General features: G+C 63.0%; 51 protein-coding genes and 1 tRNA gene (2 of these 52 cut by a window edge). 25 read left to right on the plus strand and 27 right to left on the minus strand.

The window, feature by feature from the left end:
- The 5 genes from E5554_RS12400 to E5554_RS12420 form a co-directional block, all read left to right on the plus strand.
- Positions 1–1,470, plus strand: the 3' portion of a protein-coding gene (locus tag E5554_RS12400; protein ID WP_247594248.1) for a glycoside hydrolase family 32 protein. Its footprint begins 39 nt before the window's first position; 1,470 of the gene's 1,509 nt are visible here — the last part of the coding sequence; the start codon falls outside the window, past its left edge; its stop codon occupies positions 1,468–1,470.
- Between the two features lie 124 nt (positions 1,471–1,594).
- The gene (locus E5554_RS12405) at positions 1,595–4,414 is read left to right on the plus strand and encodes a TonB-dependent receptor (protein ID WP_136186962.1); all 2,820 of its coding nucleotides are present in this window, start codon (positions 1,595–1,597) and stop codon (positions 4,412–4,414) included.
- Between the two features lie 195 nt (positions 4,415–4,609).
- Entirely contained in the window at positions 4,610–5,350 is a 741-nt protein-coding gene (locus tag E5554_RS12410; protein ID WP_136186963.1) for a dienelactone hydrolase family protein, read from the plus strand.
- 77 nt (positions 5,351–5,427) lie between these two features.
- Complete coding sequence (gene ppc / locus E5554_RS12415; RefSeq protein ID WP_136186964.1) at positions 5,428–8,148, plus strand: phosphoenolpyruvate carboxylase; 2,721 nt, start codon at positions 5,428–5,430, stop codon at positions 8,146–8,148.
- A 395-nt stretch (positions 8,149–8,543) separates the two neighbouring features.
- The gene (locus E5554_RS12420; RefSeq protein WP_072895765.1) at positions 8,544–9,167 is read left to right on the plus strand and encodes a DUF6118 family protein; all 624 of its coding nucleotides are present in this window, start codon (positions 8,544–8,546) and stop codon (positions 9,165–9,167) included.
- A gap of 117 nt (positions 9,168–9,284) precedes the next feature.
- Here E5554_RS12420 and E5554_RS12425 read toward each other — a convergent pair whose 3' ends face one another.
- Complete coding sequence (locus E5554_RS12425; protein WP_136186965.1) at positions 9,285–9,698, minus strand: BLUF domain-containing protein; 414 nt, start codon at positions 9,696–9,698, stop codon at positions 9,285–9,287.
- A gap of 212 nt (positions 9,699–9,910) precedes the next feature.
- Here E5554_RS12425 and E5554_RS12430 point away from each other — a divergent pair, with 212 nt between their 5' ends.
- The 4 genes from E5554_RS12430 (at position 9,911) to E5554_RS12445 (ending at position 12,172) form a co-directional block, all read left to right on the plus strand.
- On the plus strand, positions 9,911–10,423 hold the full coding sequence (locus E5554_RS12430) for a hypothetical protein (protein WP_136186966.1): 513 nt from the start codon (positions 9,911–9,913) through the stop codon (positions 10,421–10,423).
- 142 nt (positions 10,424–10,565) lie between these two features.
- Positions 10,566–10,925 (plus strand): STAS/SEC14 domain-containing protein, encoded by a 360-nt coding sequence (locus tag E5554_RS12435; protein WP_136186967.1) that lies wholly within the window; start codon positions 10,566–10,568, stop codon positions 10,923–10,925.
- 177 nt (positions 10,926–11,102) lie between these two features.
- Positions 11,103–11,585 (plus strand): pyridoxamine 5'-phosphate oxidase family protein, encoded by a 483-nt coding sequence (locus E5554_RS12440; RefSeq protein WP_048939614.1) that lies wholly within the window; start codon positions 11,103–11,105, stop codon positions 11,583–11,585.
- Positions 11,586–11,725: 140 nt separating this feature from the next.
- Complete coding sequence (locus tag E5554_RS12445; RefSeq protein ID WP_136186968.1) at positions 11,726–12,172, plus strand: PA2169 family four-helix-bundle protein; 447 nt, start codon at positions 11,726–11,728, stop codon at positions 12,170–12,172.
- A gap of 222 nt (positions 12,173–12,394) precedes the next feature.
- Here E5554_RS12445 and E5554_RS23055 read toward each other — a convergent pair whose 3' ends face one another.
- A complete protein-coding gene (locus E5554_RS23055; RefSeq protein WP_168708712.1) occupies positions 12,395–12,613 on the minus strand; it encodes a hypothetical protein in 219 nt (72 codons plus the stop codon).
- A 103-nt stretch (positions 12,614–12,716) separates the two neighbouring features.
- Between E5554_RS23055 and E5554_RS23060 the strand changes: the two genes are divergently transcribed.
- Complete coding sequence (locus E5554_RS23060) at positions 12,717–12,887, plus strand: hypothetical protein (protein ID WP_168708713.1); 171 nt, start codon at positions 12,717–12,719, stop codon at positions 12,885–12,887.
- Here E5554_RS23060 and E5554_RS12455 read toward each other — a convergent pair.
- The 4 genes from E5554_RS12455 to E5554_RS12470 form a co-directional block, all read right to left on the minus strand.
- Complete coding sequence (locus tag E5554_RS12455; protein ID WP_210729741.1) at positions 12,864–14,003, minus strand: Ca2+-dependent phosphoinositide-specific phospholipase C; 1,140 nt, start codon at positions 14,001–14,003, stop codon at positions 12,864–12,866. The two genes, E5554_RS23060 and E5554_RS12455, sit on opposite strands and share 24 nt — an antisense overlap.
- A complete protein-coding gene (locus E5554_RS12460; RefSeq protein WP_247594249.1) occupies positions 14,003–16,669 on the minus strand; it encodes a TonB-dependent receptor in 2,667 nt (888 codons plus the stop codon). Before E5554_RS12460 ends, E5554_RS12455 begins: the two co-directional genes overlap by 1 nt.
- A gap of 308 nt (positions 16,670–16,977) precedes the next feature.
- Positions 16,978–19,776, minus strand: coding sequence for an EAL domain-containing protein (locus E5554_RS12465; protein WP_136186970.1), 2,799 nt, complete (start codon positions 19,774–19,776; stop codon positions 16,978–16,980).
- Between the two features lie 459 nt (positions 19,777–20,235).
- Complete coding sequence (locus E5554_RS12470; RefSeq protein ID WP_136188343.1) at positions 20,236–21,114, minus strand: oxidoreductase; 879 nt, start codon at positions 21,112–21,114, stop codon at positions 20,236–20,238.
- A gap of 94 nt (positions 21,115–21,208) precedes the next feature.
- Between E5554_RS12470 and E5554_RS12475 the strand changes: the two genes are divergently transcribed.
- A complete protein-coding gene (locus E5554_RS12475) occupies positions 21,209–22,111 on the plus strand; it encodes a LysR family transcriptional regulator (RefSeq protein ID WP_125987028.1) in 903 nt (300 codons plus the stop codon).
- Positions 22,112–22,447: 336 nt separating this feature from the next.
- On the opposite strand, the gene E5554_RS12480 is transcribed toward E5554_RS12475, so the two are convergent.
- From E5554_RS12480 to E5554_RS12515, 7 genes are all read right to left on the minus strand, one after another.
- Positions 22,448–23,143 carry a tRNA (guanine(46)-N(7))-methyltransferase TrmB gene (locus E5554_RS12480; RefSeq protein ID WP_017502318.1) on the minus strand — a complete coding sequence of 232 codons (696 nt, stop codon included), beginning with the start codon at positions 23,141–23,143 and terminating at the stop codon, positions 22,448–22,450.
- A 51-nt stretch (positions 23,144–23,194) separates the two neighbouring features.
- Positions 23,195–24,280 (minus strand): hypothetical protein, encoded by a 1,086-nt coding sequence (locus tag E5554_RS12485; RefSeq protein WP_247594250.1) that lies wholly within the window; start codon positions 24,278–24,280, stop codon positions 23,195–23,197.
- Between the two features lie 479 nt (positions 24,281–24,759).
- Complete coding sequence (locus E5554_RS12495) at positions 24,760–26,961, minus strand: DUF3141 domain-containing protein (protein WP_136186971.1); 2,202 nt, start codon at positions 26,959–26,961, stop codon at positions 24,760–24,762.
- A gap of 201 nt (positions 26,962–27,162) precedes the next feature.
- Complete coding sequence (gene metK / locus E5554_RS12500; protein WP_004212015.1) at positions 27,163–28,362, minus strand: methionine adenosyltransferase; 1,200 nt, start codon at positions 28,360–28,362, stop codon at positions 27,163–27,165.
- Between the two features lie 57 nt (positions 28,363–28,419).
- Complete coding sequence (gene lnt, locus E5554_RS12505; RefSeq protein ID WP_136186972.1) at positions 28,420–29,961, minus strand: apolipoprotein N-acyltransferase; 1,542 nt, start codon at positions 29,959–29,961, stop codon at positions 28,420–28,422.
- 10 nt (positions 29,962–29,971) lie between these two features.
- Positions 29,972–30,607, minus strand: coding sequence for a DedA family protein (locus E5554_RS12510; RefSeq protein ID WP_048937039.1), 636 nt, complete (start codon positions 30,605–30,607; stop codon positions 29,972–29,974).
- A gap of 11 nt (positions 30,608–30,618) precedes the next feature.
- A complete protein-coding gene (locus tag E5554_RS12515; RefSeq protein WP_136186973.1) occupies positions 30,619–31,140 on the minus strand; it encodes a GNAT family N-acetyltransferase in 522 nt (173 codons plus the stop codon).
- Positions 31,141–31,254: 114 nt separating this feature from the next.
- On the opposite strand from E5554_RS12515, the gene E5554_RS12520 reads away from it, so the two are divergent.
- The 7 genes from E5554_RS12520 (at position 31,255) to E5554_RS12550 (ending at position 37,338) form a co-directional block, all read left to right on the plus strand.
- Complete coding sequence (locus E5554_RS12520; RefSeq protein ID WP_004212020.1) at positions 31,255–31,497, plus strand: hypothetical protein; 243 nt, start codon at positions 31,255–31,257, stop codon at positions 31,495–31,497.
- 117 nt (positions 31,498–31,614) lie between these two features.
- The gene (locus tag E5554_RS12525) at positions 31,615–32,391 is read left to right on the plus strand and encodes a hypothetical protein (RefSeq protein WP_125987040.1); all 777 of its coding nucleotides are present in this window, start codon (positions 31,615–31,617) and stop codon (positions 32,389–32,391) included.
- Between the two features lie 269 nt (positions 32,392–32,660).
- Positions 32,661–33,656 carry a porphobilinogen synthase gene (hemB, locus tag E5554_RS12530; protein ID WP_136186974.1) on the plus strand — a complete coding sequence of 332 codons (996 nt, stop codon included), beginning with the start codon at positions 32,661–32,663 and terminating at the stop codon, positions 33,654–33,656.
- Between the two features lie 7 nt (positions 33,657–33,663).
- A complete protein-coding gene (locus E5554_RS12535) occupies positions 33,664–34,251 on the plus strand; it encodes a gamma carbonic anhydrase family protein (protein WP_069338155.1) in 588 nt (195 codons plus the stop codon).
- Between the two features lie 140 nt (positions 34,252–34,391).
- Positions 34,392–36,410: a pilus assembly protein TadG-related protein gene (locus E5554_RS12540; RefSeq protein WP_136186975.1), complete on the plus strand. Its 2,019-nt coding sequence runs from the start codon at positions 34,392–34,394 to the stop codon at positions 36,408–36,410.
- A complete protein-coding gene (locus tag E5554_RS12545; RefSeq protein ID WP_125987046.1) occupies positions 36,407–36,922 on the plus strand; it encodes a TadE/TadG family type IV pilus assembly protein in 516 nt (171 codons plus the stop codon). Before E5554_RS12540 ends, E5554_RS12545 begins: the two co-directional genes overlap by 4 nt.
- Entirely contained in the window at positions 36,919–37,338 is a 420-nt protein-coding gene (locus tag E5554_RS12550) for a TadE/TadG family type IV pilus assembly protein (RefSeq protein ID WP_010337972.1), read from the plus strand. The genes E5554_RS12545 and E5554_RS12550 overlap by 4 nt, the downstream gene beginning before the upstream one ends.
- Before the next feature lie 27 nt (positions 37,339–37,365).
- Here E5554_RS12550 and E5554_RS12555 read toward each other — a convergent pair whose 3' ends face one another.
- From E5554_RS12555 to E5554_RS12580, 6 genes are all read right to left on the minus strand, one after another.
- Positions 37,366–37,887 carry a hypothetical protein gene (locus E5554_RS12555; protein WP_136186976.1) on the minus strand — a complete coding sequence of 174 codons (522 nt, stop codon included), beginning with the start codon at positions 37,885–37,887 and terminating at the stop codon, positions 37,366–37,368.
- 56 nt (positions 37,888–37,943) lie between these two features.
- On the minus strand, positions 37,944–38,561 hold the full coding sequence (gene eda / locus E5554_RS12560) for a bifunctional 4-hydroxy-2-oxoglutarate aldolase/2-dehydro-3-deoxy-phosphogluconate aldolase (RefSeq protein ID WP_004212030.1): 618 nt from the start codon (positions 38,559–38,561) through the stop codon (positions 37,944–37,946).
- Entirely contained in the window at positions 38,558–39,538 is a 981-nt protein-coding gene (gene glk / locus E5554_RS12565) for a glucokinase (RefSeq protein ID WP_004212031.1), read from the minus strand. Before glk ends, eda begins: the two co-directional genes overlap by 4 nt.
- A gap of 62 nt (positions 39,539–39,600) precedes the next feature.
- A complete protein-coding gene (edd, locus tag E5554_RS12570) occupies positions 39,601–41,433 on the minus strand; it encodes a phosphogluconate dehydratase (protein ID WP_136186977.1) in 1,833 nt (610 codons plus the stop codon).
- Positions 41,426–42,901 (minus strand): glucose-6-phosphate dehydrogenase, encoded by a 1,476-nt coding sequence (gene zwf / locus E5554_RS12575; RefSeq protein WP_004212033.1) that lies wholly within the window; start codon positions 42,899–42,901, stop codon positions 41,426–41,428. Before zwf ends, edd begins: the two co-directional genes overlap by 8 nt.
- Before the next feature lie 148 nt (positions 42,902–43,049).
- Positions 43,050–43,460 carry a MerC domain-containing protein gene (locus E5554_RS12580; RefSeq protein WP_136186978.1) on the minus strand — a complete coding sequence of 137 codons (411 nt, stop codon included), beginning with the start codon at positions 43,458–43,460 and terminating at the stop codon, positions 43,050–43,052.
- Between the two features lie 195 nt (positions 43,461–43,655).
- Here E5554_RS12580 and E5554_RS12585 point away from each other — a divergent pair, with 195 nt between their 5' ends.
- Positions 43,656–45,110, plus strand: coding sequence for a S41 family peptidase (locus E5554_RS12585; RefSeq protein WP_210729742.1), 1,455 nt, complete (start codon positions 43,656–43,658; stop codon positions 45,108–45,110).
- A gap of 35 nt (positions 45,111–45,145) precedes the next feature.
- On the opposite strand, the gene E5554_RS12590 is transcribed toward E5554_RS12585, so the two are convergent.
- Positions 45,146–45,484, minus strand: coding sequence for a hypothetical protein (locus E5554_RS12590; protein ID WP_136186979.1), 339 nt, complete (start codon positions 45,482–45,484; stop codon positions 45,146–45,148).
- A 116-nt stretch (positions 45,485–45,600) separates the two neighbouring features.
- Between E5554_RS12590 and E5554_RS12595 the strand changes: the two genes are divergently transcribed.
- From E5554_RS12595 to E5554_RS12605, 3 genes are all read left to right on the plus strand, one after another.
- Positions 45,601–45,909, plus strand: coding sequence for an autorepressor SdpR family transcription factor (locus E5554_RS12595; RefSeq protein ID WP_017503720.1), 309 nt, complete (start codon positions 45,601–45,603; stop codon positions 45,907–45,909).
- Positions 45,894–46,271 (plus strand): ammonium transporter, encoded by a 378-nt coding sequence (locus E5554_RS12600; RefSeq protein ID WP_247594251.1) that lies wholly within the window; start codon positions 45,894–45,896, stop codon positions 46,269–46,271. The genes E5554_RS12595 and E5554_RS12600 overlap by 16 nt, the downstream gene beginning before the upstream one ends.
- A 98-nt stretch (positions 46,272–46,369) precedes the next feature.
- Positions 46,370–46,454: transfer RNA gene (locus tag E5554_RS12605), tRNA-Leu, on the plus strand.
- A 130-nt stretch (positions 46,455–46,584) separates the two neighbouring features.
- Here the strand turns inward: E5554_RS12605 and E5554_RS12610 are convergent.
- On the minus strand, positions 46,585–47,721 hold the full coding sequence (locus E5554_RS12610) for an aminotransferase class I/II-fold pyridoxal phosphate-dependent enzyme (protein WP_136186980.1): 1,137 nt from the start codon (positions 47,719–47,721) through the stop codon (positions 46,585–46,587).
- Positions 47,722–47,778: 57 nt separating this feature from the next.
- On the opposite strand from E5554_RS12610, the gene E5554_RS12615 reads away from it, so the two are divergent.
- Positions 47,779–48,045: a hypothetical protein gene (locus tag E5554_RS12615; RefSeq protein WP_136188347.1), complete on the plus strand. Its 267-nt coding sequence runs from the start codon at positions 47,779–47,781 to the stop codon at positions 48,043–48,045.
- 129 nt (positions 48,046–48,174) lie between these two features.
- Here the strand turns inward: E5554_RS12615 and pgl are convergent, their stop codons facing one another.
- The 5 genes from pgl to E5554_RS12640 all read right to left on the minus strand — a co-directional run bounded on the left by pgl (position 48,175) and on the right by E5554_RS12640 (position 53,840).
- Entirely contained in the window at positions 48,175–48,867 is a 693-nt protein-coding gene (gene pgl / locus E5554_RS12620; RefSeq protein ID WP_136186981.1) for a 6-phosphogluconolactonase, read from the minus strand.
- 5 nt (positions 48,868–48,872) lie between these two features.
- Positions 48,873–49,349 carry a YbaK/EbsC family protein gene (locus E5554_RS12625; RefSeq protein ID WP_136186982.1) on the minus strand — a complete coding sequence of 159 codons (477 nt, stop codon included), beginning with the start codon at positions 49,347–49,349 and terminating at the stop codon, positions 48,873–48,875.
- Positions 49,350–49,359: 10 nt separating this feature from the next.
- Positions 49,360–50,361 (minus strand): UDP-glucose 4-epimerase GalE, encoded by a 1,002-nt coding sequence (galE, locus tag E5554_RS12630; protein ID WP_004212048.1) that lies wholly within the window; start codon positions 50,359–50,361, stop codon positions 49,360–49,362.
- Between the two features lie 67 nt (positions 50,362–50,428).
- Entirely contained in the window at positions 50,429–52,606 is a 2,178-nt protein-coding gene (locus tag E5554_RS12635; RefSeq protein WP_136186983.1) for a 3-hydroxyacyl-CoA dehydrogenase NAD-binding domain-containing protein, read from the minus strand.
- 25 nt (positions 52,607–52,631) lie between these two features.
- Positions 52,632–53,840, minus strand: a complete 1,209-nt coding sequence (locus E5554_RS12640; RefSeq protein ID WP_136186984.1) for an acetyl-CoA C-acetyltransferase — start codon at positions 53,838–53,840, stop codon at positions 52,632–52,634.
- 151 nt (positions 53,841–53,991) lie between these two features.
- On the opposite strand from E5554_RS12640, the gene E5554_RS12645 reads away from it, so the two are divergent.
- Both E5554_RS12645 and E5554_RS12650 read left to right on the plus strand, forming a co-directional pair.
- A complete protein-coding gene (locus E5554_RS12645) occupies positions 53,992–54,747 on the plus strand; it encodes a metallophosphoesterase family protein (protein ID WP_136186985.1) in 756 nt (251 codons plus the stop codon).
- Between the two features lie 47 nt (positions 54,748–54,794).
- On the plus strand, positions 54,795–56,465 hold the full coding sequence (locus E5554_RS12650) for an MFS transporter (RefSeq protein WP_048937021.1): 1,671 nt from the start codon (positions 54,795–54,797) through the stop codon (positions 56,463–56,465).
- 42 nt (positions 56,466–56,507) lie between these two features.
- Here the strand turns inward: E5554_RS12650 and E5554_RS12655 are convergent, their stop codons facing one another.
- Positions 56,508–56,996: the 3' portion of a nucleotidyltransferase family protein gene (locus tag E5554_RS12655; RefSeq protein ID WP_010335385.1), read on the minus strand. It continues 108 nt past the right edge of the window; the window shows 489 of its 597 coding nt (coding positions 109–597); the start codon falls outside the window, past its right edge — the gene reads right to left on this strand; it ends in the stop codon at positions 56,508–56,510.

Genomic DNA, 56,996 nt, shown 5'->3' on the forward strand with positions numbered 1-56,996 from the left:
ATGGTTCCGGCCGCGGCCCAGGCGCAGCGAGCCGATCCTCGCCCGGCATATCATTTCGCACCCAAGCGCAACTGGATGAATGACCCTAACGGTCTGGTCTATTTCGAAGGCGAATATCATCTCTTCTATCAATATAATCCTCACGGTGACCGGTGGGGACATATGAGTTGGGGTCATGCCGTCAGCCGGGATCTTGTGACCTGGGAGGAGTTGCCGGTCGCAATCCCCGAAACCGCCGACGTCATGGCATTTTCCGGCAGCGCAGCGATCGACTGGAAGAATAGCAGCGGCCTGGGACGCAACGGCAAGCCGCCGATGATCGCGGTCTATACCGGTCATAATCCCAAAGCCAAGCTGCAGTCGCAATATCTTGCCTACAGCAATGACCGCGGACGAACATGGACCGTACATGGCGAGGTGCTGAGTGTCGGGTCGCCGGAATTTCGGGATCCCAAGATCTTCTGGCATGAACCGACAAAGTCATGGGTCATGGTCGCTGTCATGGCGACCGAGAATCGCGCCGTCATCTTCACGTCACCCAATCTCAGGCAATGGACCTTTGCCAGCAGTTTCGGTCCGGCGGGCGGCCGAGGACGAAATTGGGAATGCCCCGATCTCAATCTCCTTCCCGTCGAAGGCGGAAAACCCGGAGAGCAGCGCTGGGTGCTCAGCGTCAATCTGGGCGACCAGGCTGTGGGCGGAGGTTCGGGCGGCCAATATTTCGTGGGCGACTTTGATGGTCGTCGCTTCACGCCTGTCGAAGGGTGGGGCGGGGAACCGGTCTGGACGGATTATGGCGCCGATTTCTACGCGGCGGTCGCCTGGAATGATCTTCCCAAGGACGACCCTCGCCGCATCTGGATCGGATGGGCCAATGACTGGCGTTATGCCGAGGCGATACCCACCTATCCCGCCCGCGGCATCATGACTGTACCGCGCAGCATTTCCCTGAGGAAATCCGCCGAGGGCTATCGGCTGACGCAGCGGCCGGTGCAGGAACTGGAACAGTTGCGAGGCGGCAAACAGGCCGTGCGTCAATTGTCGCTGGGCGAAGAACCCGTTCCGCTCCCCGTCGAGGGTGGTGCCATTGATCTTCAGGCCAATCTTTCATTGGGACAAAGCGAGCAGGTGGCGATCACGCTGACCGATGGCGAGGGTTATCAGATGGTGATCGGCGTCAATCCGACGGTAAACGAGGTCTTCATCGATCGTTCGCGCTCTGGCCCACATTTCCACGACGGGTTTGCAAACCGTCATGTGGCGCCGGTTGACCTGAGTAAGGGCAGGGTGTCTCTTCGCCTGCTTGTGGATGAATCGATCGTCGAGCTGTTCATCAACGATGGTGAGCAGACGATCACTGATCGCTTCTTTCGCGGTTCAGGAACCCTGCGCTGGAGCGCTTCTGCGCGCGGCGCACCTGCAATCATGGATATCACTGCATGGCCGATCAGGCCGGAGGTGTCCCGCTGACGATCACGCCACACGAGAGCTGAACAGCTCGATCACCATCGGATGATTTTGAATTTCCGCTGCATGGACAGTCGGAACGCAGCTTCGCGCGGCCTGCATAGCAATAAACAAAGGGAGGATAATCATGAATTTCAAGGCAGTGGCACTACTTGGATCAACGTCGCTCGCATCGCTTCTGCTGGCTGCGCCGGCCATCGCGCAGGATGCAGGCGGTAACGCGGCTTCGGCAAAGAAGAAAGGCGAGGAGACGATCGATTCCGCGTCGGTTCCAGACATTGTCGTAACGGGCTATCGTGCCGCGCTGGGCTCTGCGCAGGACATGAAGCGCCAGTCCGATGCGATTGTCGATGCGATCGTGTCGGAGGATATCGGCAAGCTTCCTGACAATAATGCGGCTGAAGCGATCTCGCGCGTCGTGGGTGTGCAGGTGCTACGCTATAATGACGAGGCGGGTGTGGTGCTTGTCCGTGGACTTCCGGACGTGAACACGACCTTCAACGGACGGGAATTCTTCACGGCTGATGATCGTGTACTGCATCTGCAGGATTTCCCGGCTGGCGTGGCCGCAGGTTTGGAGGTCTACAAATCGGGCACGTCCGATCTCATCGAGCCAGGGCTTGCCGGCTTGATCAATTTGCGTGCGCGTCGGCCGTTCGACGTCAAGGACACGCAAATTGCCGGCGAAGTGCGCGGATCCTATAATGACCAGTCCAAGGCCTTCGACCCTTCCGCCAACCTCCTGTTGACCAAGCGCTGGGATACGCCGATCGGCGAGATCGGTGCGCTCGTCAATTTCAGCTATGTCCGGATGACCTACCGCAACGCCGATCGTTATGCCGATTCCGCTATCATCAGCCCGCTGGGCTTTGGTGCTGATGACCCCGCCGATGACATGACCGTTACGACGCCAGGCGTGGGCAATTTCCGCTTTCCTGCCAATGCCGGCAATTTCTACGAGAAGGGCGTTCGGCATCGGCCCGCGATCAATGGCGCGATCCAGTGGCGACCGACCCCCGATCTGGAAATCTATGCGGAAGGCCTTTGGCAGGCCTATCGGGGCAAGGTTCTTCGCGATGGTTTCAACGTCAATTTCGAGCGTCGCAGCATCGATGGCATCGCCCCGACACTGAGCAATGTGGTCCTAGTCGAAGGCGAGCCCCTCAAGGCGGCAAGCTTCACCAAGACCGGCGGCTATGTGCCCGAATTCTTCCGGTCCACCCAGGACGACCAGACCGACACCTATCAGGCGGCACTGGGATTCAAATGGAAGACCGACCGAGCCACCTTGTCGGGCGACTTCGCCTACACCTACAGCAAATATGAGGCGGACGAAGACAGCGTCGATGGCCAGCTCGCCAGCGCGCCGACGATCAATGTTGAATGGGACGTCAAGGGTTCGGCCATCTTCGATCTGGGTGACTTCGACAAGACGAACCCCGCCAACTATATCTGGCGCGGCTATTATCAGCGGCATTTCGTCACCAAGGGTGATGGCGTGCAGGGACGGCTCGACCTGGATCTCGATACCGATTTTGACTGGCTGCCCAAGATCCAGGTCGGCATTCGGGCGAGCGACCGCACTGCGCTCATGCAGAATAACAACCGCTACGCCTACACGGCTGGCCTGGGTCTCCCGCTCGCGAGCCTGCCGACAGGCGAGCTTGAACTCATCAATGATGGTTTCCGCGGCGATCCGCAGCGCTTCCAGAACTGGCTGGCACCGACCCGCGGTTCCATCCGGGACAATGTGGAAGCGCTGCGGCAGCTGGCCTATGCGTCTGTGCAGCAACTGACGATCATGTTCCCCAATGACGGTGGTATCCGCGACGCCGTGACCAAGTTCGCGACCGAGGAAATACCGTTCGATCCGCTCAATGGCTTCACTGCCAAGGAAAAAAGCTATGCCATGTACGGCCAGGGCAAATATGAGTTTGACCTTGGGGATGTCGCTGTCGACGGTACATTCGGCGTTCGCGTCGTCAACACCGATGGCCGCTATTCCGGCTTCTCACGGGTAAACGGCTCTGATGGCACATCCCAGATCGTCCCGCAGGTATCGCGCCAGAACTATCTTGATGTCCTGCCTTCGTTTCAGACCCGGATCCGATTGACGCCCGAATTCCAGGTGCGACTGGCCTATAACCAGACCCGGACGCGGCCGAGTTTCGGCCAACTCAACCCATCCCTCAACATTACCCGTAACAGCCCTGGTCCTGACGGCTCGCCGCCGCAATATGCCGCATTTGGCAACGGCGGTAATCCGAACCTCAAGCCGCTGACGTCGAAAAATTATGACGCGACGCTCGAATATTATTTCTCCAAAAATGGGTCGGCGACACTCGCAGTCTTCTACCGGGATCTCCAGGGCTTCATCAGCAACTACACCCGGGACGTGATGGACCCGGATTATGGCCGTATCCAGATCAACCGCCCGGAAAATGCCGGTAAGGGCGAAATCAAAGGGGCCGAAGCGTCCTTCCAGACCTTCTTCGATTTCCTGCCAGGGTTCCTGTCCGGCTTTGGCGTCCAGGCCAACGTCACCTATCTCGACGGCACCAATGCACTTCCAACGGTGCTGGGCGAAGGCGCTCGCCAGGTACGGATTACCGGCCTTTCGAAATGGGCTTATAATCTGACCGGATTCTACGAGAAGGGACCGGTATCTGCGCGTCTGTCCTACAATCACCGTTCGAGCTACATCAACAGCTACAACCGGAACTCGAACGAGGATCAATATGCCGGGGAAATTACCCGCGGCATTTCGCGCCTCGATTTCTCCGCCTCCTATGAAGCGATCAAGGGAATTACGATCGTCGGCAATGTGAGCAATATCCTGGGCAAGCCGTTCAACAATTATCGCTATTATAACGAAACTCAGTATTTTCCCCGCGATCTTAGGGTTGAGGGGCGTTATTTCAGCCTGGGTGTCAGGTCCAAAATGTAATCCAGGTGCATTGTTGTAGGGGGTGAGGTGCTTGTCTCACCCTCAAAACCACGAGAGCGGACTTCTGGAATCGATTCATCATCCGATCTATTAGGTTGACGTATTCAAAGACTATCCCACGCGGTTTTGAATGGGCCTATGCGCAGTCTTCAACAAAAGACTACGTGGCAGTCTGAAGCAAGTTCATGGGGAATTATGATTATTCTCGGCGACGAAGTTGAAGATGTTGTGACCGATATGGGTGGCTTGATGCGCATCCATCTTTTTCGCCCTGCTCGAGAGGGGCGGTTTCCTGCTCTACTATTTTTTTCGGAAATATATCAGGTCACGGCACCAATCAGAAGGATCGCTGCATTTTTAGCCGGACACGGGTTCCTGGTGGCCGTTCCGGAAGTCTATCATGAATATGAAAAGGCGGGCACGGTCCTGCCATATAATTCTGAAGGGACCGACAGAGGCAATACGCTCAAGTTTCTCAAGCCAGTCGGTGCCTTCGATGCAGATGCCCGTGCGGGTCTTGATTTCCTGACTGCTCATCCGTCGTCGACCGGACACGTCGGCACGATCGGTAAATGCCTTGGGGGCCATCTGGCCTTGCGTGCCGCATTGGATTCTCGAGTGAAGGCTGCAGCCTGTTTCTATCCAACGGACGTCCATAGCGGAACATTGGGGGAAGGACGAAGCGACGATACATTTGCCAGGTTGATCGAGCTACGCGCTGAGACGCTGTTCATATGGGGACGGCAGGATCCTCATATTCCATTTGAAGGGCGCGAAAGGATCCGCTCGCGGCTTGAGGCCGTCGGGGCGAACTATGAATGGCTGGAGTTCAATGCCGCCCATGCTTTCATGCGCGATGAAGGTCCTCGCTATGATCCTGCTCTGACTGTGCGCGCGCTCTTGGCATCGATCGCGCTATTCCAGCGAGCCTTGTGAATACGAATACGCGTTGAATGCCATGGGCCGGCTCTCATGTTAGCCATCAAATAGATTTTAGGAGCTGAGAAAAAGCTGTGGGTCGTCGCCGAACTGAAGATAATTCCGCGGGCCTTTCCAAGGCGCCTGCGATCACGCAGAATCCCGACATTCGTTATCTGGGACGCCTGCTGGGCGATGTCATTCGGGCCTATGGCGGGGAGAAACTCTACAAGCAGACCGAATATATCCGCTCCGCCTCGGTCGACCGTGCGCGCGGGCTGCAGGGTGCCGACCTGACCGACACGGGCCTGGATGCCCTCAATCTCGATGATACGCTCAACTTCACCCGCGGCTTCATGCTGTTCTCGATGCTCGCGAATCTGGCCGAGGATCGGCAGGGCGTGGCGGCAGAACCCGGCGCCGATGTCGCGTCGGCGGTAGCCAAGCTCGAATCGCATGGCATCGGCAAGGATGCGGTGCTGGAATTGCTGTCGCACAGCCTGATCGTGCCGGTGCTGACCGCCCACCCGACCGAGGTGCGGCGCAAGAGCATGATCGACCACAAGAATCGCATTGCCGACCTGATGCAGCTCAAGGATGCCGGACGGACCGAGACGGATGACGGCGAGAATCTGGACGAGGCGATCTTCCGCCAGATCGCGCTGTTGTGGCAGACGCGGCCGCTGCGCCGCGAAAAATTGTTCGTGCAGGACGAGATCGACAATGTCCTGACCTATTTCCGCGACATCTTTCTGCCGACGCTGCCGGCGCTTTATGGCCGGTGGGAGCGGGTGCTGGGTGCGCGACCGCACAGCTTCCTGCGGGTTGGCAACTGGATCGGCGGCGACCGTGACGGCAACCCGTTCGTCCAGGCGCCGCAGCTGCGATCGGCGCTGGGCCGGGGCTGCGAGGCGGCGCTGGCCTATTATATGGAATCGATCCATGCGCTGGGCGCGGAACTGTCGGTCTCGACCGAACTCGCCCATGTGCCCGAAGCGGTGCTGGCGCTGGCGGAGGCGAGCGGCGACGCATCGCCCAGCCGGCAGGACGAGCCCTATCGCCGGGCCATTTCGGGCATTTATGCGCGGCTGGCGACCAGCTATGTCCATCTGGTCGGCAAGGCGCCGCCGCGCCCGTCGGCGCTGAAGGGCGAGCCCTACGCCGCGCCGGGCGATTTCCGCCGCGATCTCGTCACCGTGGCGCAGGGGCTGGCGAGCGAGGGCGATGGCGCGCTGTCGACTGGCGGCGCGCTCGGCCGGCTGATCCGCGCGGTCGAAACCTTCGGCTTCCATCTCGCCACGCTTGACATGCGGCAGAATAGCGATGTGCATCAGCGCGTCGTCGCCGAACTGCTGAAGGTCGCCGGGGTCGAGGCGGATTATGCCGGGCTGGACGAATTTGCCCGCATCGCCCTGCTGCGCAAGGAACTGGCGACCAACCGGCCGCTCGGCACGCGCTTTTCGGAATATTCCGAGGAAACGGCGTCGGAGCTGGCGATCGTCCATGCCGCCGCTGAGGCGCACCGCACCTATGGGCCGCAGTGCATCACCCATTATATCATTTCCAAGGCCGAAAGCGTGTCCGACATGCTGGAGGTCAATATCCTGCTCAAGGAAGCGGGGCTGTGGCGCGCGCCGGAAAATGGCGACCCGGCCAAGGCGGCGATCATGTCGATCCCGCTGTTCGAGACGATCGGCGACCTTGAGGCCGCGCCCAAGATCATGACCGCCTATTTCGGCCTGCCCGAAATTGCCGGGGTGGTGCAGGCGCGCGGCCATCAGGAAGTGATGATCGGCTATTCCGACAGCAACAAGGATGGCGGCTACATCACCTCGACCTGGAGCCTCTACAAGGCGAGCCAGGCGCTGGAGCCGGTTTTCGCCGAGGCCGGGGCGGCGATGCAGCTGTTCCATGGTCGCGGCGGCGCGGTCGGGCGCGGTGGCGGTTCCGCCTTCAAGGCGATCCAGGCGCAGCCGCGCGGCAGCGTGCAGGGGCGCATCCGCATCACCGAACAGGGCGAGGTGATTGCCGCCAAGTTCGGCACGCGCGACGTGGCGATGACCAATCTGGAGGCGATGACCAGCGCGACCCTGCTCGCCAGCCTGGAACCCGAAGGCGTGTCGGCGAAGGATGCCGCCCGCTTTGCCGCGGCGATGGACGAGCTGTCGAAAAACGCCTTCACCGCCTATCGCGACCTGGTTTACGGCACCGAGGGGTTCAAGGAATTCTTCCGCCAGCTGACCCCGATCCAGGAAATCTCCGGCCTCAAGATCGGGTCGCGTCCGGCGAGCCGGACCAAGAGCACCGCGATCGAGGATCTGCGCGCCATTCCCTGGGTGTTCAGCTGGGCACAGGCCCGCGTCATGCTGCCGGGCTGGTATGGCTTTGGCCATGCGATCGCCGCGTTCGAGGACAAGGCGCTGCTGGCCGACATGGCGCAGCACTGGTCCTTCCTGCAGTCGGCGCTGGCCAATCTGGAGATGGTGCTGGCGAAGTCGGACCTGGGCATTGCGGCGCGATATTTGCCGCTGGTCGCGGACCAGGCCAAGGCGGAAACGCTGTTCGGGCGTATCCGCGAAGGCTGGTCGCTGACCCATGATGGGCTGCTGGCGGCCACCGGCCAGTCGCGCCTGCTGGAAAGGAGCCCGACGACCGAGACGTCGATCCGGCTGCGGCTTCCCTATATCGAGCCGCTCAATCTGCTGCAGGTTGAACTGCTCAAGCGCTATCGCGCTGGCGAGGATGATGCCCGGATCAAGGAAGGCATCGAACTGTCGATCAATGCGATCGCGACCGCGCTGCGCAACAGCGGCTGAGGTGATCAGATCTGTATCAAAACGCGAAAGTGGTCGGCGTCATGGTGGGTAACGGCGTGCAATCCCATCGAACCGAGTATATTCAGTTTGTGGTAGCTTGTGCGGATGACGAGGGTTTGCGAAGGACCCATAATCTTATGCCGCACAGCGCGGCGCGTTGACGGATGTCATCAGCACAAAGCCAACCATGCCTCAAAATATATCGCCCTGCAGCGGGAGCGTGAAAAATGGCGAACTGGCACCATGAACGTGATACACAGTTTAAGCTGCTGCTGCTGCGCAATCGCACGTAGGAGGTCGGTCTTTCCGTCCAAAGCGGCCGATCGCTGTCGCAGGATTTCCAGCATCATCTCGGCCGCTCGCTAGGCCGGGGCCTTTGGCTCTAGGCTCCAACCATGATCCAACAAGACCCCCAACAGGATGATCCCGTAGAAGCTTTTGATGCTGTGCGTCGGGAACTGAGCCTCCTGCGTCACGCGCTTGAAGGCCTTACAGCTGCGAGGGAGAAGATCCCCGATTACAGCGCGACATTGGCGCAAATCAACAAATCGCTCGGCGTGCATGCGCATAAGCTCGACATGATCCAGAGCCGTCCGGCGATGGAGATGACGCCTGAAGCGCTGGTGGAGCGGATCATCGCATCTGCGCAAATAGCGAGGGCGGAAGACAGAACGATGCTGCATGAAGCGCAAGACGGGTTTTCTCGGAAGGCCTCGCAGATAGACCGGATGATAGCGCGCGGACGCGGAGCGGCCGAGCAGGAGATTCAAGTAATATTATTCTGCCTGGGCGGGTTCCTGTCCGGCATTCTGCTTTGGACGACCCTGCCCGGCGCCGTAGCTCGATCCTTGCCAGAAAGCTGGCATGTGCCTGAAAGGATGGCTGCCCGCATGATGGGCATGAAGCAGATCGATGCCGGACGTCGAATGATTGTTACGGCACCGGAGCGAATCGATGAGAATGTTGTAAATGCTATTGGAGATAATGCTTCAGGAATCGCTCATCCTGCCACGGACTGATTGGCGAGACACAATATCAGACATCATGAACAGCCACCCCCCTTGCTCGGGTGAGAAGCGCTGCTGTCGTCTACAGACACAATGTCCCGGTCTTGCATGCTGGATGCTGACATCCGGTCAGTTCGCAGCATGCGTCTTCGCAAAACCCGTAAAATATGCGCGCAACGTAGGGTCTGAGATAGGGGCAACCAGGGCGTTGACCTGCTCTTCCAACGAACCGCTAACCGAACCGGCCGCATCTACAACCTGCTCGAAACCCATTGCCCACGACCCAAACGCCCTTGACCCGACCTCCTTGTCGTGGAGCTTAACAAGAGCAAAATGACGGGGATCATGCCTTATTCGCTCATATGTCGCGGCAATAGCTTCGTCGGCACCTTCAAGCACTTGAAGGAAGCGGCGTCCGCCTACAATCAGCAGGCCGGTGATCCCGACACGGGAATTTGCCTCGCGCGCTTTGAGGAGAAGGTCGTCAAGCTCGGGCGCATGCAAGATGGAACGGGCCGTGCTGATGTAGAGTAGGCGCTTCATATCATCTCCAATTTCGAGACGCCTCCTACACCCAGGAAAGCAAAGAGAGGATTAACGAAGCGTTTAATCTATGTTGGTTTCTGAAGGTTTTTCGTAACTTAACTGTCCGTTTGGCGGGCTGCATAGCTTGGTGCTCTACCTGATTGCGAAGTCGCGTCATCGCGCGCCACTTTATCCTGTGAACGCCGGTGGATAGTTCACGGGAGAGAAGAATGGAGGGCAAGAAAATGGACAAAGACCGTTTCGGCTACCTCGCCATATGGTCCAGCGTGCTTACCCTGCTTGCTGGTTGTGGCGGTTCCGTAACAAATCAGAGCGAACAGGTATCGGGCAGGGCGAGCGTCAGCAACACCGTTTCTAATGTTGCGAAGGCCAAGAAGGAGAGTGCACCGTATGCCCGGCCGGAAGAAGCGGCCAACGCAGGAGTAGCCGATGTTCCCCGCTCCGAAATGCGATATTGTCGGTTCGAGGTTGAAGGCAAGGTTCACGTCAACGAAAAATGCGAAGTCTATCCAATGGGAGACGGCGGTTACACTTTGAACGCGTGGAGCTCGGGCAAGCCCAAAAACTCACATTTTGCCGTTGTCATAGTCGACGGTGAAGGGAAGGGAGCCGCCAGCTGGAATGCGGATCCCGACGACGACAAGGCTATGGATTCTCTTGGAACCGTAACGTTCGAAGAAGGTTGCTGGGTCAATAAACGCACAAGAATTTGTGCGAGGTGATTGCAAGCCCGCGATATTCGCAAGTGGTATGGAAAATTCTGCGACGTTGAGATCGCCGACGGTTCAAGGCTTTCACTAAAATATTACGGAACATCTTGGAAAGCTGCATAATGCCGATCGCGACGTGTTTAGGAGAATGGGAGTGGATGCGGTCTTCGCAATTCATGCGGATATTCAGCACAATTTGATGCGCGTGGAGATGTCGGGGTTTTTCGATGAGGCAGACGTTCATCGCTTTTCGGCTAGGTATCGCGAAATGCTGCTGAAGCTCAGAGCACCTGGGCATCTGACTTTGGTAGATATCAGAAACATGAAAATTCAGCCTCAGGCGGTCGTGGAAGCGTTTTCCTCTCTACTTGCGTCGGCAGATGTGCGCTCGCGACGCCTTGCTTTCGTTTGTAATTCTACCCTGGCTCGCCTTCAGGCGCAGCGATTGACCGATCGCCAGGGCGTCAAATTCTTTGATAATGAGGCCGACGCGGAAACTTGGATCCTAAAGTAAAAAGCTTGGCCTGAAATCCCGCGTTTACGCTCGTTTCGTCCAGGCGGTTGCGCGAGCGTAGGAAGTTGGGGTCATCGGGAACGGTTTACGATCTCGGTTTAGGCCCAGATCTACATCCTGCGCGGCGCAACTTAGCCACTTTCCTAGCGTTGAAGGGAGCGAAAGAAGGAGAGTAGCATGCCAGTCGATACGCACAAACTGAAACAGCATATGTGGGACAAGCTCGAGAAAGGGCCATTTCTCATGGTCGGTCTGGCGGATGGTCGAAGCCATTCGGAGCCTCTAACCGCGCAATTGGACAAGGATCAGGTCGACACAATCTGGTTCTTCATCGGCAAGGACAATCGTTTGGCAACCGGCGGGCCAGCGATGGCGCAATTCGTCTCCAAGGGACAAGATTTCTTTGCGTGCCTGTCTGGCAATGTCACCGTCGATAATGATCCGGCCATGATCGACAAGCTCTGGTCTAAAACCGTCGAGGCATGGTTTCCGGGAGGCAAAAATGATCCCAACCTCGCGCTCCTTCGCTTCGACATCGATGACGCGGAATTGTGGGAAACGGACATGTCGCTCAGCGGGAAACTGAAAATGCTTTTTGGCGGCACGATCGAGGGTAGCGAGGAGGGGAGCCACGCAGTGGTTCCAAATACCGTCGTCTAACGCCGTTGACGTGTCAGCACAGTGGCGAACCAAAATTTCCATTCGCCACGATCCAGCTGCTACTGATCGAATTGGCGCAACGACTAGCAGGATCGGGTCGTCGATCGGACAGTTGTAAGGCTTCTAACAAGGAGAGCATCATGAGCACTGAGAAAACCGTTTCGACGCTGAACAGCCTTATTCAGGTTACCCTGGACAGCATGAAGGGCTATCAGGATGCGGCGAAGGATGCGGAAAGCACGCAGTTCGCTACCATGTTCGCCGAGTTCGCGCGCGACCGCAGTGCCGCCGCTACTGAACTGCAGGCCGAGGTGCGTCGCCTCGGCGGCGATCCGGAGAGCGATAGCAGCTTCCTGGCGGCAGCTCACCGCACATTCATGGATTTGAAGCAGGCTATCACAGGTAAGGATGACAAGGCGATCATCCAGGAAGTCGAGCGAGGCGAAGACCACATCAAAGCCAAGTATGAAGATGCCTTGGGGCACGCCGATCTTGATCCGGCGTCGCGTCAGGTCGTCGAGCGCGCTTTTCATTCCGTGCGTCAAGGGCACGATAAGATGAGCCAGCTCAAGCACAGCCTGGCCTGAAATATCGATAAGGGGCCGTCCCTCACGTTCGGCCCCTTATCCAAACACGCGTAGATTTCACGCCGCAATGTTCAAATTATAAGAAAATCCGATTTCAGTAATAGCCGGTCTCATAGTATATTTTTGGATGGCTGATACATCGCTAAAAAATTGTATACTATTTTGTACTGGGGGTATCCGCGGGGGTATCCTTCATGGATATTTTTATAAAATCGTTGTTTTTCAAAGTGTTAAACGTCGTTCTAAGTAGATGCCGGGCCCACCATTGTCTCCAAGCTGTTGAAAGGCCTGGAATTCGTTGAAAGATAAGGACTTTTTGCGGACGTCTGTTACATCTGTAACAGTTATCGAAGTATCCAGTCCTATTTCGCTAATGGCGGCGCAGTTTCTTATTTTCGGCGGATCGTGCCCGATAAAAAGCGCGCCACCCTCGGTAAGCATGAAATCATGCTGTTCCTGTGGGCTAAGGATAAAGAGGAAGCCAAACGGCTCATCTCGAAGAAATCCTTAAATCCGACGCGCTGTTTGCCAGTGAAAGTCGAGCATGAACGGGGTGCTCTACAAGCAACGCAGCCGCATCGAGCGCATGCGCGGCCACCGCAAGATCAACTGCGCCACCGCCAGATACTGGCTCAAATTTGTCCAGGACGCCGGGCATCATGAGTCTATGCGCGACACCGAAGGTGATAAATCAGTCAGCGCAAACGCAAGGTAGGGCCGCGCAACCCGCAACAATGCGGACCGGATTGCACCGCGCCATTGCGCCTTCCGGCAGCGTCACCGAAAAGCCTCTGCGCAACGGATCGGGCGCGCCGGGATAATAGTCCGTGCTGACCGCCTGGGCGCCGCTGTCCATGGCCGCCTGTGCCTTGCGATGATCGCCGACACGTGCCTCCACCGTATTGGCATCGGTCCGCGTGCGCACGATGACGCCCTGCTTCACCCATGCGCTGATCTTGGCGCCATCGACCAGCGGATCCTGCACGATCTGGATCGCGGATTCGGGCTGATCGTCGGGATACCAGCCGAACATCGCCCGCCCCGCCAGCGAAGGATGGCCATCGCGATAGACGTTGGAGACCGCATCGCGCACGTCGAGCATGATGTAGATGCGGCCTCGCGCGGCATCCAGGCTGGGCCATCCATGGGTGCGCACCGCATCGCGCAGCGTCCTGGCCTTGCCGCGCACCTCATCGGGCGTGATGAGCCGCTTGCCCGGCAGGACGGATCGGATTTCGGCATCGAGCGCATCCAGCAGCCCCTTGTCGTCCAGTCCGATCGGATTGCTGATCCCCGGTCGGTTCGACGGCGTGTCGGTCGCATTGATGGTGATCATGATCGGCAGGTGATCGGAGTGCGCGCGTGACCAGCGATCGACCTCGGCCAGGCATTGGACGAGCGCCGGGCAGGTGCTGAGATAGTCGACATCGGGAATGTGGAACGTCTTGAAACCGGGCTTCAGCATCGCCTGGCGGTCGAACCCGGTCTGTTCGCCGGCGTCCCGCGCCCATTGCTCGCCCTTGGGATCGGCATAGCGACCGCCCTGCGGGTCGGCGAAGATGTCGAGTTCAAGCTGGCGAACGCCGGCATCCAGCTGCTGGGTGAGTGGCAGATGATAATAGTCCAGCCCATCGGCGAGCCGCGGCTCGATCGCCCTGATCCTGGCCATGACCGCCGCGGGTATCCGCGCCTTGAAGCTGTTATGCGATCCCACCACCTGGATATCGTTCATGGCCCGGGGGGCCGCCGCGCCGACCAGGGTCAGCGCGGCGGTGGCAAGAGCGATGGCAGGGGCGATGGCAGGGGCGATGGCTGGTCCGATCCCGCGCATCAGAATTCGGTCCGGATGCCGAACAGGAAGGTGCGGCCATAATATTGGATCTCGTTGAACCGCTCCTTGATGCCATTGTAGGAATAGGCCCTAGCCCCGGCGAGGTTGATCGCCTCCAGGCTGACCAGCGTCTTGGGCAGCACCCGGATGGACAGGTTGCCATCGAGCGATCCGAACGGCGCCACATAGGATTCTGTCTGGGTCGTGCTGCCATTGCCGGACAGATATTCGCCGCGCCATACATAGGACAGGCGTGCCGAAATCGGTCCCTTGTCGTAGAAACCGACAAGATTGTAGCTGTCCTTCGACAGGCCGATCAACTGATCGACGATCGGACGCGCACCGGCGGTATAGTTCGATTCCACTTCTGTATGGGTGTAGGACGCCTGGAACCCCAGGCCATCGAACGGGGCCGGCAGGAAATCGAACACCTGATTATAAGCCGCCTCGATGCCATAGACCTTGGCCGTGCCGCCATTGACCTGGGTGCTCAGCAGCACCGTGCCACGCCCCGGAATCTCGGTGTTGACGTTCTGCGCGGTGATATAATCATCCATCTTCTTGTAGAAGAGCGCGCCGGTCAGCGACGCATTGGGACGGAAATACCATTCCAGCGAACCGTCGAACTGCGTCGCCAGGAACGGCTTGAGGTCCGGGTTGCCGCCGCTCGCGGTCGGGGCATCGGTCGACACGCTGATCTGCGGCGCAGTCTGGGTCATGTTCGGGCGGGTCAGCACCCGGCTGGCCGCCAGACGGCCGATCAGGCTGGGCGTCAGTTCGGCGCGCAGGTTGAAGCTGGGCAGCCAGTTGTTGAACGTCTTGGGGAAGCTCGCCGGGGTCGGCGTGGTGCCCAGTGTCAGCGTGCCGCTCGCCACCTGGTCGGTGTGGACATAGCGCAGGCCGACATTGCCGGTGATGCCCACGCTGCCGAGATCGAAACCATAATCCGCGCGGACATAGCCACCAAGGATCTTTTCCGTGACGACATAGGAAGCGCGCATGTCGCCCGCCGTCAGCGGCGCGTTGGCGATCGCATCGGTGAACAGCGTGTCATAGAAGGCGCTGGTGATGGGCGTTGCCCAGTTGCGCGGGAAATTGCCCGGAATGTTCGAGAAGGCATCATCGAAGGGCAGTGCTTCATAGCCGCCCGGCACGACCTGCGAGATTGGCGGGTTGCCGGTGATGTTCACGGTGAAGTCGCGGCGCCAATAGTCGCGCTTGCGCCAATGATATTCGCCACCGGCCTGGATCTTGGTGATGAAGCCGTTGAGGTCGCGGCCCACGTCAAGGCGGGCATAAGTGTCCCAGTCCTTGCTGTTCTTGGGGGCGATGTTGAACGGATAATAGATGTAATTGGCCGGATTGCTGACGTCGACCGGCGTGCTGAGCGTCGGCGCGACCTTGTACCCGCCCGACGCGTCATAGGTCAGCGGCGCGATGATCTGCATGCGGCTGCGCACCGTGCCTTCGGCATAGCTGGGGTGGAAGCTATGGGCATAGGACCAGTTGGCATTGGCCGAAACATGCCAGTCGCCCGGATTCCACACCTGCTTCAGACCGACATTGATCAGGTCGTGGCGGTTGAGGCTATATTCGCGCGAGGCCATGAAGCGGACATTGTTGATCGTCGCCTTGGTGACCGTATTGCCGTCCAGCGTCACCGACCCCGGCACCAGATAGGTGCCCGGATCGTCGGGATAGATGTCGAGGCCGAACTCGTCATATTCGACGTCCAGCCGCGTCAGCGACACGTCCAGCGTCGTTTCCAGTTCGTCCGAAGGGCGCCACTGGGCCGAGATCAGGCCTGAAAGACGCTTGCGGTCTTCGGTTTCGATCGTGGGACGGGTGCGGGTCGGCGTGTAATAACCGGCAGGCAGATATTCGGCGCCCGCAACCGGATTGGCAGGCTGCACGAATTTGTTCAGGTTCCAGCCGGTATTGTAGAAACGGTCGTTGCGCACCGACTTGGCCCAATATTGGGCGCCAACCATGAAGCCGAACTGACCGTCCCTGGTCTTGAAGCTGGTCAGCACGGTGGCGTTCGGTCGCACCTTGTCGGTCATGCTGGTGTAGGTGCCGCGCAGATTGACCGTGGTCTTGTTACCCACGTCCAGCGGGTGGAAGGTCTTGACGTCGATATTGCCGCCCAGCGCCCCCTCGGTCATGTCGGCGGTCGGCGTCTTCACGACGTCGATCTGCGACACGAATTCGGCCGGCAGCATCTCGAAACGGAACTGGCGTCCGGCTGCACCGCCATTTTCGATGAGGTCGTTGATCGCGACGGTGCGGCCGTTCACCAGCGTGCTTTGGAATTGCGGGCCAAGGCCACGGACGCTGACATAAAGGCCTTCGCCGCGCGGACGGGTGATCGCGACACCGGTGATAAGCTGCAGCGCTTCGGCGACATTCTGGGTCGGGAACTTGCCGATGTCGGTGGATGCGATGGAATCGACGCCATAGGCGGCCTTGCGCTTCGTCTCGGTCGCGGCTGCCAGGCTGCGGGCATAGGTGCCGGTGACGACGATTGCGCTATCGTCCTGACCATCGGCAGGTACAGCCTGATCGGCGGCCGGTGCGACGCTCTGCGCCTGGACCGGCGACGACAGGGCCAGCGCAAAAATGGCGAGCGGAAGCGGCGCGCAAAGCATGCGCGATGAACGTGACATGTGGTGGTTCTCCCCAAGGCTCCAAGGCCGACGGGGCGCGGTTAGGCCGTTGTTATTGCAATATTGTGGCGCGTATATTTCATCTTGAATTTTCCGCCGCTCGATCGTTCCTGTCTTGGAAACCTGTCAGGAACGACCAGATGCTGCCGATCCACGCTCGTTTGCGCCTACGATCAGTCGACCGTCGGCTATTGCACTGGTTGCGTGAAAGGTCGGACAAGATCCGATCCTATCGGTTCGTTGTGGGAAAACGGCGCGGCAATCGGGTTGTGCTCATTAGGCGGCGTGACAGCGCGTCGTGGATGGTGTCAGGCAGCCTCGATTTTCAGGGGCGCGCGCTCGGGTTCCAGGCTAGGGCTCATGGTAGGCCTTCCCCATAGATAGCCTTGCGCTTCATCGCATCCTTCGGTGCGAAGGAGCCGAAGCTGATCCTCGGTTTCCAGTCCTTCGGCCAAAACTGGCACTTCAAGGCTATGTCCCAGCGCAAGGACCGCACGAATGATCGCCCGAGCCTGATGGCTGGTTTCCGAATCCAGCAGGAAGGAACGGTCGATCTTGATCTTGTCGAAAGGGAAGGAGTTGAGCGTATCGAGCGACGAATAGCCGGTGCCGAAATCGTCCATCGCGATGGAAACGCCAATCGCCTTGATTTGACGCAGAATATGCAGGGCACGGGCCTTGTCACTGACAAGGGCGGTTTCGGGTATCTCCAGTTCCAATCGATGCGCCGGCAACCCGCTCTCCAGAAGTGCCGATGTGACAATCTGGATGAGATCGACATGCATGAGTTGTACCGGCGACAGGTTGACCGCCACACGCCAGGGTTCAGGCCAGTTGGCGGCATCACGGCACGCCTGACGCAGAACCCATTCGCCAATGGCCAGAATTTCCCCGCTTTCCTCGGCAATCGGGATGAATTCCGCCGGAGAGATCCAGCCATCGCGTGGATGCTGCCAGCGCAACAGCGCCTCATATCCGACCACGGCCTCGGTGGAGACCAATTTCTGGACCTGATATGCCAAACTGAACTCGTTGCGTGCGACAGCCTCGCGTAGATCATTGGCGAGCGTGCGGCGGGCGCGCGCGGCCTCGTCCATGCCCTGTTCGTAGAAGCAGACCTGACGACCAATAGTCGCTTTTGCCCGGTACATGGCGAGATCGGCATTGTTTACCAATGGCTCTCGGCGGGAGCCGTCCGTTGGGAAAATGGCGATGCCAAGGCTTGCGCCAGGATGGATGGAGAGGCCATCCATTTCGATCTTCTCGACCAGGCAGCGTTCCAGGCGGGAGATGAAATTGTCCAGGGCATCGTCATTTTCAAACGATTTGAACGCGGCAAACTCATCGCCGCCGAAGCGGGCGACGACCTCGCCTCGACCCAATTGGCCTAGCATGCGTCGAGCCAGTTCCTGCAGGACTGCATCGCCCGTTGAATGGCCATGCACATCGTTCACTTCCTTGAAGCGATCAAGGTCGATGCCGATCACGGCGACCTTTCCGCCATTTCGACTTGCCTGGCTGAGCGCGAGATCGAGACTGTCATTATAGCTCGATCTGTTCGGCAGACCCGTCAGTTCGTCATGCAGTGCCATGTGTTCGATGCGTTGCTCCGCCCGACGACGATCCGTGATATCGTCGAAGGTGGACACCCAGCCACCATCTGGCAGCGCATGATGGGCAATGGAGAAGGTCGAGCCATCCGCAAAATCAGCAATCAGAACGCCGCCATCCGGATTTTCGATACAGGCCCGGTGTCGGGCCAGAGTTTCTTCCAGTGCCTCTACTGCGACCGCGCCTCCGGTGCGCTTTGCTACCGCAATCCGAACAAGTTCCTCGAAAGCGGTTCCAGGCGGGCATTGCTCGTGAGAGACGTCGAACAGCGTGCTCACCCTGTCATTTGCCAATGTCAGGTGCCCATTTTGGTCGAAGAGGCAGAGGCCTTGATGCATGTTGGACAGGGCGACGTCGAGTTTTGATCGCGTCTCCTCCAACCGCAATTGATCTTCCCTCATTCGGGTCATATCGCGCGTGATCTTGGCGAAGCCACGGAAGAGTCCTGTTTCGTCAAAGACGGACTCGATCGTCACATGAGCCCAAAATCGGCTGCCGTCTTTGCGATAGCGCCAGCCTTCCGCATTGAATTTACCATCTTGCCGCGCTGTTTCTATGCCGCGTCTCGGCAGGCCCGCCGATCGATCCTCTTCGGAGTAGAAGGAGGACAGTTCCAACCCCATGGCTTCGGTGCTGCTATAGCCCTTCAGGCGCTGTGCGCCGGCATTCCATGAAGCGACGCGACCGTCCCGGTCCAGCATATAGATTGCGCAATCGCTGATGCCTTGGACAAGAACCTTGAACTCGCGCTCGCTAGCCCCGACGGCAGCATGCAGTCGTGCGCTCGACAGTGCCGCCATGATGCTGACGGTCAGGACGCCCAATGCAACAATGGCGACGGCCAAGCCCATTTGCGGAGTGGAAAGAAGAAGCCCTCCGCTTTCCTCAAGACGGTTGGGGCGCAGGGATAGCGCAGCCATGCCGGCAAAATGGAGCGACAATATGCCGCTGAGTATGGACAAGGCCGCGAGCACCCCGGTCGCGTATCCACGCCGGTCGAGGGCGAAATGAAAGGCAAGCGGTGCTGGAGCGGCTATGAGCAGGATGGATGCGATCACCATCGGTTGCGACCACCGGAAATCGGCATCGATCCTGATGGCGTAGATGCCCAGATAATGCATCGAGGCGATACCCAGTCCAACCACTAGGCCCGCCAGAATGCGGGCGTTGAGGGCAGAGGATCGCAAGGCAATCATATGTGCCAGGGTGAGCGCGCTCACGACCGTCAGAAGCGACAATATTGTGGGAACGAGCGTATAGCCGAGTATTATGCCCGGGTCATATCCCATCATGGCGGTGAAGTGCGTCGACCATACCCCGAAGCCGCCAACGCCTCCCGACGCGATTGCCCAGCGTATATGATCGATATTTTTCGTATCCCGGGCGCGCCGCAGAAACAGGACAATCGCTATCGCGGATATGGCGCAAATTAGCCCTGCAGCCGCGACGAGGCGAAGATCGTGATCGTCTCGGATGCAGAAATAGATATCGAACATGAGGCTGGATCCCTTAACCACACCCCTCTGGCATGCGCGCCTTTAGTCGAAGTTAATGACCCGAAAAATTATGTATTTTGCAGATCCTGTCGCGTCACAAGTTCTTGATCGCATGCGGATATCTGGAAAAGACAGCGATGTTATTTTCCGCTGCGGGAAGGCGTGGGGGAATTCCGGTCATCTTTTAACGCCCCTTTACGGCCATTCAGTCACCGATTTTCCGGTCCAGGTCGCGGCCAACTCGCTATGCTGCTCTGGATGCCCGGCACTGGCCGCAAGGAGAATGGCTGCGTTCCGCCGATTGAGTGTCAGCCCCATGTCGTTTGAGAATAGCGGCAGACGAACCGTTCGCGCCCATAACAGGCGCATCGAACCGCAGGCTGTCCGATTTCGAAAGACAGGGGGGGGGGGGAGGCGGAGGGCGCATTCCGCAGTCGGGAATGCGCCCATCATCGAGGTTCAGTGGGCCGGATCGAACGCAATGGCTTCGAGTGCGGCCTTGACCTCCTGCGACAGATCCAGCTCCACTGCTGCCAAATTCTCGGTCAGATGCGCGACATTGGACGTGCCGGGGATCAACAGCATGTTCGGTGCGCGCGCCAACAGCCATGCAAGCGCCAGCTGCATCGACGTAGCGCCTAGGCGATCCGCCAAATGGGCCAATGCCTGCGATTGGATGGGCGAAAAGCCTCCGAGCGGAAAAAATGGGACATAGGCGATGCCCTGGCTCGTGAAGCTGTCGATCAGCGCGTCATCCGCGCGGTGCGCCAGGTTATACTGGTTCTGGACGCACGCGATCGGGACGATGCGCTGGGCCTCCGCAACCTGGCTCTCTGTCACGTTGCTGAGGCCGATATGTCGAACCAGTCCTTTCTCGCGCAGCTGTGCAAGGGCGACGATCTGCGCCTCGATCGACCCTTCCGACGGCGCGTGGATGTCGCCCATAATGCGCATGTTGACCAGGTCGAGAGTGTCGCGGCCAAGGTTTCGCAGATTGTCTTCGACGCCCTGCTGCAATTCGGCGGCACTTTGTGCCGGCAGCCATGAGGCGTCCTTGCCGCGGATCGCGCCCACCTTGGTCACGATCAGGAGATCGTCGCTATAGGGATGAAGCGCATCGCGGATGATCTGGTTGGTCACATGAGGGCCGTAGAAATCGCTTGTGTCGATATGGTTCACGCCCGCCGCAACTGCCGCGCGCAGAACCGCGACGGCGGCATCGCGATCCTTGGGCGGGCCAAAGACGCCAGGCCCAGCCAGTTGCATCGCGCCATAGCCCATGCGGTTCACGAGATGATCGCCCAGCTTGAAGGTGCCGGCTTTGCGAAGATCCATCATGTCCTGTCTCCTCATTTGGAGACCGCGATATGGGCTTGTGGCCAGCGAACGATAAGTCGTAGTAATCAGAACAGGCTGTACGGATAATCGAACAATGGCGACGGAACTCGATGATCTTGCCACCTTCGTGGAAGTAGTGCGGGCAGGAGGCTTCCGAGATGCAGCCCGTATTTCGGGCACCTCGGCATCTGGGATGAGCGACGCGCTCAGGCGGCTGGAAGCCCGGCTAGGCGTTCGTCTCCTCCACCGCACGACGCGCAGCATGGCCCTGACCGAAGCGGGCGCGCGGCTATTCGAGCGGCTGTCGCCGGCCCTTTCGGAAATCCGCGACGCGCTCGATGTCGTCAACATCTTCCGTGACAGACCCGCTGGAACATTGCGCCTGAATGTTCCAGCTAATGTCGCCCGCACCGTGCTCCCATCGATCCTCCCATCATTCCTTCGGGTCTATCCCGATATTCGAGTGGAGGTGACGGTGGAGGATGGGTTTGTCGACATATTGAAATCCGGTGCGGATGCCGGGATCCGTTATGAGGAGCGGCTTGAACAGGACATGATCGCGATCCCCATCGGCCCAGCGACGCAGCGGTTGGTTACGGCTGGATCTTCAGCCTATTTCGATCATCATGGGCGCCCCTCGCACCCACAGCAACTGTTGGGCCATAATTGCCTGCGCGGCCGTTTTTCCGGCGGGGCCATGCCGGGATGGGAATTCGAGAGAGAGGGGGAAATTCTCGTTGTCGATCCGACCGGGCCGCTGGTGGTGCAGCCTGGTCTGGCGGGCGAATTGCTGATCGATTCTGCCGTGGCTGGCCTTGGAATTGTGCATCTGTTCGAGGATTGGCTTAAACCGTATATCGCGAGTGGGGCGCTCGAATCCGTTCTCGACGACTGGTGCCAGACCTTCTCTGGTCCCCGGCTCTATTATTCCGGGCGCCGTTATTTGCCGGCGCCCTTGCGGGCTTTCGTGGACTTTGTTCGCTTGCAGCGATGGTAAATGGGGCCGCGTCAGAGCGGCTCCCGTGTTCGTACGCCGGCTGCGATTATCGACCAAAACCCTGCAGGCCCTCGTCCCTTGGAAAGCGGCAACCTGCCCAGAGAGGCGTGGACCTCGCGTTCGCTTGCTGACTTTCCGGTGGCGATGGCAAGATTTCAGGCACCACGAAAATAATCACCGTTGCGGAAAATTTCGGCCATCGCTTCGCACGGTGGTAGATTTAACTATCTTGAATATCTCTAATTTTCTCGGGTCTTTGACTAGTGGATTGATTTTGACATGTGCATCCCCCGTCGGCGGGGATGGGGCTGCAAATGTCAAAATCTTTTCGGACCACTAGATGCGCCGATACCGGAAATACCAGACCTCATGGCCCAGGCGCCGGGCCTTGGCCTCATAGCGGGTTTCGGGCCAGCCGCCTGGACGGGTCAGGAAATCCTTGGGATCGCTTGCCAGCCAATCGAATTCGGGATGGCCGTTCATCACCATCAGCGCCCAGCGCAGATAGACCGGATGATCGGTGCCGAAGCGGAACTCGCCGCCGGGCTTGAGCTTCTTCGCGATCATGTCGACCGGGCCGGGGTTCATCATCCGCCGCTTGGCATGGCGCGCCTTGGGCCAGGGATCGGGATGGAGCAGATAGACGAAGCTGAGCGATCCGTCGGGGATGCGGCTGAGAACGTCGAGCGCATCGCCCATGTGCAGGCGGACATTGCCGAGCGCACCGTCGCGAATATGGCCGAGCGCCTGGACCACGCCGTTCAGGAACGGCTCGCAGCCGATGAAGCCATGGTCGGGCAGCATGTCGGCGCGATAGGCCATATGCTCGCCGCCGCCGAAGCCGATCTCGAAATGGAGCGGGCGGTCATAGCCGAACAGGTCGGCAGCGGTGACGTCGCCTTCGGCCGGCACCGATACGGCGGGCAGCAGCGTGTCGACCAGTTCCTGCTGGCCCTTGCGAAGCTTGGGCCCGGACTGGCGGCCATAAAGGCGGTTGAGGGTGGTCGGGTCGCCCGATTTATGCGCGGTCATGGGCGGCTGACTAGCGGGGGCAGGCCGATGGAGCAAGCGGCCTGCGCCCTATCAGTTGGCAACGGCGTCCGGCGACAGGCTGATCTGGCTTTGCTTGCCATAGATGCTGGTGGTCGACAGCGACTTTTCCGACTGGACGATCTCGATCGCCTGGACCGGCGGTGGCGCGCTGGCATAGCTGGGATATTGCAGCCATTGGTCAAGCTTGCGGACGGTGACCGTCCAGGGGGCGCTACTTTCATCCTTGCCGCCCAGCAAGGCGGTCAGCGTGTCTCGGGCGATGACCAGCATGGTGCCCGAATCGCCGAGCGGGATGGCATAGCTGCCCTCATTCGTCTCGCCCTGATAGATGGGGAGGCGGCCCTGTATTCGATCGGGGTGGACGCAATAGGCCGGGGCGCCCGGGGCTTCTCTATTCTTCGCCGCCTTTTCCCTGACGCTGCGGTCGATATTGCCCATCATCGCGCCGGCAATGACGGACGCGCCGTCCTTTGTCACCTTGTCCGCAGGCGCGCCGAAGACAAGCGGTTGGGGGCAGGGTTTGAGCGGAACGGCCGCCGCGAGCGGCGGTAGCGCGCGGGGCCAGCCAATCTGGGCTATCATCCGATCCAACAGGGCATCAAGCTGGGACGCATCATGGACGGGCGAGGTGACGCGCAACTTTACCACCCATTCCCCGAGCGCGATGACGGCAACGCCGCTGCTACGGCCGATCTGGGTGATAGTGAAGCTCTGGCGCAGTCCGGCTGGCACTGAACTGCCCGGAAGGGCAAAGGCCACAGGATCGCCCAGGGCTGCGGGGCGCCCGAATTTGTCGTTGGTCGCGATCATGGTGGCCGCGACATCGAACCAGATGGCGGTGGCCGGCATGGCGGCATGATAGACATAGACATTTACATGGGTGCGACTGATCGGATCGTCATAGGCGATCGATGTATCGAGGAGCGCGCCGTTGCTCAGATCCTCGACCGCACTGCGAGCAAAACCGTCAATCTTCGACGGGAAGGCAATACCGGACGGCTTGTGTGTCCAGCTTTTGACGGTCTTTACGGCGATGGGGCTTGGCTGGGCCTGCGCGGATGGGGCAAGGGGCAGGGCTGTTGCCATCGCAAAGCCGCCAACTATCCGCAACCACATGAATATCTGCCCCCTCCCGCTATGCATGCAGGCAAGGTAGCGGGAAGGGGGCAGAGCACAAGGGCCATGGGATGCCGAACAGGGGAGAGCGGCAGGATGGCCCTTGAAGCTGGCTAGCCGTGGTGCGACCCGAAGGCTGGCCGGGAGGCAAGGCCCGACCGGTCTGTCCAGTTCGTCAGGTCACTTGCACTTGGCGAAGCGACCCTTGGCGTCCTTGCAGGGGCCCTTTTTGGGGGCCGCCTTTGGCGGACATTTGACGAACTTGCCCTTCGCATCCTTGCAGGGAGCTGCCAGTGCAGGAGCGGCACTGCCAACCAGAAATGCAAGGCTGATGAAGGCGGTAGCAAGAGGACGGGTCATGGCGTTGCCCTGGGTGGAGGGTGCCGGGCTCGACAGGGGTGCGAGCCCGACGCCCTCTCTATGCGCGGTTCCGCGGGCGCAGGCCAATGAACTTTTCGTCATGTTCCGGACAGGATGGCTCAGCCACGGTCGGCATCGGCCGCTGCATTGAACAGGTCGAGCATGGCGCCCAGCCGGGCGGCCTCCTCCTGTGTCAGCCCTTCGTCCCGGTCGAACAATGCGGCAAGCTTTTGCCCGCCGGCGCGGACCGCATCGGGATCGACGCGGGCGAGCAGTTCGGGAATGCCGGCAATCGCGCCATCGGGATCATGGCGCAGCAGCTTGGCCTGCTCGCGCACCAGCGTGCGGAACAGCGGCAGGGTCATGCCCGCGGGCAGCATGTCGATATGCAGCCGGCGCGCCTCCTCGAACCGGCGGGCGTCGGTCTGCTCGCGGGTGCGCAGCACATGAAAGATCGCCCGCAACTGCGCTTCCAGCAGGCCGCCTTCATGTAGTTCGGCGCTGAGATGCGCCAATTCCTCGGCAACAAAGGCGCGATGTTCCGGGGTGTCGCCGGGGTGATGGCGGGGCGGGCGGCCATCCTGCGGGGCGACGCCCATGGCGGCCTGAACCAGCGGCGCGCCATAGATCGTATCGAAGCTGAGTGCCTGGAGCCTGTCGCGGGCATCCCGATAGGCGTCGAGCGCGCCCGCCATCATGGTCGACACCATGGTCTGGCCGGCCAGGAAGCCATTGTCGGGCGCGACCGGGCGCCGATTGTCGCGCACGACCCCGGCCCAGCCCTCGATCAGTTGCGCCATGGGATGGTCGCTCGACCAGTTGTAGGACAGGCGCATCGGGTGCCATTGCGCCAGCCAGTCGGCCAGTTGCGGGCTGGCCATCGCCTGCACCATCGGCTGGGCGAAGCGGCAATAGAGTTCCAGATTGGCTTCCGACGCACGGCGGGCGGCAACGAAGCGCCGTTCGCTGTCGAAATCCTGCTGCACGATCGCCTGGACATCGGCGATGCCGCGCCGCTGGATCGCGAGATATTGGCCGTCATCATCGACCGCGCCGGGCAGGGCGCCATCGGGATCCTGTTGCACCGTCGCCTGATAGAGGCCGGCGGGCAGCACGTCGATCAGGTCGATGGCGCTGACAAATTCGCGATGCTCCTTGCGCCCGACGCTGGCCGATACGAAAATGCCGAGATGGCCGATACTGTCATGGGTGGCATAGATGATGGTCTGATCATGGCTGACGATCTCCGCATCGTTGCGATAGAGATCGGTGATCCAGCCCAAGGCCTGCGGCGGCGGGGTGATATTGTCGCCATGCGAGCAGAAGACCAGGATCGGCGAACGGATGTTGCGCAGATCGATGCGGATGCCGTCCGAGGTCAGCAACTGCGCCGTGGCGAGGCGATTGCCGATGAAGAGATTGTCGACGATATACTGCATCTCGACATCGTTGAGATAGACATAGCCGCCCCAATATTTCTCGAAGCCGAGATAGCGGGGGGCTTCGGTATCGACCTTGGAATAAAGGGTGTAATCCTTTTTCCAGAGCGTGTTGGCGGGATCGAGATTTTCGAAATTCTGCACCAGCCAGGCGCCGTCGAAGCGGCCCGCGCCCATGTCGCCGGTCATCGCCGTCGCCCAACTGCCGCCCATCAGGCCGCCGCCATAGCGCATGACATTGTCGCCCGCCCAATAGGAGAGCGGGGCGCCGGCGACGATGATCGGGCCGAACAGCTCGGGCCAGACCGCGGCGGTCATCAATATCTGCCAGCCGGCCTGGCAATTGCCGATCACCACCGGCTTGCCATCGGCGGAGGGGTGGAGTTCGCCGACATGGGCGACGAAGGCGGCCTCCGCCCGCATCACATCCTCCACCGTCTGGCCCGGAACCGGATTGGGGGTGAAGCCGATGAAATAACAGGGGTGGCCTTCGCGCAGGGCGGCGCCGATCTCGCTGTCGGGCTTGAAGCCGCCAATGCCGGGGCCATGACCGGCGCGCGGATCGACGACGATGACCGGGCGCTTGGCGGGGTCGACCGGCAGGCCCTCTGGCGGGGTGATGCGGACCAGGCCATAATTGACCGGGCGAGGCAGATCGGCGCCGGACAGGATAATCTCGCCGTCGAAATTCAGCACGTGGGGCACGCGTTCGGCCAGATGCGCCTTATACTGGTCGCCGCGCTGGCGCTTGACGTCGGCGAACAGGACGGCGCGTTGCAACGCGTCGACGCCATAGTCGAAGGCCTGACCGAACCAGTCGAGCGGCGGCCAGAGCGGGATGGAAGCGGTGGATGTTGTGGGTTCGCTGGTCGTCTTGGGCATGGCTGGCCTTCCGAAACGCGTTCAGACGTCGCGGCGGACCCCCATTCCTGACCGCACTGCATCATAACCCCGAGTCATGACAATGCGATGGAAAATCGTCTTATTTCGACAGGCCGGTAACAACTTGTGACGGACATGCGAAAAGGGCGCGGAAAGCATAGCTCTCCGCGCCCCTTGCTATTGGTCGTCAGACCGCAGGCCTCAGGCCAGCTTCGCCTTGAGCGCGTCGACCAGATCGGTCTTTTCCCAGGGGAAATAGTCGCCGTCGGGCGTGCGGCCGAAATGGCCGTAGGCGGCGGTCTTCTGGTAGATCGGCTTGTTGAGGCCGAGATGGGTGCGGATGCCCTTGGGCGTCAGGCGCACCAGGGTCGGCAGCACGGCTTCGATCGCCGAGGCTTCGACAGTGCCGGTGCCGTGCAGATCGACATAGAGCGAGAGCGGCTCGGCAACGCCGATGGCGTAGCTGAGCTGGATCGTGCAGCGACGGGCAAGGCCGGCGGCGACGATGTTCTTCGCCAGGTAGCGGGTGATATAGGCGGCCGAACGGTCGACCTTGGTCGGATCCTTGCCGCTGAACGCGCCGCCGCCATGGGGCGAAGCGCCGCCATAGGTGTCGACGATGATCTTGCGGCCGGTAAGGCCGGCGTCGCCGTCGGGGCCGCCGATCTCGAACAGGCCGGTCGGGTTGACATAGATGGCTTCGTCGCCCGGCAGCCAGCCTTCGGGCAGGACATCGGCCATCACGCCCTTGACGTAGGCGCGCAGTTCGGCGCGGCTGTCGTCATTGTCCATGCCGGCGGCATGCTGGGTCGACACGACCAGCGCGGTCGCGCGGACCGGCTTTTCGTCGATATATTCGAGCGTCACCTGGCTCTTGGCGTCGGGTTCCAGGAAGGGAACGACCTTGCCATGGCGGTCGGCCGCCATGCGTTCCAGGATCTTGTGCGAATAATAGAGGGTGGCGGGCATGAGGTCGGGGGTTTCGTCCGACGCATAGCCGAACATGATGCCCTGGTCGCCGGCGCCTTCGTCCTTGTTGCCGCTTTCATCGACGCCCTGCGCGATGTGCGCGGACTGGCCGTGCAGGTTGTTCTCGAAGCGGAAGGTCTCCCAGTGGAAGCCGTCCTGCTCGTAACCGATGCGCTTCACGGTCGCGCGGACGGTCGCTTCGATTTCTTCCTTGGCGCCCGGTGCCCATTCGCCATTCTCATAGACGCCCTTGCAGCGGATTTCGCCGGCCAGCACGACGAGCTGGGTCGTGGTCAGGGTTTCGCACGCGATGCGGGCTTCGGGATCCTTGGACAGGAACAGGTCGACGATCGAGTCGGAAATCTGGTCCGCGACCTTGTCGGGGTGGCCTTCGGAAACGGATTCCGAGGTGAAGAGGAATTGGTTACGCATGAGACTCCCGTAAGACATGGGCGGACGAAAGGATATAAAGAAAACTTTATGTGGTTATTAGCTTTTGCCTTTGCGCAAGGCAATAGCCGTGCCGATCAACAGGATCAGGAAGGCGAGGGGCGCCCAATTGCCGATCCGTGCGAATAGCGTGGCGGGCAGCGGTGGCGGCAGGCGGCTGTCGAGATAGCCGGCGCGATGGCTGGAGAGGGCGTGGAGAATATGACCGCGCGCATCGACGATGGCGGACACGCCGGTGGGCGTGGCGCGGATGATCGGCAGTCCTTCTTCCAGCGCGCGCAGCCGCGCCTGGGCCAAATGCTGGGCCGGCCCCCAGCTGCCGAACCAGGCGTCGTTGGACGGGTTGAACAGGAAATCGGGGCGATGGGCGCGGTCGACCACCTGGCCTGAAAAGATGATCTCGTAACAGATCTGCACGCCCATCTTGAGTGCGGGGCGGCCAAGGGTGGCGGGCAGGGTCAGGCTCTGCGGGCCGGGGCCGGGCCAGAAATCGACGTCGCCCGGCACCAGTCGCGACAGGCCGATCGGCTGGAGGATGCTGCGCATCGGCAGATATTCGCCATAGGGGACGAGGTGCGCCTTGTCATAGCGGGCGGCAAGCTGGGCATCGGGGGTGACGACGAACAGGCTGTTGTTGGCACCGGCCAGTTCGGCCGTGCCATAAGGCCCCTTGTCCTTGAAATAGACCTTGGTCGCGCCGGTCATCAGCAGGTCGCCCGGCCCCATCAGGTCGGCGAGGCGCCAGCGCCATTCGGGTTCCATGTCGAGATAGGCGGGGATCGCCGCTTCGGGCCAGAAGATCAGGCGCGGGGCAGGGCGGGGCTTGCCCGAAAGGGTGGCGAGGGTACGGAAATGCGCCTGTTCCAGCTCGGCCGAATATTTCTCGTCCTGGCCGATATTGGGCTGGACCACGCGGATCAGCGGCGCGCCGGCGGGCGTCGTCGGCGCGGGCGAGAATTGGCCCCAGAGCGCGAGGGCGACGAGCGGCACGGCGATGGCGGCGGCAGGGCGATACTGGCGGCGCGCGGCCAGCAGGCTGGCGCCGGCAGCGAGCAGCACCAGCGCGCCCAGGCCATAGGTGCCGATCAGCGTCGCGGCGATGGCGGCGCCGGTCGGCAGCAGGGTGACGCCCAGCGGGTTCCAGGCAAAGCCGGTGAAGATGGTGGCGCGCGCATATTCGCTGGCGATCCAGCAGCCGGCGAACAGCAGTAGGAAGGCGGGGCCGGTGAAGGCGAAACGGCGCCCGGCCCACCATGCGCCCAAGGTCGCGAGACCGGGATAGACGGCGAGATAGAGCGAGAGCAGGACCACCGCGCCATAGCCGAACCAGTGCGGCATCGCGTCCTGATAGGTGAAGGCGTGGGCGATCCAGTTAAGGCCCAGGGTGAAGTGGCCGACCCCGAACAGCCAGCCGCGCAGGAAAGCTGCGCGGCGGTCAGGCGCGCGCTTGATCAGCAGGATGAGCAGCGCAAAGCAGCCGATGGTGACCGGCCAGAGTTTCAGCGGCTCGAAACCGGTCGCCGAGAGGAAGCCGGCGAGCAGGGCAGCAAGCCGGGGATGGCGCGCGAGCAGGGCGTTCATTTGCGGCGGATCAGGAGATGGTAGCCATGGTGGCGTTGGAGCAGCGGTCGCTCTTCTGCCCGCCGCCCGACAGCATCGATGCCGCGACGAAACCGCCGACCACCAGCACCAGGAACAGGGCCGACAGCGGTGCCAGATATTTCTCGATGAACGCCTTGATCGGGCGGCCGAATTTCCAGAACAGGAAGCCGACGATCATGAACTGGAAGGCGCGGGACAGGATGCTGGCCCACAGGAAGGTGAAGAGCGACAGGCCGATGAAGCCGGCGGTGATGGTGATCAGCTTGAACGGGATCGGGGTTGCGCCCTTGATCAGGATGATCTCCGCGCCATAGTCGCGCAGATAGCAGGCCGCGACCGGGAATTTTGCCGACAGGCCAAGCAGATGCAGGATCTGCGCGCCGACCGCCTGATAGAGGAAGTGACCGATGCCATAGCCCAGGAGGCCACCCAGCACCGAGGCGATGGTGCAGATGAGGCCATAGCGGATCGCCTTTTCCGGCCGCGCCAGGCACATGAGGCCCAGCAGCGGATGCGGCGGGATCGGAAAGAAGCTGGATTCCATGAAACTGAAGGCAAAAAGCCAACGTTCGGCGTGCGGGTGAGCGGCCTTGGCCAGCATCCACTGATAGAGCTTGGTGAGCATCGCGAGCGGGCCTAGCTCAGTTGCACGGGAGCCGCCAGCGCTTTTGCCAGGACGACCATTTCCAGCGGCGGATCGAGTGGCACGGGGAAGGGGCGCTTCTCGTCGGTCAGCACATAGCCGCGCCGCTGATAATAGGCGATCAACTCGGGGCGCCGGTCGATCACCGTCATCTCGATCATGGTCGCGCCGAAATCGCGCGCAGCCTGATCCTCCGCCGCAGCGATCATGCGGCGGCCAAGCCCGGCGGCCTGAAGCTGCGGATCGATACAGAGCAGGCCGAGATAGGCGACGCCCTCCTCGCGCTTCGTGATCTGGACGCAGCCGATCGGCATGCCCTTGTCGTCGATCGCGACCAGCAGCCGGTCGGTCGGGCTGGCGAGGATCTCCTGCAATTCCTCGATATCGGTGCGGGCGTCGGTCAGCAGGTCGGACTCGAATGTCCAGCCGGCCCGCGCCTCGTCGCCGCGATAGGCGCGCTCGATCACGCGGTGGAGCAGGGGCAGGTCGGCGGGGGCGGCAAGGCAGATATCCATGGCCCCGCCTTTAGCGGGGCGGCGATGGCTGCAAAAGCCCTGAAGAATGGATGCGGCGATGCTTGATCGGGACGCTGCGGCCGCGATAGGATCGGCGTCAAAGAGGAGAGTGACATGCAGGACATGGGCGAGGGCAGTTGCCCCTTCAGCTTCAACATGGACCCGGCCAGCTTCAAGGTCGGCGATTCGGTCAGCTATCGCGTGACCGGCAGTCTGGAGGGATTTCCCTTTGCCGGGGTGCTGCTGGAAGTGCATGACGATCATGTGGTGCTGACGTCCGATGTCGACGACAAGGCCAGCCGGATGCGGGCCACGCGCGAGAGCCGGCCGGTGGTGCGCGAAGAGGATGTCTGCTGACGGGCAGGGCGTCGGCCGGCCAATCCAACCACATTACCGATTTGTCAGCCGCCACGGCGTTGACTGTCCGGCGCCGTCTGGGCATGACGCGCAACGCATAGAGACCGGTCGGCACGCTTGATAATTTCGCATATTCCCTGGGACAAGTTGCGGCAGCGGGCCGGCGGCCTGGCGTTCGCGCTGGTGCTGAACGCGATCCTGCTGCTGGCGCTGCTGACGATGGCGCCGCATATCGATCCCAAGAAGGTCGAGGATCGCAATCCGGTGAGCTTCGATATTGAGCCGGCCAAGCAGGCGAACAAGGAAAAGTCCAAGGCGCAGAAGGCGGAAAAGCGCGAGCGTGATACCGCCGCGCCCAAGCAGAAGAGCGAACCGGTGGTGACGCCCCCCCGGCCGGTCGAGACGCCGAGCGTGCAGCCGCCATCGCCTTTCCCCTTCATCACGCTCGACAGCCGCCAGATGGCCGCGGCGGACATCGGCAAGATGGAAAAGAAGACGGCGGGCGTCGGCGACAGCGGCACCGGCAATGCCAAGGCGATCGTGGGGCCGGGCGAGGGGCCGGGCGGCGTGCAACTGTTCGAGGCTGAATGGTATCGCCGGCCGACCCACGCCGAATTGTCGACCTATCTGCCCGCCAATGCGCCGGCGCAGGGCTATGGCCTGGTCGCGTGCAAGACGATCGACCATTATCATGTCGAAAATTGCCAGATGATCAGCGAATATCCGACCGGATCGGGCTTTGGCCGCGCGGTGCGCCTGGCCGCCTGGCAATTCCTGGTGCGCCCGCCCCGCGTCGACGGCAAGCCCCAGGTCGGCGCCTGGGTCCGCATCCGCATCGATTATACCCGAACGGTTATCGGTGGCAGCGCCGGCGCGGACGACGACGGACGCTGAGGCGCGGTAGGTCGGGTATCGAGCAGAAGCGGACATGTTCAAACTCCTCCCCAAGCTTGTCTTGGGGAGGTGGCAGGCGCGTAGCGCCTGACGGAGGGGAAGGTGCCTATTAACGCTGCGCTATTGGGCCTGTGCCCCTCCACCATTTGCTGCGCAAATGGTCCCCCTCCCCGGTCCGGGGAGGAATGTCTTGTTTCCACCCCATCGCCCCAAGGGCAGGACAATCGGTCCGGCTTGATCCCCTTCCGGTCGCGGCCTACACCCGCGGCATGACTATTGCCTCCTATCCGGCGCTGCGCATGCGCCGTACCCGTGCCACCGCCTGGAGCCGGGCGATGCATGCCGAAAACCGCCTGTCGCCCAGCGATTTCATCTGGCCCCTGTTCGTGACCGAAGGGGACGGCGTCGAGGAACCGATCGTGGCGCTGCCCGGCGTGTCGCGCTGGTCGGTCGACCTGATGGTGGCCCGAGCCAAGGAAGCGCGCGACGCCGGCATTCCCTGTCTGGCGCTGTTCCCCAATACCCAGGCCGACCGTCGCAGCGACGATGGCGCCGAGGCGCTGAACCCCGATAACCTGATGTGTCGGGCGATCCGCGCGATCAAGGATGCAGTGCCCGATATCGGCGTGCTGACCGACGTGGCGCTCGACCCCTATACCGCCCATGGCCAGGACGGGCTGCTCGACGAGACCGGCTATGTCGTCAATGATGCGACGATCGACGTGCTGATCGGCCAGTCGCTGAATCAGGCAGCGGCGGGCGCCGACATCATCGCGCCGAGCGACATGATGGACGGCCGGATCGGTGCGATCCGCGAGGCGCTGGAGGAAACCGGCCACGCCAATGTCCAGATCATGGCCTATGCCGCCAAATATGCCAGTGCCTTCTATGGTCCGTTCCGTGACGCGGTGGGATCGCGCGGGCTGCTGAAGGGCGACAAGAAAAATTACCAGATGGACCCGGCCAATGGCGAGGAGGCGCTGCGCGAGGTCGCGCTGGACCTGGCCGAGGGCGCGGATAGCGTGATGGTGAAGCCGGGCCTGCCCTATCTGGATATCGTCGCGCGGGTGCGCGATCGTTTCTCCGTCCCGGTCTTCGCCTATCAGGTATCGGGCGAATATGCGATGATCGAACATGGCGCCGCTGCCGGCTCGGGCGATCGCGATGCGCTGATCCTGGAAACGCTGATGGCGTTCAAGCGGGCCGGCTGTTCGGGCGTGCTGACCTATCATGCGCTGCACGCGGCGCGGCTGCTGAATGGTTGAGGCGCAGATGACCGATCATCCCGCCGACCATCCTGATGTTTCGATCATCCCGCTGAACGGCAAGGCGCCGCTGATCCACCCCAGCGCCTTCATCGCGCCGGGATGCCGGATCATCGGCGACGTCGAGATCGGCGCGGATGCCAGCATCTGGTATAATTGCGTGATCCGGGGCGATGTGAACCATATCCGCATCGGCGCGCGCACCAATATCCAGGACGGCACGGTCGTCCATTGCGACAGCCCCGGCGACGGCCGTCCGGGCTATCCGGCGGAGGGCTATCCCACCATCATCGGCGAGGATGTGCTGATCGGCCATATGGCGATGGTCCATGGCTGCGTGCTGGAGGACCGTGCGTTCGTGGGGCTGGGCGCGATCGTGATGAGCGGCTGCACCGTGGAGAGCGACGCGATGCTGGCGGCCGGCGCGCTGCTCTCGCCCGGCAAGACGGTGTTGCACCGGCAGCTCTGGGCCGGGCGCCCGGCCAAATATATGCGCGACCTGACCGACGAGGCGATCATCACCATGCGCGAGGGCGTCGACCATTATGTCCATAATGGCAAGGCGCATAAGGGCGCAGTGCGCCAGATGGGCTGAAAACCGGCGCATTTCCGGTTTCTGGCGATCCGTCGTCGTCAACCAATTGTCCGACATTATTTTGCGAAAATTGCGTGAATTAGCAATTAATCAAGTTTTTGCGCGGAATGGCAGTCCCGACATTTCATTCGGGATTATCCATGAAATTCCGCAATTTATTTCTGAGGCATGACGGTAGTGTCAGTGTCGTCGCTGCCCTGTCGCTGATCGGCGTCATCGGCATGGAGGGTCTCGCTGTCGATCTCAATCGCGGCTATGAGCGGCGGATCGCGACCCAGCGCGTGGCCGACATGGCGGCGCTGGCCGCAGCCGTCGCCTACAAGGCGGACGGATCGCAGGCGATATTGCGGCCCACCGCGGTCGATCTGGTCACCGCCCATGGCATCACCGACGCGACGATCGACGTCGCGCTGCTGGCCGACACGTCCGAAGCCGGCGCCAAGGCGGTGCGCGTGGAACTGACGACGCCGCTGCCGCTCAGCCTCAGCCGCATATTGGGCGCTGCGGCAACCATGCCCGTAAAGGTCAGCGCGATGGCGCGCCTGGCAGGCAGCGCATCGGCCACGCCCTGCATATTGGGCCTCGCCTCGTCGGGCAATGCGGTCGAGACACAGGGTGGCGCGACAATCAACGCGACTGACTGTTCGGTGGTCGGCGCCGGATCGGTCAACAATGGTGGGTCGGGCATCACGGCCAAGGAAATCGTCTCGGGCGCGGCCGACATCATCAACAATTATGGCACATTGTCGGCCGATCTGCTGCGCTATGCCGGCAGCTTTTCCAATCCCAGCTGGAACGGCAATGTCCCGGCGGCGGACAAGCGGATCAACCAGTCGACCGCGATTAGCGACCCGCTCGCCAATTCGATGGATCTCGCCACCGCGCGGCAATTGCTCGGCACCTTCCGCACGCCGCGGACCATTGCCAATCCGGTGACGCCGGCCTGCGCCGACATATGGACTTTCGGCAATTCGCCCTCGGCCGGTGCAGCCCCCTTCCGTCAGGGCAACAGCGCCAAATTCACCGTGCCCGCCGGCAATTACTGCCTGTCGCGGATCACGATCGACGGTGGCATCACTGTCACCTTCCAGGCTGGCTCCACCGTCACCGTCGCCAATGGCGTGTCGGTTGGTGGCGGTTCGACTGTCAATTTCGGTGACAATGTCTGGCGGATCAATGGCGGCTTCAACAGTGGATCGAGCGGCGTCACCTTCGGCAATGGCGAAGTGTCGATCGGCGCCGGCACGGTCAGCTTTGCGGGCACCAACCGGATCGGCACCGGCCCTGTCTCGATTGCGGCGAACATCACGCTGTCGGGCGGCACGTCCCTGGCAGTGGGCGCGGGTAGTCACGGCTTCAAGGGGATCAGCGTCGGCGGCGGTAGCTGGATGACGCTGGGCGATGGCGATCTGGACGTCGCCGGCCAGATCAGGATCGATGGCGATTCCACCCTGATCGCGGGCACCGGCAACTACACCCTGGCCAATGCCGGCAGCGACGCCATCACGCTGAGCGGTAGCGGCCGCTTCTTCATGGGCGACGGGCTGTTCAGCGCCAATGGCAATATCGTGACGGCCGGTGGCAGCCGCCTGGTCTTCGGCAAGACCGCCAATCACCTGATCAACGGCAATCTGTCGATCGCCGGATCGGTGCTGTTCGGCGCCGGGCGCTACACGGTGAGCGGCGGCCTGACCAACGGCACCGGTGGCACCACCTGGCCCTATACGTCGCCGATCACCAACCAGAGCTGGGGCCAGACGCTGGAGGGCGTGTCGGTATCCGGCTATGACATGGCCGGCGTCAATGTCAGCTTCATCCTGGGCGGGACCATCAACCTGGCCGGTGGCGCCAAGACCAAGCTGATCGCCCCCACCAGCACCGTCGAAGGGGCGGCCATCGCCGACATATTGGTCGACAGCCTGACATCGCAGGCGACCAACTGGGGCGCAGGGTCGCAGAATGTCTTTTCCGGCGTCGTCCATCTGCCCAATTCGGCCGTGACCATGTCGGGCGGCAATAACAGCCTGTCAGCGGGCCAATGCTTCACCCTGATCGCCTATCGCGTCACCGCAAGCGGCGGCGCCAATGCCGGCACCGCCTGCAAGTCGATCAGCGATCTGGTCGGCGGCAGCGGCGGCGATGTGGAGCTGGTGGCATGATCGGTGGCTTGCGAACGCTGCGTCGCTCGGAACGGGGCGTGGCCACCGTCGAGTTCGCGCTGTGGCTGACCCTGTTCTTCACGATCAGCCTGGTCGCGATCGACATTGCCCAGTTCACCATCCAGCGCGGGCGGCTGGCCGAAGCGGTCAGCGGTGCATCGCTGTCGGCCTTCAAGACACGCGACGCGGTGCAGTTCCAGTCCATTCCCGCCTATGTCCAGGCGATGGCGGCGGCGCCGGGGCAAAGCCCGATCACCGTCACCGTCGGCTGCAATGGCGGGACGGGCAATTGCACGAACAGTTCCCGCGTCTGCGCCTGCCTCAGCCAGACGGGCAGCTTCATTCCGACCAACAGTTGCGGCCAGAGCTGTGGCAGCGGCGCGAGCGCGAACAGCCGGTCGGGCTATTATCTCGACATCGTCGCGAGCTACAAGTTCAACCCGCAATTCGTCCCGGCCTCGCTCGCGGAAAAGGCGGTCATCACCCAGAAGACGACGGTGCGCCTGCAATGACCCGATGGCTGAACCCTATCCGATCGAACCAGACGGGCGCGGTCGCGGTCGAATTTGCCCTGCTGGCGCCGGTCTTCTTCGCCTGCCTGTTCGGCGTGATCGAACTGGGACGGCTGGCCTGGACCAAGCAGGCGCTGCGCGAGGCTGCCTACAGCACGGCGCGCTGCCATATGGTCAATGACAGCGCGTGCGGCACCACGCAGCAGCAGATCAGCTATGCCGTGGCGCGGGCCAAGGCGAACGGCATCGTCATTGCTGCGGCCAATGTCAGCATTCAGGCCAATGTGGCGTGTCGCGGTGTCGGCCAGGCCAGCATGGTCGAGATCAACAAGCCGTTCAGCTCGCCGATCAGCCAGCTCGTGCCGCTGCCGACGACGGTGTCGGCGAAATCCTGCCTGCCGGGGCTTGCGGGCTGACAGATGGGCTAATGCCCAATGCTCCGGTCAGGGCTGGGGCAGGCGGTTCTTCAGCGCGTCGATGCGGTCATTCTGGCTGTCGACCATCGACAGGACGCTGGCGCGTGCCGCGTCGATATCCGCGACGCCGCCCTTTTCCGATCCATCGGCGACCGCGTTGGAGCGTTCGATGAACAGGGTGTCGAGGCTGGCGAGGGCGGAGACGCTGTCGTTGCGGGCGGATTCGGCGGCGCTGATCGCAACCTGCGCCGCGACCCAGGCGTCGCTTGATACCGATGCCCGACCGGCGCTGTTTACGGCGCGATCGGCGCTGGCATAGGCCTTGTCGAAATTGGCGCCGCCGCTCTGCGCCTGGCTGGTGAGCTGGCTGATCTGGGCCTTGAGCTTCTCGTCGGCCGGCACGGGAAGCGGGGCGGCGGGCGCCTCGGCCATCGGTGCGCTTTCGACCGGGCGCTTGGCAAGCGAGGGATAGCTTTCATGCGCGCCGGCGCAGCCCGACAGGATCAGGGCGATGGTGGGAAGGAAGCGGCGCGTGATCATGATCTGCATCTAGGGCGGGACCGGAAGGCGCGCAATGGGGGTTTGTCCGGTCCCGCGCGATAGATTTAGCGCGGCAGGGCGGCGGCTTCGCGCGCCAGTGCCTCGATCACTGCGGGATCGATCGGCCCCTTGGGCACGACCCAGCTGCCGCCGACGCATTTGATGAAGGGCTGGGCCAGCCATTCGGGTGCGCTCTGGGCGGTGATGCCGCCGGTCGGGCAGAAGCGCGCGGTGTGCAGCGGCGCGGCCAGCGCCTTGAGCGCCGGAAGACCACCCGAGGTTTCCGCCGGGAAGAATTTGAAGTGGGACAGGCCCATGTCCATGCCGCGCATGATGTCGCCGGCCGTGGCGGTGCCCGGCAGGAAGGGGATGTTGGCGGCGATCGCGGCCTTGCCCAGCGGTTCGGTGAGGCCGGGGCTGACGATGAAGCGGGCGCCCGCTTCCATCGCGGCGTCGAGCTGGGCCGGGTTCAGCACCGTGCCGGCGCCGACGACCGCGCCCTCGACCTTGGCCATCTCGCGGATGACGTCAAGCGCGGCGGGGGTACGCAGCGTGACTTCGAGGGCGGGCAGGCCACCCTTCACCAGCGCCTGGGCAATGGGGAGCGCATCCTCGACCCGATCGACCACCAGCACCGGGATCACCGGGGCCAGTTCCATCACCTGTTCGACGGTCAAGCTCATGCATTCTTCTCCCTAAAGGCCGCGGCAGCGCCGAACAGGCCGATTTCTTCATGGATCGCGCAGCGGATCGGCACGGTGGCCATCAGGCTCTCGAACCGGCCCTTGGCCTTGAAGCGGGCGTGGAAGCCGCTTTGTTCGAGAAAATCCTTCATCCGCTGGGTGAGGCCGCCGGCCAGTACCACCGCATGGGGGCCGTGCGCCAGTGCCAGATCGCCCGCGACCGAGCCATAGCAGAGGCAGAAGCGGTCAAGCGCGCGGCGGGCGAACTCGTCGCTGCCGTCGAGCGCGGCCTGCCACAATTCGGGGTCTTCCATCAGCATGACCCGGTCATGGCCGATGGTGGCGAGCGCCTTGTAGATATAGTTGAGGCCCGGACCCGACACGATCCGCTCGGTCGAGACGCGCAGGAACTTGTCGCGCAGATAGTCGAGGATCTTCACCTCGATCTGGTCGAGTGGGGCGAAGTCGAGATGGCCGCCCTCGGTCGCGATGACATGGGGATGGCCATCATCATAGGCGATCATCGCGACGCCAAGGCCGGTGCCGGGACCGACCACGGTGACGCCGCCGTCGCGCGGAAAGGGGCGATCCTCGCCGAACAGCAAAGGCAGATTTTCGTCGGGCAGGCGCGAGACGGCATGGGCCACCGCCTCGAAATCATTGACCAGGCGCACGGTGCGCAGGCCCAGATCCTCCGCCAGCGTGTCGGCGCGGATCACCCAGTTGCTGTTGGTCAGCTTGATGACCTCGCGGCCGATGGCGGTGGCAAAGGCGATCGAGGCGGCGTCGGGCAGCGGGGTGTCGCTATCCTTGCTTTCGTCTTCGACGAACGCGCCCCAGCAGGCCTGGAGGCTGGGATAGTCGGCGACCTTGTATTTGCGGACGGTGCCGAGTGTCGGCACGCCTTTGTCGTCGAGCGAAGCGCGAGTGAAGCGCGCATTGGTGCCGCCAATGTCAGCGGCGATGATGTCGGTCATTTGTCTCTCTCTCCGGACATTCGCGCCAGCGCATCCGAGTGCGCCGGCACGAATGGCTGTGCTTATATCGCGAGTTCGGCGTCCATCGCGGCGAGGATCGGGGAAGCGCCCTGTTCGGCAAGGTCGCTATGGTGGCGGAACAGCGCGAACAGTTCGCGGCCGGTGTCATAGGGCGGCGGCGGCGCGGCGGGAATGTCGCGCGCGTCCCAGGTGGCGGCATCGACCAGCGCCTCGACCTGGCCGCTTTCCGCGCAGACGCGGACGAGATCGCCATCGCGTAGCTTGCCGATCGGGCCACCACCCAGCGCCTCGGGCGACAGATGGATGGCGGCGGGCACCTTGCCCGACGCGCCCGACATGCGGCCGTCGGTCAACAGCGCGACCTTGAAGCCGCGATCCTGTAGCACGCCCAGCGCCGGGGTCAGCTTGTGCAGTTCGGGCATGCCGTTGGCACGCGGGCCCTGGAAGCGGACGACGACGACGACGTCGCGTTCCAGCTCGCCCGCCTTGAAGGCGCGCAGCACATCGTCCTGATCGTGGAAGATCGCGGCCGGCGCCTCGATCGTCCAGCGTTCCTTGTCGACCGCGCTGACCTTCATCACGCAGCGGCCAAGATTGCCCTGGAGCAGCTTCATGCCGCCATCGGCCTGGAACGGGTTGGAGGCCGGACGCAGCATCGCCTCGTCGCGGCTGGCGGGGACGTCCTGCCAGACCAGCGCATCATCCTGCAGCACCGGTTCCTTGCCATAGTCGGTCAGATCCTGGCGCGCGACAGTCATGATGTCGCGGTGGAGCAGGCCGGCGTCGAGCAGTTCGCGGATGATGACGGCCATGCCGCCCGCCGCGTGGAAATGGTTCACGTCGCCCGATCCATTGGGATAGACGCGCGCCAGCAGCGGCACCACGTCCGACAGTTCGGCAAAGTCGGTCCAGTCGATATGGATGCCGGCCGCGCGCGCGATGGCGGGCAGGTGGATCGCATGGTTGGTCGATCCGCCGGTGGCCATCAGGCCGATGATCGCGTTGACGATCGCCTTTTCATCAATGCAGTGGCCGAGCGGGCGATAGTCATTGCCGTCCCAGCCGATGTCGGCGATGCGATGGGTGGCGGCGCGGGTCAGTTCGCTGCGCAGCTTGGTGCCGGGATTGACGAAGGCGGCGCCGGGCATGTGCAGGCCCATGACTTCCATCATCATCTGGTTGCTATTGGCGGTGCCGTAGAAGGTGCAGGTGCCCGCGCCATGATAGGAGGCGCTTTCGCTTTCCAGCAGTTCCTCGCGGCCCACCTTGCCCTCGGCATAGAGCTGGCGGATGCGGACCTTTTCCTTGTTGGCGAGGCCCGAGGGCATCGGCCCGGCCGGGATCAGGATGGTCGGCAGATGGCCGAAACGCAGTGCGCCGATCAGCAGGCCGGGCACGATCTTGTCGCAGATGCCGAGCATCAGATTGCCCTCGAACATCGCATGGCTGAGCGACACGGCGGTCGACAGGGCGATGGTGTCGCGGCTGAACAGGGAGAGGTCCATGCCGGCCTGGCCCTGGGTCACGCCGTCGCACATGGCGGGCACGCCGCCCGCCACCTGCGCCGTGGCGCCGATCTCGCGTGCGGCGATCTTGATCTGCTCGGGGTAGCGGCCATAGGGCTGATGGGCCGAGAGCATGTCATTATAGGCGGTGATGATACCGATGTTCATCGCCCGGCCGGTGCGGATGACAGCCTTGTCCTCGCCGCTGGCGGCAAAGCCATGGGCGAGATTGCCGCAGGACAGCTGGGCACGGTTGGTGCCCGCATCGCGGCCCCGCTCGATCAGGTCGAGATATTTGAGGCGCGTCGCCGCACTGCGCTCGGTGATGCGTTCTGTGACCTTGGCGATCACGGGGTGAAGATCAGTCATGCCAGCTGGCTCCGTCGCGTTCGATTAGGGCAATGGCCGAGGACGGCCCCCAGTTCCCGGAGGAATAGGTCGACACCTTCATGTGCGCCTCCTTCCATCCGTCGATGATGGAATCGATCCAGGCCCATTGGGCTTCCACCTCGTCGCGGCGGACGAACAAGGTCTGGTCGCCGGCGAGCAGGTCGAGGATCAGTCGTTCATAGGCGATGCGGCGACGCTGGCCGGCAAAGGCGGCGGTTAGCGACACGTCGAGCGTCACTTCCTCCAGTTGCACCTGCCGCTCCAGTCCCGGCCGCTTCGACATGATGGTCAGTCGGATATATTCTTCCGGTTGCAGGCGGATCACCAGCGTGTTCGGTTCCAGCCCGGAGCCCCCACCCGAATGTTGCCCGTCACGGCCGAAGATCGAATGGCGCACCGGCTTGAACTGGATCATGATTTCCGACTGGCGCGCGGGCAGCCGCTTGCCGGTGCGCAGGTAGAAGGGCACACCCTGCCAGCGCCAATTGTCGATATGCGCCTTCAGCGCGACGAAGGTTTCGGTGTCGGACGGCTGGCCCAGTTCGTCGGCATAGCCGGTGACGATCTGGCCGCCGACGGCGCCCGGCGTATATTGGCCACGCACGCTGTGGGTCTTGACCGTTTCCGCGGTCATCGGGCGCAGCGAGCGCAGCGCCTTCACCTTCTCGTCGCGCACGGCCGTGGGGTCCATGCGGGCGGGCGGCTCCATCGTTAGGATGGAAAGGATCTGGAGGATATGGTTCTGCACCATGTCGCGTAGCGCGCCGACGCCGTCATAGTAGGAGACGCGGCCTTCGAGGCCGACGGTTTCGGCGACGGTGATCTGGACATGGTCGATTGCGGTGGCGTTCCACAGCGGTTCGAACATGACATTGCCGAAGCGGAGCGCCAGCAGGTTCTGAACGGTTTCCTTGCCCAGATAATGGTCGACGCGGAAAATCTGCTCTTCAGCGAACAGGTGGCCGATGCTGTCGTTCACGACCTTGGAGGAAGCGAGATCCTTGCCGATCGGCTTTTCCATCGCGATCCGCGTCCTGGGCGTCAGCAGGCCGGCGTCGGCCAGCCCCTGTGCGGTCGGGCCGAACAGCGAGGGCGGGGTGGAGAGATAGACGGAAATGCCGCGTTCCAGGCGTCCATCGACGCGCTCGGCCAGCTCTGCGAAATGGGCGCCGTTGCTGGAATCGACCGGCTGATAGAGGATCATCGCGCGGAAACGCGCGGCGATGTCGGCATCATAGCGGTCGGCCGGCAGGAACTGCTTGAGCGCCGCGCAGACTTCCTCGCGAAAGGCTTCGTCATCCATTTCGGTGCGGGCCGAAGCGATGATCAGGAAGTCGTCGGGCAGCAGGCCGTCCGACAGAAGATTGTAGAGCGATGGGAAAATCATGCGCCGGGCAAGATCGCCGGTGGCACCGAACAACAGGAACGTGGCAGACGGTTCGGTCAAAGGACAGTCCTTCTCCGTTAGTTATCTATGTCTGCACGATGCGGCTCTTATACCGGCCGTGCTTCGTTACGCAAGCAGGCTATAGGCAGGAAAATGATGCTGCAACTGCGAACGACTCGCGGGAAGGCGGGGCGGTCTATGGTGTCGGTCAGCAGGCGGTGCGCAGGCTCCGGCGCCAATCGAGGATATGCGCCCCGGCCAGCAGGGCGCTGCCGCCGACGGTCCAGATCGCTTCGCTCAATGGGGTGCGGACCAGCAGCGCGCCCACGGCCATCAGGGACAAGCCGGCCAGGCCGATGCCGAGCGGCAGCGCGGCGCGGTGGCGGCGCCAGCCCTGCAACAGAGCGAACAGGCTGGTCGGCACGGCGATGGCGAGCATCAGCAGGTGGAAGGATTCGCCCGGATCGATCCGCGCGGCGATGGTCGGCAGCAAGGCGAAGAGCAGTGGCAGGCCCAGGCAATGGACGGTGCAGAGCGCGGAGGCGCAGATGGCGAAGCCGTCGAGCCAGGAGCGGGGGCGGCCGGCCGGATCGCGTTCCGGCGCTTCGCAATGAGGCATGATTTTTCCTGAATGATATAATGTTACATTTTCTCCGGCCATATCGATATGGGGGCATGGGAAGTCAAGGGCAGGGGGCGGAAGGCGTTGCCGGGGCGGTTGGTTGACGGCGCGGAAAGCTCTTTTGTTTCAACGCTGTCTTGCCGTGTTGCGGTGCGCGGCTTATCCCGTCTGCGGTCTTTGGGGGGAATAGTGATGAAGCATGGGGTTGCGCGCCTGGCGTTGCTGGCGGGTGGGCTGGCGATGTTGGCGGCTTGCGGCGGTGGCGGGTCCGACAGCGCGGGCAGTGCGCCGCCGACGGCGACGCCCACGCCCACGCCCACGCCGACCGCCACCTGTTCGCTGCGCGAACGGCAGGATTGGGCGGCGGCGACGCTCAAGGAATGGTATCTTTTCCCCGAAACCCTGCCGTCCGCGCTCAGCCCGGCCGGCTATGCCAGTGTCGACAGCTATATCGACGCGTTGACGCAGGGCGCGCGGTCGCAGCGGCGGGATCGCTATTTCACCTATCTCACCTCCATCAAGGCGGAGAATGCCTATTATCAGTCGGGGTCGAGTGCCGGCTTTGGCCTGCGCTTCGCGACCGACAGCGGGGCCACCCGCCTGTTCGTCATCGAATCGTTCGAGAACGGCCCGGCACTGGCCGCTGGCATCGATCGCGGCGCGGAGATATTGGAGATCGGCACCAGCATCACGAATATGCGCAGCGTGTCGTCGCTGTTCGCATCAGGCGGTGCCGATGCCGTGGCCGATGCGATGGGGCCGGACAGTGCCGGCACGACGCGGCTGCTGCGCATCGCCGATGCGACCAGCACCCGGACCGTATCGGTGACCAAGCGCGACTTCGACCTGATGCCGGTATCGAACCGCTATGGCGCGCGGGTGATCGACGATGGCGGCCGCCGTGTCGGCTATGTCAATCTGCGCACCTTCATCCTGTCGGCGGAACAGCCGCTGCGCGACGCCTTCTCCAATTTCAAGGCACAGGGCGTGACCGACATCATCCTCGACCTGCGCTATAATGGCGGCGGCCTCGTCTCGACCGCCAAGGTGCTGGGCGATCTGCTCGGCGGCAACCGGGCGCGCACCGACATCTTCATGCGCATGACCTATCGCCCGGAAAAGAGCGGCCAGAACCAGACCCATTATTTCGAGCCGCAGGCGCAGTCCGTCGCGCCCACCCGCATCGCCTTCATCGGCAGCGGCGGCACGGCGTCGGCCAGCGAAGGCGTCATCAACGCCTTCATCCCCTATCTGGGCGCGCAGGCCGGGCTGATCGGCGCCAACACCTATGGCAAGCCGGTCGGGCAGATCGCGATCGATCGCGAAGCCTGTGACGACCGGTTGCGCGTGGTGGCCTTCGCCACCCAGAACAGCGCGGGCAATGCCGATTATTATGACGGGCTGGCGAGCAGCGTGAAGGCCAGTTGCCAGGCCTGGGACGATATCAGCTATCCGCTGGGCGACCCGCGCGAGGCGGCGACCCGGCAGGCGCTGGACTTCATCGCCGGGCGCAGCTGCACGCCGATCGGCGGCGCGGTGGCGACGCTCAGCCGCAAGGCGGTGACGTCGCCGGTGTCCGCCCCGCGCGAATTGCTGGCGCCGCAGCGGCCCAATCCGGCCCAGCGCGAGGTGCCGGGCCTGTTCTGACCGGCCGGCCGATCAGGCGGCAGCGCTGACTTCTCTCAGCGCTGCTTCTTGGTGATGGTCGCGGTGAAATCGGGATCCTTGTTCGCCACCCAGTCGACGAACTTGCGGATCGGCGGATGGAGCAGCAGGCCCTCCACGTCCATGCCGTGGCGCTGCAATTCGGAATTGGTGAAATTGGCGATCAGCGTCTGCTGGCAGATGCCGTGCATCGGCACGACGTCGCGGCCGCCCCGGCTCTTGGGAACGGGATGATGCCACACGATGGTTGTGCCCGTTGGCCGGCCGCACAGCCAGCAGAGCGGCGGGGGCGGCGCTTCCTCTTCCTCGCGATGCACATCTTCATAGGGGCCATGTTTGGAATATTTGCGGGCCATGTCTCTGCCTGGATTGAAGGAAACTTTGGCCGCTCCCTATCGCAGCCGGCGCGGCAGCGCCACGGGGATCGTCATGGCTGCTTGACTCATTTCGATATCTAGCTAATTATCTCATCATGAGCCAGGTCTTCCGCGCCTTGTCCGATCCGACCCGTCGCCGGGTGCTGCAATTGCTGCGCCAGGGGCCGATGAGCGCGGGTGAACTGAGCGACCAGTTCGATGTCTCCAAACCGACCATGTCGGCGCATTTCGCGGTGCTGAAGGAGGCCGACCTGGTCCATGCGGAAAAGGCCGGCAAGTCGGTCATATATCATCTCAAGCTGTCGGTGCTGGAAGAGGCGCTGCTGGGCTTTGCCCAGTCGTTCGGCATCGGCGTGGAGGCGCCGGATCAGCAACGGGAGAAGGCAGGATGGACAGGGAATTGAAGGCGGGCCTCCTCTGGGGCGGCGGCATCCTGCTGCTGGCGCTGGCCGCCAGCCAGGGGCGCAAGCTCGACTGGCTGGACAATGACATGGTCACGCGGCTGGTGATCGGCGCTAACGGGTTGATGATCGCCTGGTATGGCAATCGCATGCCCAAGGCTTTCCTGCCTGACGCCTGCGCGCGGCAGGTGGCGCGGGTCGGCGGCTGGTCGATGGCGCTCAGCGGCATTATCTATGCCGGCTTCTGGGCGTTCGCGCCGATACCGGTGGCGGTCGTCGGCGGCTGCGTCGCGGTGGGGGCGGGGATGGCCGTGACGATCGGCTATGGCCTCACTCTGCGCGCCCGGTTGCGGGCTCGCCGCTAGGCCCTTGTTTCGCCTGCCTGGCGGCTTTGTTGCGGGAGTGATTTGGGGGCTTTGCAGCCGGTTCATGACCTGCTAGGTGCCCCCTTCCACGATCAGATGCGGGCGTGGTGAAACTGGTAGACGCGCCGGACTCAAAATCCGGTTCCGCAAGGAGTGTCGGTTCGATTCCGACCGCCCGCACCATCTTTGATTGGCCTCAGGCGCCGGCGCGGGCATCCGCCCGCTTGGCGTTCCTCGCATAAGCTCGGACGGCCGCCATAATCATTCTGGCGTCCTTGCGGACCCTTTCGGGTCCGTTAGCTCATTTCTTTTTTCAGCGGCTCGGCTGGGCCTGGAACCAGGGGATCATCCGGGCGATCGCATCCTCGACCCGGTCGGTCGAGACGGCGAAGCTGAAGCGGATGAAGCGATGGCCGTCGACCGGATCGAAATCGATGCCGGGCGCGGTGGCGACGCCGGTCTCGCGCAGCAGCTTCTGGCAGAAAGCCAGGCTGTCATTCGTCAGATGGCTGATATCGGCATAGATATAGAAGGCGCCATCGGGCGGCGCGATGCTGGCGAGACCGAGCGCGGGCAGGGCGTCGAGCAGCAATTGCCGGTTGCGGCGATAGGTGTCGACATGCCCCTCAAGCTCATCGGTGCAGTCGAAGGCGGCGAGGCCCGCCTGCTGCGCCAGTACCGGCGGCGTCAGGAACAGATTGCCCATCCGCGCCCGCGCCGCGCCGATCAGGTCGGCGGGCACGACGATCCAGCCCAGCCGCCAGCCGGCCATGCTGAAATATTTGGAGAAGCTGTTCACGATCACCGCGTCGGGCGCAAATTCCAGCATCGAATGCGCGGGTTCGCCGAAGCTGAGGCCATGATAGATTTCGTCGGAGATGATGCGGATGCCGCGTGTCGCGCACACTTTGGCGATCGCCGCGAGTTCATAGGCCGGGATGATCGTGCCGGTCGGGTTGGCCGGGCTGGCGAGGATCAGGCCGTCCGGCGCTGGCTCGATCGCGGCTAGCGCGTCGGCGCTGATCTGATAGCGTTCGGTCGGACCGCAGGCGATCTCGACCGGCTCCAGATAGAGCGCCTTCAACGTGTTGCGATAGGCGACATAGCCCGGCCGAGCGGTGGCGACGCGGGCACCGGGCGCGAACAGGCTGGTCAATGCCAGCACCAGACCGGGCGATGCGCCGCAGGTCAGCAGCACCTGTTCGGGATCGACGGCGACATTGTGCCGGTCGGCATAGAGGCGGGCGATCCGTTCCTTGAGCGCCGGGCTTTCCCAATAGCCCATCGGGTCGGTATCGAGCACTTCATGCGCCAGCGCGATGGCGGCGGCAGGCGCACCGGTCGAGGGCTGGCCGAATTCCATGTGCAGGATGGAGCGGCCCGCAGCCTTGAGGGCATGGGCCTCCCGGCTGATAGCGATGGCGTGGAAGGGATCGATCTGGGCAATCATGCGGGGTGCCTATTCTGTGCGGGCAACCATGTCCATGGCCGCTACGTTCTGTCTGGCATGAACCAGGCGCTGCTCACCGCCCTGCAATATTATGGTGCCGGGGCCGCCACCCTCGCGGCGCTGGTGGTGTCGCTGAACCTGGGGCGGCGGATCACCGGCTGGGCCTTCGTCCTGTTCGTCACCAGTTCGATCGCGCTGATCGCCTGGGGCTTTCTCGACAAGGACAGCGAGGGCATCGGCTGGCAGAATGTCGCGCTATTGGCGATCAATGCGGTCGGCGTGTGGCGCTATCTGATCTCGAAACATGCGGTGCGCGACCGATAATCCTCCCCTGCAAGGGGAGGTGGCGCGCGCGAAGCGCGTGACGGAGGGGTATCGCCCTACCGCAAACGGGATACCCCTCCACCATTTGCTGCGCAAATGGTCCCCCTCCCCTTGCAGGGGAGGATGTTTTTAGGTTTCGGCGATCCACACTTCGACCGGCACCTTGTCCTGCAGCAGGGCAAGGCGGATCGGTAGCTCTTCGACCGGCCCGCCGGCCAGCGCCTGGTCATAGACCGCCTTCTTGCCCGCGCCGCCGATCTGCAGGAAGATGTGGCGGCTCTGCAGGATCGCGTGGGCGGTCAGCGACAGGCGCTGGTGCGGTGCGACCGGCGGGGTGGCGGCGATGGTGTAGGTTTGGCTGGAAAGCCCCTCGGCCAGTTCCTTGCCCTCCGGGAAGAGCGAGGCGGTATGGCCGTCATCGCCCATGCCGAGCAGGATGATGTCGAACGGCCAGGGCAGGGCGGCAAAGTCCACCTCGACCGCGCTCTGGCCGGCATAGGCGTCGGCGGCGCTGTTCTTCATCGGCACGAAGCGGGCGGCGGCGGCCGGTCCCTGGAGCAGGGTTTCGCGCACCAGCCGTTCGTTGCTGTCGGCGCTGAGCGGATCGACCCAGCGTTCGTCGACCAAAGTGACGATAAGCTTGGTCCAGTCGAGCGGCACTTTCGACAGCGCTTCCAGCACCGGGCGGGGCGAGCGGCCACCCGAGACGGCCAGCGTCGCGACATCGCGCTGGGCGATCGCATCCGACAACAGGGTGGCGATGCGGGCGGCGATGTCGGTGGCAGCTTCGGCGCCGGTGGCAAAGATATGTTCGGTCGGCATGGCTCTCACTCGACGATTTCGGGAAGGGTGCAGATGTCGATCCATTGCGCCCCGGTCAAGGCGGCAAGCCGTTCGGGCGTCAGTTCGACCGAGGCGGTGCGCGATCCCGCCGCCGGAAACACGGTGTTAAACGCCTGCAGCGAGACATCGCAATAGACGGGCAGGGCGTTGGCGAGGCCAAAGGGGCAGACTCCGCCGACCGGGTGGCCGGTAATCTCCTCCACCTCATGTGCGCCCAGCATGCGCGGCTTGGCGCCTAGCACTGCCTTCGCCTTGCCATTGGACAGGCGGGCGTCGCCGCGGGCGCAGACCAGCACGACCGTTTCGCCGACGCGCAGCGACAGCGTCTTGGCGATGCGCGCGGGTTCGACGCCCAGCGCGGCGGCCGCCTCGATCACCGTTGCAGTGCTGACGCCCTGGTCGATGATCGCCACATCGGGCGCCTGCGCGGCGAAGAAGGCGCTAACGCTGGCTTCGCTCATGCCTTTTGCCTCATGCCTTTTGGATGTCGCTCAGCTTGCGTTCCCAGGCGAGCGCATGGTCGACGATCTGGCCGAGGTCGGCATAGCGCGGCTGCCAGGGAAATTCCGCCATCAGCGCGCTATTGTCGGAAATCAGCGCATCGGGATCGCCCGCACGGCGCCCTTCCAGCCGGCGCTCGATCGTCATGTTCGTGACCCGGTCGACCGCGTCCAGCACTTCGAGCACGGAGAAGCCCCGGCCATAGCCGCAATTGAGCATGTAATTGCGATCGGGGTGGGCGATCAGCGCTTCGAGCGCCAGCACATGGGCGGCGGCGAGATCGCTGACATGGATATAGTCGCGCACGCCGGTGCCGTCGGGCGTGGCGAAATCGGTGCCGAAGACGCTGACATGGCTGCGCTTGCCCAGCGCCGCCTCTACCGCGACCTTGATCAGGTGGGTGGCGCCCGCCGTCGACTGGCCGGTGCGGCCCTGCGGATCGGCGCCGGCGACATTGAAATAGCGCAGTGCGCAGAAGTTCATGGCGTGAGCGGCCGCCACGTCGCGCAGCATATATTCGGTCATCAGCTTCGACATGCCATAGGGATTGATCGGCCGCTGCGGCGTCGTTTCCCTGACCGGGCTTTCCTCCGGTATGCCATAGGTGGCGGCGGTCGAGGAGAAGATGAAATGGGGGACGCCGACGGCGACCACGCTCTCCAGCAGGTCGCGGGTCTTGGCGCTGTTGTTGTTATAATATTTGAGCGGGTTCTCGACCGATTCCGGCACGACCACCGATCCGGCGAAATGCATGATCGCCTGGACGCCATGTTCGCGCAGCGTCGCCTGTACCAGCGCCTGGTCGGCAATGTCGCCCTGCACGAAGGGGACGTCCTGCGGCACGGCCCAGCGGAAGCCGGTGACCAGATTGTCGATCACCACCACGCCATAGCCGGCATCCTTCAGCGCCAGCACCGCATGGCTGCCGATATAGCCGGCGCCGCCCGTGACCAGAACCGTTGGCTTGCTCATAAAGAAAAGGTCTCCCCGAATATGTCCGGGGAGACCTAATACAGAAGCGTTACGATTTACAAATCGCTCATGCTGCAGCGCGAGACGGAACGGGGCGATAGAAGGTCGCGCCGTTTGCAGCCATTTCCCGCAGCTGCGCCGTGGGGGCGAAGCGCGGGCCATGGGCGGCGGCCAGCCGGTCCAGCACGGCCACGACATGGGCGATGCCGACCGTGTCCATATGGCTGAACGGACCGCCGGTATAGGGCGCGAAGCCCCAGCCGAAGATCGCGCCGATGTCGCCATCTTCCGGCGTTTCCAGCACGCCTTCCTCGAAGCAGCGGGCGCATTCGATCAGCTGGCGATAGAGGAGGCGTTCCTTGACTTCCTCGACATCCGGCTGGGCGTCAGCGCGCGGGAACAGATCGCCGAGCACCGGCGAGAGATGCTTCTTGCCGCCTTCGGGATAGTCGTACCAGCCCTTGCCATTCTTGCGGCCCAGGCGATCGGCCTCGACCATCTTGAGCATGATGTCGTCCGACCCCTGGGGAACATAGGCGTCGCCCAGTTCCTTCCTGGCGGCGGTCATGATCTTGACGCCCAGTTCGATCGACACTTCGTCGCTGACCGCCAGCGGGCCGGTCGGCATGCCGAGCTGCTTGCCGGCATTTTCGATCAGCGCCGGGTTGATGCCTTCGCCGACCAGCTCCGCGCCTTCCTGCACATAGGTGCCGAAGCTGCGCGAGGTGTAGAAGCCGCGGCTGTCATGGACGACGATCGGGGTCTTCTTGATCTGGGCCACGAAGTCGAGCGCCTTGGCGATCGCGGCCGGGCCGGTCTTCTCGCCCAGGATGATTTCGACCAGCGGCATCTTCTCGACCGGCGAGAAGAAGTGGACGCCGATGAAATTCTCGGGCCTGGACCAGGCATTGGCGAGCTTGGTGATCGGCAGGGTCGAGGTGTTGGAACCGAAGATGGTGTCGGCGCCCAGCACGGCTTCGACCTGCTTGGTCACTTCCGCCTTGATCGCGACATCCTCGAACACCGCCTCGATCACGAAGTCGGCGCCGGCGAGCGCGGCATAGTCGGTGGTCGGGGTGACGCGGGCCAGGGTGGCGGCCATCTTCTCGGGCGTCATGCCACGGCCCAGGCGCTTGGCCAGCACCGCCTCGACATGGGCCTTGCCCTTCTCGGCATAGGCCTGGTCGCGGTCGAACAGCACCACGTCCATCCCGGCCTGCGCCGCGACGGTGGCGATGCCCGCGCCCATCATGCCGGCACCCAGCATGGCGAGCTTGGTCGTCGGCGCCTTGGGCTCGTCCTTGGGGCGGCGCGCGCCGCGCTCGGCCGCCTGCTTGTTGACGAACAGGGTGCGGATCATGTTCGACGCCTGCGGATCGGCGGCGACCTTGGCGAAATATTTGCTCTCGATCCGGATCGCCCGGTCCATCGGCAGGGTGATGCCCTCATAGACCGCCGACAGCAGGGCGATCGGCGCGTTCATGTTGCGCTGGGTCTGCTTGAGCGTCATCGGCAGGGCGCCGGCCATGGTCTGGACGAAGGCGGGGTTGAAGCCGCCGGCGCCGCCCGGAACCTTGAAGCCCTTGACGTCCCAGGGCTGGGTATTGGCGGTCGGATTAGCCTTGACCCATTCCTTCGCCGCCGCAGCTGCCGTGCCCTGCGGGACCACGCCGTCGACGACCTTCAGCATCGCGGCTTCGGCGGGGCGGAACAGCTTGCCCTGCAGCATGTACATCAGCGACGCCTGCACGCCCATGATGCGCGGCAGGCGCTGAGAGCCGCCGCCGCCGGGGAACAGGCCGATCAGGATTTCGGGGAGGCCGAGCTGGGTCTTGGGGCTGTCGCCGACGAAGCGGCGATGGCAGGCCAGCGCCAGTTCGAAGCCGCCGCCGACGCAGGTGCCCTCGATCGCGCAGGCGACCGGCTTGCCGGCAGTTTCCAGGCGACGAAACAGCTGGTTCAGCACGAACACATTGTCGAAGATCGCGGTGGGGGCAGGGCGCTGTCCATCGGCGCTGGCCAGCATCGACCCGAAATATTTCAGGTCCATGCCGGCCATGAAGCCGCTGTCCTTGCCCGATGCGATGACCGCGCCCTTGATGCCCTCTTCCGACGCGATGCGGGTGATGGCGGCGTCAAGGTCGGCCAGGAAGTCGGGGCCGATGACGTTCATCGACTGGCCAGGCACGTCGATCGTCAGGGTGGCGATGCCGTCGGCATCGATGTCGAAGCGGATGGTTTCCATGTGTGTCTCTCCTTGCGTCCGCCGCTTACACGCGCTCGATGATGATGCCGGTGCCCATGCCCGCGCCGACGCACAGGTTGATGAGCGCGGTGCCCTTGCCCGAGCGTTCCAGCTCGTCGAGCGCGGTGCCCAGCACCATGGCGCCGGTGGCGCCCAGCGGATGGCCCATGGCGATCGCGCCGCCATTGACGTTGATCTTCGAGTGGTCGAGGTTCATCGCCTGCATGTAGCGCAGCACGACCGAGGCGAAGGCTTCGTTCAGTTCCCACAGGTCGATGTCGGCGGTGGTCATGCCGGCACGGGCCAGCAGCTTGCCGGCGACAAATTCCGGGCCGGTCAGCATGATCAGCGGTTCGGACCCGATCGAGGCCATCGCTTTGATCTTCGCGCGCGGCTTCAGGCCGTATTTCTCGCCGATTTCCTTGTTGCCGACGAGCACGGCGGCGGCGCCGTCGACGATGCCGCTGCTGTTGCCGGCGTGATGGACATGGTTGACCTTTTCCAGCTCGGGATAGCGCAGCAGGGCGACGGTATCGAAGCCGGGCATGTCTTCGCCCAGCGCCTGGAAGCTGGGCTTCAGGCTGCCGAGCGACTGCATCGTCGCGTCGGGGCGCATATGTTCGTCATGGTCGAGCGCGATGCCGGCGATCACGTCGCGGACCGGCACGATCGACTTCTTGAAACGGCCTTCGTCCCAGGCGACCTTGGCGCGGCGCTGGCTCTCGACGGCATAGGCGTCGACATCGTCGCGGCTGATGCCGAACTTGGTGGCGATCACGTCGGCGCCGATGCCCTGGGGCGCGAAATAGGTCTTGTAGGCGACCGCCGGGTCCATTGCCCAGGCGCCACCGTCCGATGCCATCGGCACGCGGCTCATCGATTCGACGCCGCCGCCGATCGCGAACATCGCTTCGCCCGAATAGACCTTGGCCGCGGCCATGTTGACCGCTTCCAGGCCCGATGCGCAGAAACGGTTGATCTGCACGCCCGGCACGGTCTGGGCATAATCGGCGTTGAGCACGGCGACGCGCGCGATGTCCGCGCCCTGTTCGCCCACGGGGCTGACGCAGCCCAGGATCACGTCGTCGACGTCTGCGGTGTCGATCTGGGTGCGGTCGCGCACCGCTTCGAGCATCTGCGTCGCGAGCTGGATGGGGGTGATGTCGTGGAGCGAACCGTCGCTCTTGCCCCGGCCACGGGGCGTGCGGACGGCGTCGTAGATATAGGCTTCCATGGTTCCTTTTCCCTCTCCGTTGGCGGCTTTTGGCGCACCGGAAGTGGCCCTGAATGTATTTACGTTTACGTAAAGTGCAAGCCTGAAATGGTCGGTTTCCGCCGACATGGCCTTGCCGTAAGGTCAGGTGCGGGCCTGATGTGGGGCGCGATTGCAGCGGGACAAGCGCCAGGTGAAGATTGCGGTTCTTTCCGACATCCATGGCAATATCGACGCGCTCGACGCCGTGCTGGCGGATATGGCTGCGCGCAATGTCGAACTATGTGTCAATCTCGGTGACATCCTGTCGGGGCCGTTGTTTCCCTGCGAGACCGCCGATCGGCTGATGGCGATGGATCTGCCGACGATCCGGGGCAACCATGAGCGGCAATTGCTGACGCTGGCGCCCGACCGGATGGGTGCGTCGGACCGGGCGACCCATGATCTGCTGGCGCCGCGCCATCGCGACTGGATCGCCGCCTTGCCCGAGACGCTGTGGCTGACGGATGAGATATTGATGGTCCATGGCACGCCGGACAGCGACATCGATTATTGGCTGGAGACGGTCGAACCGAACGGGCTGCACGCGGCGACCGAGGCGGAGGTCGAGGCGCGGGCAGGGGGCGTCGTCGCGCCGTTGATCCTGTGCGGCCATACCCATGTGCCGCGCATCCATCGTCGCGCCGATGGCGGGCTGATCGTCAATCCAGGCAGCGTCGGCCTGCCGGCCTATGAGGATGATCGGCCCTGGCCGCACAAGGTGGAGACCGGATCGCCCGAAGCCCGTTATGCACTGGTCGAGCGGATGGCCGACGGCTGGCATGCGGAGATCGTCCTGGTCGCCTATGATGCCGAACGCGCGGCCGCCACGGCCGATGCTCGCAGCCGGCCCGACTGGGCACGCGCACTGCGTACCGGACGGATGTGAACCAAAGGCCGAGTCGCGGGTTTGACCGACGTTCCTAAATCCGCTTGATGGTTTTCGTGCCTGACACCGAGTCCCCCCAGCCTTCCTCGCCTTTTGCCATTCCCATCTTCCGCGCGATCTGGATCGCGAGCCTGGCGTCCAATTTCGGCGGGCTGATCCAGTCGGTCGGTGCGGCCTGGATGATGACCTCGCTGTCCGCTTCGCCGGTGCTGGTGGCACTGGTGCCGGCGTCCACGACGCTGCCGATCATGCTGTTCTCGCTCTGGGCCGGCGCGGTCGCCGACAATCTGGATCGGCGCAAGGTGATGATGGCCTGTCAGCTGTTCATGCTGCTGGTGTCGACTGCCCTTGCGCTGGTCGCCTGGCTCGGCGCGCTGACGCCCTGGACGCTGTTGGGCTTCACCTTCCTGATCGGCTGCGCGACGGCGGTGAACGGCCCGGCCTGGCAAGCATCGGTCGGCGACATGGTGCCGCGCAGCGTGCTGCCCAGTGCCGTCGCTATGAACAGCATGGGGTTCAATCTTGCCCGTAGTACCGGCCCGGCGCTGGGCGGCGTGATCGTCGCGGCGGCGGGCGCGGCGGCGGCGTTCCTGGCCAATGCAGTCAGCTATATCGGCCTGGTCGCGGTGCTGGCGCGCTGGCGGCCGGAATTGCCGCCCAAACTGCTGCCGCGCGAGCGGCTGGGCGTCGCGATGTGGGCCGGTGTCAGCTATGTCTCGATGTCGCCCAAGATCCAGCTCGTGCTACTGCGCGGCGGCGCCTTCGGCATCGGTGCCAGTGCGGTGTCGGCGCTGATGCCGCTGGTGGCGCGCGATGTGCTGGGCGGCGGCGCGCTGACCTTCGGCCTTACCAGCGGTGCCTTCGGCGTCGGCGCGGTGGCCGGGGCGCTGTCCACCCGGCGGCTGCGCGCGCGCTTCTCGATCGAGGCAATCGTGCGGTCCGCCGCCCTGTCGCTTGCGGCGGGAACGGCGATCACGGCCATGTCGGGCTATCTGGCGCTGGCGCTGCTCGGCTATCTGCTCGCCGGGGCGGGCTGGGTCATGGCGCTGTCGACCTTCAACGTGTCGGTCCAGATGTCGGCGCCGCGCTGGGTGGTCGCCCGCGCCGTCGCCATCTATCAGATGACCGCGTTCGGCGGCATGGCGATCGGCGCCTGGCTGTTCGGCAATCTGGCCGAGGATCATGGCGTGGTCGAGGCGCTCTATGCCTCCGCCGCGGTGCAACTGGTCGCTGCGCTGATCGGCTTCGTTCGTCCGCTGCCGCAGATCGGCGATGACAATCTCGATCTCCAGAATCGCTGGCGCGAGCCGGAGACGGCCGTGCCGGTCGAGCCGCGCAGCGGCCCGGTGGTCATCACCATCGAATATCGCATTCCGGTGGGGTCGGTCGTCCCCTTCCTCAGCGCGATGAGCGAGCGCCGCCGCATTCGCAAGCGCGATGGCGCGCATGGCTGGTCGCTGATGCGCGATCTGGGCGATCCGGAACTCTGGGTCGAACGCTATCATGTGTCGACCTGGCTCGACTATGTCCGCCATAACCAGCGGCGCACCATCGCCGACATCACCAACAGCGATACGATTCACGCGCTGCACAGTGGCGGCAAGCCGCCGGTTGTGCATCGCATGCTGGAACGCCAGACCGGCTCGCTGCCGCTCAGTCGTGCCCCTGATCCGCGGGAAATGGGCGACGGTCTGACCGATCCGACGCGATCGACCTGAAGCGGGGCAAGGCAAAGCGGCTTCGCCTGCCCCTTTTGTGCCTCAGGTGGGTGTCACCGGGGGGCGGCCAAGATCCTCCGGCGTATCGATGTCGTGCAGCACATTGCCGATCGTCTCGATCTGGATGCCGTGGCTCAGCAGTGCGCGGGCGCCCTGATCCCCTTTAAGTGCCAGCAGTTCGGGGAAATGCTTGCGGCCGATGAAGGCGGGCGGGGAGGAAGAGAAGCCGTCGGTGCTGGCGACGACCGATCTTATGTCCTCGGCCGCCATGCAGAGATGGTTATAATGGGTCTGCGGCACGTCGGGCATGTCGGCCAGGCAGATCAGAATGCCGCGCACCTTGCGCTTGTCCATCACATGTTCGACCGCGAGCCGGATGCTGCTCGACAGGCCTTCCTCGGGACGCTCGTTGACGATGATATCGAAGCCGCGCCGGTCGAGCTTGCGGTGCAGCACCGGTGCAAATTCGATGGGCCGCACGACGGCGACCAGTTCGGCAAAGGCCATGGAGGCGATGGTTTCCAGCGTGTG

The sequence above is a fragment of the Sphingobium sp. PAMC28499 genome (genome assembly GCF_004795815.1).
Lineage (GTDB): Bacteria > Pseudomonadota > Alphaproteobacteria > Sphingomonadales > Sphingomonadaceae > Sphingobium > Sphingobium yanoikuyae.

What these genes read in the sequence shown, in the direction of transcription:
- lnt (WP_136186972.1), bottom strand. Translation starts at nt 29,961, where the DNA reads ATGAACGCCCTGCTCGCGCGCCATCCCCGGCTTGCTGCCCTGCTCGCC.
- E5554_RS12535 (WP_069338155.1), top strand. Translation starts at nt 33,664, where the DNA reads ATGACCGATCATCCCGCCGACCATCCTGATGTTTCGATCATCCCGCTG.
- E5554_RS12610 (WP_136186980.1), bottom strand. Translation starts at nt 47,721, where the DNA reads ATGATTGCCCAGATCGATCCCTTCCACGCCATCGCTATCAGCCGGGAG.
- metK (WP_004212015.1), bottom strand. Translation starts at nt 28,362, where the DNA reads ATGCGTAACCAATTCCTCTTCACCTCGGAATCCGTTTCCGAAGGCCAC.
- hemB (WP_136186974.1), top strand. Translation starts at nt 32,661, where the DNA reads ATGACTATTGCCTCCTATCCGGCGCTGCGCATGCGCCGTACCCGTGCC.
- E5554_RS12640 (WP_136186984.1), bottom strand. Translation starts at nt 53,840, where the DNA reads ATGGAAGCCTATATCTACGACGCCGTCCGCACGCCCCGTGGCCGGGGC.
- galE (WP_004212048.1), bottom strand. Translation starts at nt 50,361, where the DNA reads ATGAGCAAGCCAACGGTTCTGGTCACGGGCGGCGCCGGCTATATCGGC.
- edd (WP_136186977.1), bottom strand. Translation starts at nt 41,433, where the DNA reads ATGACTGATCTTCACCCCGTGATCGCCAAGGTCACAGAACGCATCACC.
- E5554_RS12495 (WP_136186971.1), bottom strand. Translation starts at nt 26,961, where the DNA reads ATGCCCAAGACGACCAGCGAACCCACAACATCCACCGCTTCCATCCCG.
- E5554_RS12595 (WP_017503720.1), top strand. Translation starts at nt 45,601, where the DNA reads ATGAGCCAGGTCTTCCGCGCCTTGTCCGATCCGACCCGTCGCCGGGTG.
- E5554_RS12440 (WP_048939614.1), top strand. Translation starts at nt 11,103, where the DNA reads ATGCCAGTCGATACGCACAAACTGAAACAGCATATGTGGGACAAGCTC.
- E5554_RS12625 (WP_136186982.1), bottom strand. Translation starts at nt 49,349, where the DNA reads ATGAGCGAAGCCAGCGTTAGCGCCTTCTTCGCCGCGCAGGCGCCCGAT.
- E5554_RS23060 (WP_168708713.1), top strand. Translation starts at nt 12,717, where the DNA reads ATGAACGGGGTGCTCTACAAGCAACGCAGCCGCATCGAGCGCATGCGC.
- E5554_RS12600 (WP_247594251.1), top strand. Translation starts at nt 45,894, where the DNA reads ATGGACAGGGAATTGAAGGCGGGCCTCCTCTGGGGCGGCGGCATCCTG.
- E5554_RS12580 (WP_136186978.1), bottom strand. Translation starts at nt 43,460, where the DNA reads ATGCCTCATTGCGAAGCGCCGGAACGCGATCCGGCCGGCCGCCCCCGC.
- E5554_RS12555 (WP_136186976.1), bottom strand. Translation starts at nt 37,887, where the DNA reads ATGCAGATCATGATCACGCGCCGCTTCCTTCCCACCATCGCCCTGATC.
- E5554_RS12485 (WP_247594250.1), bottom strand. Translation starts at nt 24,280, where the DNA reads ATGTGGTTGCGGATAGTTGGCGGCTTTGCGATGGCAACAGCCCTGCCC.
- E5554_RS12615 (WP_136188347.1), top strand. Translation starts at nt 47,779, where the DNA reads ATGAACCAGGCGCTGCTCACCGCCCTGCAATATTATGGTGCCGGGGCC.
- E5554_RS12550 (WP_010337972.1), top strand. Translation starts at nt 36,919, where the DNA reads ATGACCCGATGGCTGAACCCTATCCGATCGAACCAGACGGGCGCGGTC.
- E5554_RS12410 (WP_136186963.1), top strand. Translation starts at nt 4,610, where the DNA reads ATGATTATTCTCGGCGACGAAGTTGAAGATGTTGTGACCGATATGGGT.
- E5554_RS12445 (WP_136186968.1), top strand. Translation starts at nt 11,726, where the DNA reads ATGAGCACTGAGAAAACCGTTTCGACGCTGAACAGCCTTATTCAGGTT.
- E5554_RS12540 (WP_136186975.1), top strand. Translation starts at nt 34,392, where the DNA reads ATGAAATTCCGCAATTTATTTCTGAGGCATGACGGTAGTGTCAGTGTC.
- E5554_RS12650 (WP_048937021.1), top strand. Translation starts at nt 54,795, where the DNA reads ATGGTTTTCGTGCCTGACACCGAGTCCCCCCAGCCTTCCTCGCCTTTT.
- E5554_RS12460 (WP_247594249.1), bottom strand. Translation starts at nt 16,669, where the DNA reads ATGTCACGTTCATCGCGCATGCTTTGCGCGCCGCTTCCGCTCGCCATT.
- E5554_RS12455 (WP_210729741.1), bottom strand. Translation starts at nt 14,003, where the DNA reads ATGCGCGGGATCGGACCAGCCATCGCCCCTGCCATCGCCCCTGCCATC.
- E5554_RS12465 (WP_136186970.1), bottom strand. Translation starts at nt 19,776, where the DNA reads ATGTTCGATATCTATTTCTGCATCCGAGACGATCACGATCTTCGCCTC.
- E5554_RS12590 (WP_136186979.1), bottom strand. Translation starts at nt 45,484, where the DNA reads ATGGCCCGCAAATATTCCAAACATGGCCCCTATGAAGATGTGCATCGC.
- E5554_RS12515 (WP_136186973.1), bottom strand. Translation starts at nt 31,140, where the DNA reads ATGGATATCTGCCTTGCCGCCCCCGCCGACCTGCCCCTGCTCCACCGC.
- E5554_RS12430 (WP_136186966.1), top strand. Translation starts at nt 9,911, where the DNA reads ATGGAGGGCAAGAAAATGGACAAAGACCGTTTCGGCTACCTCGCCATA.
- E5554_RS12405 (WP_136186962.1), top strand. Translation starts at nt 1,595, where the DNA reads ATGAATTTCAAGGCAGTGGCACTACTTGGATCAACGTCGCTCGCATCG.
- E5554_RS12475 (WP_125987028.1), top strand. Translation starts at nt 21,209, where the DNA reads ATGGCGACGGAACTCGATGATCTTGCCACCTTCGTGGAAGTAGTGCGG.
- E5554_RS12470 (WP_136188343.1), bottom strand. Translation starts at nt 21,114, where the DNA reads ATGATGGATCTTCGCAAAGCCGGCACCTTCAAGCTGGGCGATCATCTC.
- E5554_RS12425 (WP_136186965.1), bottom strand. Translation starts at nt 9,698, where the DNA reads ATGAAGCGCCTACTCTACATCAGCACGGCCCGTTCCATCTTGCATGCG.
- glk (WP_004212031.1), bottom strand. Translation starts at nt 39,538, where the DNA reads ATGACCGACATCATCGCCGCTGACATTGGCGGCACCAATGCGCGCTTC.
- E5554_RS12585 (WP_210729742.1), top strand. Translation starts at nt 43,656, where the DNA reads ATGAAGCATGGGGTTGCGCGCCTGGCGTTGCTGGCGGGTGGGCTGGCG.
- E5554_RS12520 (WP_004212020.1), top strand. Translation starts at nt 31,255, where the DNA reads ATGCAGGACATGGGCGAGGGCAGTTGCCCCTTCAGCTTCAACATGGAC.
- E5554_RS12510 (WP_048937039.1), bottom strand. Translation starts at nt 30,607, where the DNA reads ATGCTCACCAAGCTCTATCAGTGGATGCTGGCCAAGGCCGCTCACCCG.
- E5554_RS12420 (WP_072895765.1), top strand. Translation starts at nt 8,544, where the DNA reads ATGATCCAACAAGACCCCCAACAGGATGATCCCGTAGAAGCTTTTGAT.
- E5554_RS23055 (WP_168708712.1), bottom strand. Translation starts at nt 12,613, where the DNA reads ATGCTTACCGAGGGTGGCGCGCTTTTTATCGGGCACGATCCGCCGAAA.
- E5554_RS12545 (WP_125987046.1), top strand. Translation starts at nt 36,407, where the DNA reads ATGATCGGTGGCTTGCGAACGCTGCGTCGCTCGGAACGGGGCGTGGCC.
- E5554_RS12635 (WP_136186983.1), bottom strand. Translation starts at nt 52,606, where the DNA reads ATGGAAACCATCCGCTTCGACATCGATGCCGACGGCATCGCCACCCTG.
- pgl (WP_136186981.1), bottom strand. Translation starts at nt 48,867, where the DNA reads ATGCCGACCGAACATATCTTTGCCACCGGCGCCGAAGCTGCCACCGAC.
- eda (WP_004212030.1), bottom strand. Translation starts at nt 38,561, where the DNA reads ATGAGCTTGACCGTCGAACAGGTGATGGAACTGGCCCCGGTGATCCCG.
- E5554_RS12480 (WP_017502318.1), bottom strand. Translation starts at nt 23,143, where the DNA reads ATGACCGCGCATAAATCGGGCGACCCGACCACCCTCAACCGCCTTTAT.